At 47.6% G+C, this 41,590-nt stretch carries 37 protein-coding genes and 2 rRNA genes; 32 read left to right on the forward strand and 7 right to left on the reverse strand.

The window, feature by feature from the left end; all coding sequences use genetic code 11:
- The 3 genes from C557_RS0120960 to C557_RS0120970 all read left to right on the forward strand — a co-directional run.
- Positions 1–285, forward strand: a 23S ribosomal RNA gene (locus tag C557_RS0120960); the annotation flags it as partial.
- Positions 286–420: 135 nt separating this feature from the next.
- Positions 421–537: ribosomal RNA gene (gene rrf / locus C557_RS0120965) — 5S ribosomal RNA — on the forward strand.
- A gap of 333 nt (positions 538–870) precedes the next feature.
- Positions 871–1,599: a dTMP kinase gene (locus C557_RS0120970; RefSeq protein WP_018753819.1), complete on the forward strand. Its 729-nt coding sequence runs from the start codon at positions 871–873 to the stop codon at positions 1,597–1,599.
- A 92-nt stretch (positions 1,600–1,691) separates the two neighbouring features.
- Here C557_RS0120970 and C557_RS23900 read toward each other — a convergent pair whose 3' ends face one another.
- Positions 1,692–3,095: a glycosyl hydrolase family 18 protein gene (locus C557_RS23900; RefSeq protein WP_205621643.1), complete on the reverse strand. Its 1,404-nt coding sequence runs from the start codon at positions 3,093–3,095 to the stop codon at positions 1,692–1,694.
- Between the two features lie 349 nt (positions 3,096–3,444).
- Between C557_RS23900 and C557_RS0120980 the strand changes: the two genes are divergently transcribed.
- From C557_RS0120980 to C557_RS0121025, 10 genes are all read left to right on the forward strand, one after another.
- The gene (locus C557_RS0120980) at positions 3,445–5,076 is read left to right on the forward strand and encodes a formate--tetrahydrofolate ligase (RefSeq protein WP_018753821.1); all 1,632 of its coding nucleotides are present in this window, start codon (positions 3,445–3,447) and stop codon (positions 5,074–5,076) included.
- 34 nt (positions 5,077–5,110) lie between these two features.
- Positions 5,111–6,316 carry a GNAT family N-acetyltransferase gene (locus C557_RS0120985; protein ID WP_018753822.1) on the forward strand — a complete coding sequence of 402 codons (1,206 nt, stop codon included), beginning with the start codon at positions 5,111–5,113 and terminating at the stop codon, positions 6,314–6,316.
- Between the two features lie 214 nt (positions 6,317–6,530).
- Positions 6,531–7,877 carry an extracellular solute-binding protein gene (locus C557_RS0120990; RefSeq protein ID WP_026263609.1) on the forward strand — a complete coding sequence of 449 codons (1,347 nt, stop codon included), beginning with the start codon at positions 6,531–6,533 and terminating at the stop codon, positions 7,875–7,877.
- A gap of 149 nt (positions 7,878–8,026) precedes the next feature.
- The gene (locus C557_RS0120995) at positions 8,027–8,986 is read left to right on the forward strand and encodes a carbohydrate ABC transporter permease (RefSeq protein WP_018753824.1); all 960 of its coding nucleotides are present in this window, start codon (positions 8,027–8,029) and stop codon (positions 8,984–8,986) included.
- On the forward strand, positions 8,983–9,846 hold the full coding sequence (locus C557_RS0121000; RefSeq protein ID WP_018753825.1) for a carbohydrate ABC transporter permease: 864 nt from the start codon (positions 8,983–8,985) through the stop codon (positions 9,844–9,846). Before C557_RS0120995 ends, C557_RS0121000 begins: the two co-directional genes overlap by 4 nt.
- A gap of 72 nt (positions 9,847–9,918) precedes the next feature.
- Entirely contained in the window at positions 9,919–11,658 is a 1,740-nt protein-coding gene (locus C557_RS0121005) for a cache domain-containing sensor histidine kinase (protein WP_018753826.1), read from the forward strand.
- A 14-nt stretch (positions 11,659–11,672) separates the two neighbouring features.
- Positions 11,673–13,022, forward strand: a complete 1,350-nt coding sequence (locus C557_RS0121010; RefSeq protein ID WP_018753827.1) for an ABC transporter substrate-binding protein — start codon at positions 11,673–11,675, stop codon at positions 13,020–13,022.
- Positions 13,023–13,040: 18 nt separating this feature from the next.
- Positions 13,041–14,636, forward strand: a complete 1,596-nt coding sequence (locus C557_RS0121015; protein WP_018753828.1) for a response regulator transcription factor — start codon at positions 13,041–13,043, stop codon at positions 14,634–14,636.
- A 91-nt stretch (positions 14,637–14,727) separates the two neighbouring features.
- The gene (locus C557_RS0121020; RefSeq protein ID WP_018753829.1) at positions 14,728–15,204 is read left to right on the forward strand and encodes a hypothetical protein; all 477 of its coding nucleotides are present in this window, start codon (positions 14,728–14,730) and stop codon (positions 15,202–15,204) included.
- 603 nt (positions 15,205–15,807) lie between these two features.
- Positions 15,808–16,530 carry a maleate cis-trans isomerase family protein gene (locus C557_RS0121025; RefSeq protein WP_018753830.1) on the forward strand — a complete coding sequence of 241 codons (723 nt, stop codon included), beginning with the start codon at positions 15,808–15,810 and terminating at the stop codon, positions 16,528–16,530.
- Positions 16,531–16,885: 355 nt separating this feature from the next.
- Here C557_RS0121025 and C557_RS0121030 read toward each other — a convergent pair whose 3' ends face one another.
- The gene (locus tag C557_RS0121030; protein ID WP_018753831.1) at positions 16,886–18,661 is read right to left on the reverse strand and encodes a SulP family inorganic anion transporter; all 1,776 of its coding nucleotides are present in this window, start codon (positions 18,659–18,661) and stop codon (positions 16,886–16,888) included.
- Between the two features lie 109 nt (positions 18,662–18,770).
- The gene (locus C557_RS0121035) at positions 18,771–19,100 is read right to left on the reverse strand and encodes an ArsR/SmtB family transcription factor (protein ID WP_018753832.1); all 330 of its coding nucleotides are present in this window, start codon (positions 19,098–19,100) and stop codon (positions 18,771–18,773) included.
- Positions 19,101–19,486: 386 nt separating this feature from the next.
- On the opposite strand from C557_RS0121035, the gene C557_RS0121040 reads away from it, so the two are divergent.
- From C557_RS0121040 to C557_RS0121065, 6 genes are all read left to right on the forward strand, one after another.
- Positions 19,487–20,551 (forward strand): ABC transporter ATP-binding protein, encoded by a 1,065-nt coding sequence (locus tag C557_RS0121040; RefSeq protein WP_018753833.1) that lies wholly within the window; start codon positions 19,487–19,489, stop codon positions 20,549–20,551.
- A gap of 34 nt (positions 20,552–20,585) precedes the next feature.
- Positions 20,586–20,918, forward strand: coding sequence for an antibiotic biosynthesis monooxygenase (locus tag C557_RS0121045; RefSeq protein ID WP_018753834.1), 333 nt, complete (start codon positions 20,586–20,588; stop codon positions 20,916–20,918).
- Between the two features lie 102 nt (positions 20,919–21,020).
- On the forward strand, positions 21,021–21,776 hold the full coding sequence (locus C557_RS0121050; RefSeq protein ID WP_018753835.1) for an exodeoxyribonuclease III: 756 nt from the start codon (positions 21,021–21,023) through the stop codon (positions 21,774–21,776).
- A 188-nt stretch (positions 21,777–21,964) separates the two neighbouring features.
- The gene (locus C557_RS0121055) at positions 21,965–22,432 is read left to right on the forward strand and encodes a flavodoxin (protein ID WP_018753836.1); all 468 of its coding nucleotides are present in this window, start codon (positions 21,965–21,967) and stop codon (positions 22,430–22,432) included.
- A complete protein-coding gene (locus C557_RS0121060) occupies positions 22,429–23,148 on the forward strand; it encodes a hypothetical protein (RefSeq protein ID WP_018753837.1) in 720 nt (239 codons plus the stop codon). Before C557_RS0121055 ends, C557_RS0121060 begins: the two co-directional genes overlap by 4 nt.
- Positions 23,149–23,374: 226 nt before the next feature.
- On the forward strand, positions 23,375–24,784 hold the full coding sequence (locus C557_RS0121065) for a deoxyguanosinetriphosphate triphosphohydrolase family protein (RefSeq protein WP_018753838.1): 1,410 nt from the start codon (positions 23,375–23,377) through the stop codon (positions 24,782–24,784).
- Positions 24,785–24,908: 124 nt separating this feature from the next.
- On the opposite strand, the gene C557_RS0121075 is transcribed toward C557_RS0121065, so the two are convergent.
- On the reverse strand, positions 24,909–25,478 hold the full coding sequence (locus tag C557_RS0121075) for a thymidine kinase (RefSeq protein ID WP_018753840.1): 570 nt from the start codon (positions 25,476–25,478) through the stop codon (positions 24,909–24,911).
- A 429-nt stretch (positions 25,479–25,907) separates the two neighbouring features.
- Between C557_RS0121075 and C557_RS0121080 the strand changes: the two genes are divergently transcribed.
- A complete protein-coding gene (locus C557_RS0121080; protein ID WP_018753841.1) occupies positions 25,908–26,321 on the forward strand; it encodes a DUF4183 domain-containing protein in 414 nt (137 codons plus the stop codon).
- 88 nt (positions 26,322–26,409) lie between these two features.
- Here C557_RS0121080 and C557_RS0121085 read toward each other — a convergent pair whose 3' ends face one another.
- A complete protein-coding gene (locus C557_RS0121085) occupies positions 26,410–27,282 on the reverse strand; it encodes an AraC family transcriptional regulator (protein WP_018753842.1) in 873 nt (290 codons plus the stop codon).
- Between the two features lie 404 nt (positions 27,283–27,686).
- On the opposite strand from C557_RS0121085, the gene C557_RS23910 reads away from it, so the two are divergent.
- The 10 genes from C557_RS23910 (at position 27,687) to C557_RS0121135 (ending at position 38,280) form a co-directional block, all read left to right on the forward strand.
- The gene (locus C557_RS23910; RefSeq protein ID WP_018753843.1) at positions 27,687–28,376 is read left to right on the forward strand and encodes a hypothetical protein; all 690 of its coding nucleotides are present in this window, start codon (positions 27,687–27,689) and stop codon (positions 28,374–28,376) included.
- Positions 28,357–29,478 (forward strand): ABC transporter substrate-binding protein, encoded by a 1,122-nt coding sequence (locus C557_RS0121095; RefSeq protein WP_018753844.1) that lies wholly within the window; start codon positions 28,357–28,359, stop codon positions 29,476–29,478. The genes C557_RS23910 and C557_RS0121095 overlap by 20 nt, the downstream gene beginning before the upstream one ends.
- Before the next feature lie 28 nt (positions 29,479–29,506).
- On the forward strand, positions 29,507–30,532 hold the full coding sequence (locus tag C557_RS0121100; RefSeq protein WP_018753845.1) for an ABC transporter ATP-binding protein: 1,026 nt from the start codon (positions 29,507–29,509) through the stop codon (positions 30,530–30,532).
- Positions 30,533–30,534: 2 nt separating this feature from the next.
- Positions 30,535–32,247, forward strand: coding sequence for an ABC transporter permease (locus C557_RS0121105; protein ID WP_018753846.1), 1,713 nt, complete (start codon positions 30,535–30,537; stop codon positions 32,245–32,247).
- 18 nt (positions 32,248–32,265) lie between these two features.
- On the forward strand, positions 32,266–32,928 hold the full coding sequence (locus C557_RS0121110) for a DUF1868 domain-containing protein (protein WP_018753847.1): 663 nt from the start codon (positions 32,266–32,268) through the stop codon (positions 32,926–32,928).
- Between the two features lie 479 nt (positions 32,929–33,407).
- Complete coding sequence (locus C557_RS0121115) at positions 33,408–34,148, forward strand: GntR family transcriptional regulator (RefSeq protein ID WP_018753848.1); 741 nt, start codon at positions 33,408–33,410, stop codon at positions 34,146–34,148.
- A gap of 179 nt (positions 34,149–34,327) precedes the next feature.
- Positions 34,328–35,161: an ABC transporter permease gene (locus C557_RS0121120; protein WP_018753849.1), complete on the forward strand. Its 834-nt coding sequence runs from the start codon at positions 34,328–34,330 to the stop codon at positions 35,159–35,161.
- Positions 35,162–35,174: 13 nt separating this feature from the next.
- A complete protein-coding gene (locus C557_RS0121125; protein ID WP_018753850.1) occupies positions 35,175–36,167 on the forward strand; it encodes an ABC transporter ATP-binding protein in 993 nt (330 codons plus the stop codon).
- A gap of 28 nt (positions 36,168–36,195) precedes the next feature.
- Positions 36,196–37,353, forward strand: a complete 1,158-nt coding sequence (locus C557_RS0121130; RefSeq protein WP_018753851.1) for an extracellular solute-binding protein — start codon at positions 36,196–36,198, stop codon at positions 37,351–37,353.
- A gap of 78 nt (positions 37,354–37,431) precedes the next feature.
- Positions 37,432–38,280: an ABC transporter permease gene (locus C557_RS0121135; protein WP_018753852.1), complete on the forward strand. Its 849-nt coding sequence runs from the start codon at positions 37,432–37,434 to the stop codon at positions 38,278–38,280.
- A 261-nt stretch (positions 38,281–38,541) separates the two neighbouring features.
- On the opposite strand, the gene C557_RS0121140 is transcribed toward C557_RS0121135, so the two are convergent.
- Positions 38,542–39,405: a sulfurtransferase gene (locus C557_RS0121140; protein ID WP_018753853.1), complete on the reverse strand. Its 864-nt coding sequence runs from the start codon at positions 39,403–39,405 to the stop codon at positions 38,542–38,544.
- Positions 39,406–39,631: 226 nt separating this feature from the next.
- On the opposite strand from C557_RS0121140, the gene C557_RS0121145 reads away from it, so the two are divergent.
- On the forward strand, positions 39,632–40,573 hold the full coding sequence (locus tag C557_RS0121145) for a DMT family transporter (RefSeq protein WP_018753854.1): 942 nt from the start codon (positions 39,632–39,634) through the stop codon (positions 40,571–40,573).
- 77 nt (positions 40,574–40,650) lie between these two features.
- On the opposite strand, the gene C557_RS0121150 is transcribed toward C557_RS0121145, so the two are convergent.
- Positions 40,651–40,863, reverse strand: a complete 213-nt coding sequence (locus C557_RS0121150; protein WP_018753855.1) for a hypothetical protein — start codon at positions 40,861–40,863, stop codon at positions 40,651–40,653.
- 510 nt (positions 40,864–41,373) lie between these two features.
- On the opposite strand from C557_RS0121150, the gene C557_RS0121155 reads away from it, so the two are divergent.
- On the forward strand, positions 41,374–41,590 hold a 217-nt coding region (locus C557_RS0121155; RefSeq protein WP_018753433.1), incomplete at its 3' end, for a transposase.

Genomic DNA, 41,590 nt, shown 5'->3' on the forward strand with positions numbered 1-41,590 from the left:
GGTCCCTATCTGTCGTGGGCGTAGGAAATTTGAGAGGAGCTGTCCTTAGTACGAGAGGACCGGGATGGACGCACCGCTGGTGTACCAGTTGTTCCGCCAGGAGCATAGCTGGGTAGCTAAGTGCGGAAGGGATAAGCGCTGAAAGCATCTAAGCGTGAAGCCCCCCTCAAGATGAGATTTCCCAGTATGTAAGACCCCTTGAAGACGACGAGGTTGATAGGCCTGAGGTGGAAGTACAGCAATGTATGGAGCTGACAGGTACTAATCGGTCGAGGGCTTATCCAAAAAATCACCCCACAAAGTGAAGAACAGCGTTGCAGCTGATTCCGACTACTTTGCGGGGACCCCGAAACATGAAGTAGGGGCTAATTCGCAAAGACGTTTCGTATCCAGTTTTCAAGCGATTAAACGCTTGAATCGTTTGGTGGCGATGGCGGAGGGGTTCCACACGTACCCATCCCGAACACGACCGTTAAGCCCTCCAGCGCCGATGGTACTTGGACCGAAGGGTCCTGGGAGAGTAGGACGTTGCCAAGCAAAGACGAGAAGCACCGTCGATGTTATAACTCGACGGTGCTTTTTTCTATTGTAGATTGTCCACATGGAGTGGACATAGTAAAGGTGTCAATTGTTTAGACTCTTTCAAAAGGAATGTAACCTTTTTGTTACCGACAGCTATGCCACACTAGCTTTTCTAATTAATAGAGTCTTATTCGCAACAAGCAAAGAGCTAAGTGATAGCAACTCACTTAGCTCTTTGCTTGTTTCACAAAAGATGCTATATATGATTTTTTAAATATATTTGATAATAGATTTGTTTTACATTATATCTGAACTGGAATCTCATATCGTTAAGGAGGTCATGGGCTCATGAAGGGAAAGGTCATTAGCGTCAGCGGACTCGACGGTGCCGGAAAGAGTACACAGTTAGAACTTCTGCAAAAAAAATTAAGCCAGATGGGAATAAACTGCATTGGGCTGCAATTCGAGGCGGAAGACTATGGGGAACGTGCAAAGCAAAAAGTAACCGAGTTAAAAAAATACGATGTGGTTTTTACAAGGCTGTGCATGGATTGGAAAAACAGATTTCCCCTGATGCATGATTTTGTATATACGGAAGCGCTCCAAAATAGTGAAAACGCAATGGCCGTCACTTCTATATTTGCCGGAGGGTGCATTCAAGTTTACCACGAGTGCTTGAAACCTCTTTTATCGGAGGGAATCCATCTGGTTGTAGACAGGTACTGGTATGACGATATTGTATATAGAGGTTTTTGGGTTGAGGAAGCCATCGTTCGGATGCTGTACAGTTCGATTCCGGCGCCGGATTTAGCTATATTTTTACATACGCCTCCAGAGGTGAGCTACGAAAGGAATCAACAGCGTGTTGATGGGAAGAGTCCCTTAATGAGGGACATCCAAAACGTTCAAATCATTTCCGAAAAGTTCCATCGGCTTGCTCGGAGGGAGAATATGTATATTGTAGATGGAGCCCAAGAAATGGAGAAAAAGCATAACATAATTTTTAATAAAGTTTTCCCTCTCTTGTATGACGATTTGAAAGGAACAGGCAACACACCGGCTATTTCATCCAATTAACCCAGCGTTGTACCTACTCCTGCTGCTATTATGAACATAACTAGAACAGGTGGAGAGTGCATGCACTCCCCACCTGTTCAGAATACATAACCTTAATTACTGTGCGCTCGTACTTTATCGCCAATCGCTTGCAGCAAGCTCTTGGCTGAATCGGTCGTATCTTGTGTCAGTTCCCAAATCATCACGCCGCCAAGATTGTCCAGGGCGTATTGTGTTTTGCGTTCAATCGTCGGAATACCGTTATAATGGGCTTCCATTCCGTTAATCATGGAAATATCCGTGTTGTATGCATTGGGATTGGCTTGGAGAATTTCTCGATAAGGCGCCCAGGATGGCCGTCCATAGAAAGGAACACCCAGGACAACCTTCTCTGCAGGCATATTGCGAGTTTCTTTCCAGTACTTAGCCGATAAGACAGCAAAATCATAAGTGGAGTGGCGATCACCATCTCCTCCGTCGTAGGCCATGACGTTGAACCAATCAACGGCATTGATGACGGCATTCGTATGAGCCGCTGCATCCCAATATACGACGCCTTCCGGTGTCACGCCGCTAAGCACAGCGGAGGTGAGCAGCATATTTTCCTGCTTCAGTTCTTGGCTCAGGTATACCATCAGGCTTTCATATTGCTGTTTGCTGGAACCGTCGCTTCTTGGATGCTCCCAATCCATATCGACTCCATCGAATCCGTATTGCTTGGCCATTGCGATGATGGCATCACCGAATTTCGCAACTTTTTGCGGTGTATTCGTAGCAGCCATAAAAGTGTTCTCTAATGGAGTTCCATTATATGACCAGCCCCCGACAGCAAGTAAAACCTTCACCCCGTTCGCATGGGCTGTTTCTATGATTTGAGTTGCCGCAGCGGGATTTTCCAAGGGCAACAATGATCCGTCACTGGTGGGAATGGCAAAGGCGTAATTGATATGAGTCAGATTCTGATATTGAATGGTATCTATTTGGTCCGGCTCCCAGCTTGGATAATAACCGACTACCTTGAAGTCGCCTGTAATCGGTGGCTCACCAGGTTCCCCGGGATTGGGATTGGGATTTGGGTTCGGATTCGGATTGCTAGAAATCAATTCCCAAACCGCCGCGATTCCGGGGATTTCACCCAAGGTCCACCACTTTGCTTTGTAGAGCTGATCATTGTAAGAAACAATGTCATCGCCTACATAAGCTTTGCTGCTGCTCCATACAGGGTACTCCCCGCTAGAAGGAGGAACCAGCTCCCACACATCTGTCTCGCCGGGCACATCGCCCTGTGTCCACCATTTAGCTCTATAGTTGTTTCCATTATAAGAAACAATATCATTGCCAAGGTATGCTGCATTGCTGTCCCAGGCGGGATAAGCGGCAGTTGTTACATTTTCGCTGACATCCAGGACAGCTGCAGCCTGTGTTGCTTGTGTATTGAAGGGGAGCGGGGCAAACAGGGTAATGAATAGTGCTAAAATAGCCAAGATTGAAATTTTTCCTTTACGATTCTGCATCATGATTTCATCCTTTCTCAAAGTGCAAATAATAGATTTGTAGAAGCCGCAAGCACAAGATAATAAAACGGCCTCCGAACGTCATGCCACCTCCCTGGGACAGATTGGTACAGGCACCTGATAAAGTCTATCTGTATTTCTCATAAATGCTAAATATAGGTATCCCATACGATTTATACTTTGCTAGAGTTGTTAGATTTTGTCAATGACATTTTATGAATCTGTCGATTTATCTCACAGGTTAGCAGAAAAGTGAAAAAATACGCATATCTCCTGACTATTTCATGTAAAATAGGAGTTGTGTTATTTTCATAATCTGCACGGAAAATGATGGTGGAGGTCGCTTGCTGGAATGAAGCCAATTTTGGAAGTAGCCGGATCGTTTGGGATCGCGGAACAATATGTGGAAATGTACGGACGTTACAAGGCTAAGCTGGATTTAAGCATAGGTCGTGATTTACATGATCGTCCCAATGGGAAATTGGTGCTGGTAACCGCCATGAATCCTACGCCCGCTGGAGAAGGGAAAACACTGACAACCATCGGACTGGCGCAATCGTTAAATGCCTCAGGTGTACCTACGATCGCTGCGTTGCGGGAGCCCTCATTAGGCCCTTGCTTCGGGATGAAGGGGGGAGCCACAGGCAGCAATAAGGCGCAAATCCTGCCTTCTGAGGATATCAACTTACACTTTACCGGCGATCTTCACGCCATTACCTCGGCCCATAATCTACTCGCGGCGATGATTGATAATCATATTTTTCAGGGAAATTCCTTGCAGCTGGATACGGGTCGAATCTTGTGGAAAAGAGCCATGGATATGAACGATCGGAGTCTTCGGCAAATTGTGGTGGGCATCGGGGATGGGAACGGCAGTGTGCATGAATCCGGTTTCCTGATTACGACGGCCTCCGAAGTGATGGCAGTGCTTTGCCTTAGTGAGAGCATTCAGGACCTGAAGGAACGGCTTGGCCGGATGGTTGTGGCGTATACAATATCCGGTGAGATGGTAACAGCAGCGCAGATCGGGGCAGTGGATGCCATGACGGTTTTGCTCAAGGAGGCGCTAAAGCCCAATCTGGTGCAGACCGCAGAGGGAACCCCGGCTATTGTCCATGGTGGCCCGTTCGCCAACATTGCTCATGGCTGCAGCAGTGTGATTGGGACCAAGACGGCATTGAAGCTGGCTGATATCGTGGTGACAGAGGCCGGATTTGGTGCAGACCTTGGAGCTGAGAAATTCTTCAATATTAAATGCCGCCAAGCGGGTTTGAAGCCGGATGTGGCCGTCCTGGTTGTCACAATTAAGGCGCTTAAATATAACGGTGGTGTCTCCAAGACGGAGTTGGACAAGCCAGATACAGAAGCTGTACGGATTGGGCTGGCAAATATGAGTCGGCATTTGGAGAATATCCGTAAATTTGGCGTTCCGGTCATGGTGGCGTTAAATCACTTCAAGGCAGATACCGAGGAAGAACTGGCAATTGTAACAGAGGCATGCCACCGAATTGGAGTTAAAATAGAGCTTTCTGACGTCTGGGCAGAGGGCAGCCAGGGAGGACTTCAACTGGCGCAAACGCTGCGCGGTTTAATAGAAGAGAAAGGTTCGCAGTATGCTCCGCTTTATCCTCTGCAACTAGGGATTAAGGCTAAAGCCGAGACGATCGTGCAGGAGATTTATCGCGGGGCAGGTATTAAGTGGACAGCTAAAATAGAAGCTAAAATCAGAGAGCTGGAGGACCTTGGATTTGGAGATTTGCCGATATGTATGGCGAAGACGCCTTACTCCTTCTCCGATCAAGCGAGCCTTTTGGGAGCCCCAGAGGGTTTTACGATACAGGTTCGTGATGTGACGTTATCCGCTGGCGCTGGTTTCATCGTGCTGCACACGGGTAATGTGGTCACGATGCCAGGCTTGCCCAAGACTCCTGCAGCAGAACGTATTTATCTGGACGAAAATGGCGAAGTAGCCGGCTTGCTATAAATAGTTTCATATCACGGGGAGATGGGGTGCACGAATGGAGATCAGAACGTTCACGATGGATGAATTTGATGCAGGTTTGAATTTATCGGAATATGCGTTTCAGTATAAGCTGAGCGAGGAAGAACGTGAAGAACAGCGTAGCCGCTTTATTCCAGAAAGTAACTGGGGAGTGTTCGAGGAGAACGAACTGCTTGCCAAGCTGACTTTGCTTCCGCTTCAACTATATGTGCAGGGGCATCCCGTTCAAATGGGAGGCATTGCCGGCGTAGCTTCCTGGCCGGAAAAACGGCGCAGTGGGCTGGTAAGCCGCCTGCTGTCGACCGTGCTTGCCCGAATGAATGAGCAAGGGTATAGTCTCTCCTGCTTACATCCCTTTTCTATTCCGTTCTACCGGAAGTTCGGCTGGGAGGTTTATACCGACTATAAAAAATATACGATTCCGGTCAATCAATTTCCGGCTAAGCGCTCTCTGTCGGGTTCAGTTAAACGAGATGTTAAGGATCTTGCTGTGCTAAATCGTTTATATGAAGCCTTTGCCAGCCGCTACAATGGAACATTGCTCAGAAATGAGAGATGGTGGACGTATAACGTCCTGACGCCAGAGCATCATACTGCTGTCTATTATTCGGAGAGTGGCGAGCCGGAAGGCTACATACTTTATCGGATGGAGAACCGTGAGCTAAGGGTGCATGAGTTTGTCTTCCTGCAGGAGACAGCACGTCAGGGCTTGTGGACTTATTTGAGCAATCATGATTCCATGGTGACACAGGCTGTGATCGATCGGGTTCCTTCCAATGATTTGCTGCCGTTCTTGCTAAATGATCCTCGGTGCAAGCAGGAGGTTGCTCCTTACTTTATGGCCCGCATTGTTAATGCAGCTACCTTGATCCAGCAGTACAGATTTAATAGCTTGGGCATTTCCGAAGTGCCGATTCAAATAAAATTACGCTTGGTTGATGATTTTGCGGCTTGGAATGATGGGCTTTGGTTGCTTGAAATCTCCCCCGAGGGACAAGGAAAACTACAACGCGTAGCCGTGGAAGAGGATAGTGCCCCCAGGGAGCATAGGGCAGCGGATGTGCTTGACTGTGACATTCAAGCTTTAACCGTGCTGATGCTCGGATACAAACGGCCGCTTGAGTTGTATGCCTGTGGTAAGCTGACCGGACCACTTGCTGATGTGGAGCTGCTGGAACGGCTGCTTCCACTCCAGCAAACCGCGCTAATGGACTTTTTCTAAGCATTATCTATAGAAATTTAAGTTGCTGTAAGGAACGTGACGGTTTTCGTCGCGTTCTTTTTTTTCAGCGTAATAGTATTCCCAGATTTCTCTTTGTTGGTAAAATCAGAAAAATTCAAACCTCAAATCGCAAGTTTGCCTCCTCAAAAAATGATGGCGTTTTCGTTAGACTGAAGAAGAAAATACGGAACATAAGAAAGGGGTACATGTTTCAATGAAGAGAAGAAGATCGTGGGCTCTCTTAGTAGTAGCGGCTATGATGATTTCCTTGCTGGCAGCTTGTGGAGGAGGCAACAATGCGGCAAATGGCGGCACCAATACTCCGCCTGCGACAAACGAAGCTCAAGGTGATTCTAATTCCGGAAGCGCTTCCGAAGAGAAGATAGAACTTAGCTTCTGGTCGCTGGGAACAACGAATTATGAAGAGCTTGCCAAAGAATACACAGCAGAGCACCCGAACATTACGTTCAAATTCCAAAATACATCTGACCAAACGGCGCATCACAACAACCTGACAACTGCTTTATCCGCAGGGTCGGGGGCGCCTGACATCTTCATGCTGGAAATTGCCTTTATGGAGCGTTATATCAACGCTCAGGATAAATTCTACAACCTGTATGATCTTGGCGCAAAAGATATTGAAGCAAACTTTCTGGACTGGAAATGGAAACAAGCGACTTCGGTTGATGGCTCCTTCCAATTGGGCTTGCCAACAGACATCGGCCCAACGGTTGTATACTACCGTACAGACCTGATAGAGCAAGCTGGCTTGCCAACAGAACCAGACGAACTCAGCAAAGCTATCGATACTTGGGATAAGTTCGCCACGGTAGCTAAGGAATTTAAGGAGAAAACAGGCAAACCATTTACCGATTTGACAGATTTGGTCTACAACGGCTTGCGTGACCAGTCCCCCGACCAAATCTACTTCAACAAAGAGGATGGCTCCTTTATTGGAGATACCAATCCACAAGTGAAGAAGGCTTATGACTTTACGGTAAAAGGTATTCAGGAGGGCTGGATCGGCAACTGGACGTTGTGGTCTCCTGAATGGCAAAATGCGATTAACCAAGGTGACTTTGGCGTAATGCTCGGCCCAGCATGGATTGCAGGTACGATTCGCAACGCCCAGGACACCTCCGGCAAGTGGAAAATAGCTCAGCTCCCTGAAGGTGCTGGTAACTGGGGTGGTTCGTTCCTGACGTTGCCTAAAGAAGGCAAGCACTCTAAGGAAGCGTATGATTTCATCGCTTGGCTGGTCACGAAGGAGAATCAGTTGAAGTCCTTTAAGGCCAGCGGATTGTTGCCATCGATTCCGGCCGTATTCCAGGAACCGGCGTTTACGGAAGACAAGGATGAGTTCTTTGGCGGTCAAGTTATCGCGGAGGCTTTTGCCAGATCAGCAGAACGCGTCAAACCGGTATACTATGGCCCATTGCATGACCAAGTGGACACCTTTATCAAGAATGCGCTCAAGAACGTGCTTGAGAAAAAGTCTGATCCGCAAAAAGAATGGGATGACGCGATCAAGCAATCCAAGACGCTGGTGGAACGCAGCTAATGCTAACCATGGTCTAGCTCAATGGGATGCTCCCAGCCTCTGGAACAGCTAGTCTGGAGCGCATCCATATCTGTCCGATTCGCAAGGGGGCGCGTACCCTCTTGCGAATTTGGATTTACGAACTATCATTTCGACTTGGAGGTGTATCCATGGCTGATACAGTTACAGCCACTCCGGTTCAGCCTGTACCGCAAAAGAAGAAGTACTGGAACGAGACCAGAAAGAGTCGGCTGACCGCTTATACGTTTATTGCACCCTTTTTTATCCTGTTTTCTATCTTCGGACTGTATCCGATCGCATTCACCATTTATTTGTCCTTCTTCAAATGGGATGCGCTCGGCCCAATGACTTATGTAGGCATGAAAAACTATCAACTGATTACGGCTGATCCTACCTTCTGGATTTCATTCAGCAATACGCTCATTATGGGTGTGATGGGCACGTTGCCGCAGTTGATTGCCGCATTATTTGTTGCCATCATGCTTAATTCGGCGTTGAACAAATTCAAGAATACCTTCCGTATTCTATACTTTATGCCTAACATCACTTCCATTGTTGCGGTCACGCTGGTGTTCAGCACGATGTTTGGTAACAACGGCATGGTCAACTGGCTGCTAGGCATGATGGGGCTGGAAAGTGTTCCATTCAATTCCGGATGGTGGGGCGTCAAAATCGCTATCTCGACCATGGTCATGTGGCGCTGGATGGGATATAACGCTGTCATCTTCTTGTCCGGTCTGCAAAGTATTCCAACGGACATTTATGAAGCTGCCAAAATTGATGGTGCAAGCCGGGGGCAGCAAATGCTGTACATCACCTTGCCTATGCTCCGCCCGTTCATCTTGTTCGTCACGCTTGTATCTACGATCGGGGCTCTGCAATTGTTCACAGAACCATACGTGTTCCTGGGGCAAGGCGGTACAGGTTCCACACGTCAGGAAGGTGTAACGATGGTCACTTATCTGTATAGTGAAGCCTTTAGAAACGGATTCTTCGGTACAGCCGCAGCCACAGCCGTATTGCTATTTCTCGCTACCATCATTTTTTCTGTCCTTAACATGTTGCTAACAAACCGAATGGGTGGAGATACAGGAGGGAAAAAGGCATGAGTCTAGCTGTAGTCAAAAAAAGAAAACCCGACGATCCGGGTCCAATAGCCAAGACGTTATTTTACACAGCCATGATTATCGGGGCGTTGTTGTCCGTGTTCCCGTTCTACTGGATGTTCGTGGTTGCAACTAACGAGAAGGATGCAGCCTTTCACATTCCTCCACTGCTTACGCCGGGCGCGGAATTTTTCAATAACTTCCAGCGCGTATTGGAGCGGACGGAATTCTTCCAGGCGATGTTTAACTCTATAGTTGTATCAAGCGCAGTAACGATATCGGTTGTATTCTTGAGCACGTTGGCTGGTTATGCATTCGCGAAGTATGAATTTCCCTTAAAAAAGACGTTGTTCATCTTTGTTATCGCGACTATGCTTGTACCTGCTCAGCTTAGCGTATTGCCGCAATATGTCATTATGGCCAAGCTGCATTGGATCGACAGCTACAAAGCGCTAATCGTACCGGCCATGGTAAATGCCTTTGGGATTTTCTGGATGCGCCAGTACATCAGCTCGGCTGTTCACCCGGAACTCATCGAGGCTGGGCGGATTGATGGCGGTGGTCATTTCCGTATCTTCTGGAGTATTGCCATTCCGGTAATAACACCTGCGATGGCCACGCTGGGGATTTTGAATTTCATGAACGTGTGGAATGACTTCTTCTGGCCGCTGGTAGTACTGAAAAACAAGGAGAACTATACGCTTCAGCTAGCGTTGCAGCAGTTGTTTACGAATAAGGATGGTCTCGATTTTGGTATGATTATGTCCGCTACCTTCACGGCAACCTTGCCGCTGCTTATCGTATTCCTGCTGTTCAGCCGCTGGGTAATCGCCGGTCTTACGTCCGGTGCAATCAAAAGTTAATCTGTATAGCAAAGGAATAACTTATATCATGAAGAATAATAGAATGAGGAGATATTTAGGAGGAAGCCGATTATGAAGCTCCGTCGAAAAATCTTGCTTGCTATTATTCTTCTTGTATTTATTCCAGTCATTCTGATGGGTTCCATATCGTACTACAGCTTCTCAAATGCGATGGAGAATAAATCTAGCAACTTTTATTGGATCTCCTTGCTGGAGACCGACCGGAAATTGAATTTTGCGCTGAATGAAGTTGCAACCGTATCCAATTCGGCGATTACACAGCCCATTATTCAGAAGCTGCTGAAGCAGCCGAACTTTGTTGTTACGTATGAGCAAAGGCAAGATATCAATAATCTGATTAACCATCCAATGATTACGTCATTTGGATTGTATTCCAAGGATAAGCTGCAGTATCAATTCAATGAAATGTCCTTTGAGGACCTGACGAAGCAGAGCTGGTATGGAGCGATGAAAGCTGCCGAGGGACGGCCCGTATGGGTGGGCCCTGGCGAGAACGGATCTGCCTCCACGGGGAAACCAGTTTTAATTCAGGCCCGTTTGATCAAGGATTATTACTCGCTTGAAGATATTGGCGCTTTGGTCATTGATGTCAAGCCGAATATTCTGGATCAAGTGTTTTGGGATGCGGCCACGTTGAAGCAGGGGGATATTCTGCTTGTGAACAAGCAAGGGAATATTGTCTTCGACAAGTCTGGTACGCATATTGGGGAACGTACAGAATTTCCTTTCCTCCAGGATGAGGGCTCCGGGGGGAAAGGATACTATACGGACAAATATCAGGGTGAGAAGTCGCTGATTACATATTTGCCTTCGCATAACAAGGATTGGTATCTGGTAGCTATCACGCCCAGCAAGCTGATCGCTTCGGAATCGCTGTCCATTCGCAATATTGCCATTGTGCTGGTGCTGGTCTCGTTGATATCGGCTTTTCTATTTGACCAGTTTTATGTACGACGCTTGGTTCGCAGTATCATCAGTGCCGTGAACGGGATGAAGCGGGTGCAGCAGGGGATTTTCGTGCCCATTACTTCCGCAGTACGCAGCGAGGATGAGACGGATCTGTTGACCGATGGCTTTAATCGAATGAGCCGGCAAATCACCGAGCTGATTGAGCAAGTGCAGACGGAACAGGCACGCAAGAAGGAAGTTGAGCTGCAGGCGCTGGTGGCTCAGATCAATCCGCATTTTATTTATAACTCACTGGAGTCCATTAATTCTATGGCAGTGCTGCAGGGTAATCGGGATATTAGCAAAATGGTTATATCTTTGGGGAAGCTGCTGCGCATCAGCATTAGTGAAAATCAGCAGTTAATCCCGTTATCCATGGAGATGGAGCATGTTCGCCATTATCTGGACATTCAGAAATTTCGCTTTGAGGATAAATTCTCTTATCATATCGAAGTACCTGAATCGCTAAGGTATTATTTGACGCAGAAGCTAATCGTGCAACCGATTGTGGAGAATGCGTTATATCATGGGATTGAGCCGATGGAAGCTAACGGGACCATTTCAATTACGGCCACTGAGAATGAGCGTGATATTCTTATCGACGTGAAGGATAATGGTCCGGGGTTTGACCCGGATACACTGCTGCACTTGTGGAGCAAAGACTGGGGAACGTTGAAGAAATACCGGGAGAATGGCGTAGGGCTCAAAAATGTCCATGAGCGGCTGCGTATCCGGTTTGGTGGTCATTACGGCATTATGATCTGCTCCTCCCCAGGATTCGGATCGATTATTCGCATACGTATCCCGAAAATTCTGCAGGATACGTCCGCGGCTAAACGATAGGGGGCATGAGAGAGATGAAGAAATGGTTTCTGAATTGGGGCTGGATCGCTGTTTATGCCGTAGTGCTGGCGATTTGGGTGCTCGTCATCGCTGCGGACGGACATGAGCCGATTGAAGAGAGCCAAACGGAGAAGATTACGCTGACCTTTCGCCACTTTTGGATTAAGGAGCATGACAGCCAAATGCTGGATATCGTCGAGAATGTCGTGGCGGAGTTCCAGCAGACGCATCCGAATGTGAAGGTTAATTTTGAAGGTATGGACCAGACCGTTCATCGGGAACAGAAATTAAAGAGTGAGATGGTCACCGGTACGCCGCCCGATATGTTCGTCTTGTTCGGGGGAGCCGAGATTGAGCCTTACGTTCGTTCCAATCGGCTAATGGATTTGACGGAATTTGTGGAGAAGAACAGTTTAAAGGAAGAGTTCCAGGATCTCCATCTGTGGACCTTCGACGATCATATTTACGGCTTGCCGATTGAGGGCAATGCGGAGCCCCTCTACTACAACAAGGAGATGTTCCGTCAGTTTGGACTTAATCCGCCCGGAACGCTGGATGATTTGGATCGTATCGTTCGCGTGCTTGGAGCCAGTCGCATTACGCCCTTTGCCTTAGGGAATGAGGAGAGGTGGCCGGCAGCTATCTTCGCCCATTATTTAATGGATCGGTATGCCGGACCGGAACTGATTAATGAGTTGGTACAGGGTGAGGGGAAGTATAGCTTTCATAACCCGGGTTATCTGCAAGCCTTTAAGCACTTGGATTCATGGATTAATGACATCGCCTTCAGCGCGCCGGCTAATGACTTGTCCACAGAAGAGGCGATTGAGCTGTTTACGAGTGGCAAGGCGGGCATGTATCTGAACGGGAACTGGGATATTAATCTGTTCCATAGCGGTAAGGCGCCGGAGGGATTTCAAAATCAGGTTGGCGTCATCCCTTTCCCATCGCGTACGAAGGAGGGCAGCAAGTCCATTGCCGGAGGTTATACGATAGGGATCGGCTTATCCTCCAATTTGGATGAGGCGAAATGGGAAGCGGCCCAGCAGCTGCTCAAAGCATTTTATACAGAGGATGTTCAACGGCGTATCGTTTATGAAGCACTGCGGATTCCTTCCATGAAGATTACTTACGATTCTGAGAAGACAGGACCGGTATTTGCCCAGGTTATTGAGTTGATGGAGCAAAGTCCGCAAAGCTTTGTCCCGTATGATAACGTGTTGTCCCCCGAGGTGAACAAGACCTTCTTGAAGGTGTTGAAAGAAATGCTGGGCAGCCGGATTTCCCCGGGAGAGGCACTGGAACAGATTCAGCTAACATCGGAGCAATATTGGCAACTAAGAAGAAGCTCTCTGCCTAATTAACCGTGAGGAGGTAACGACGTGGTCGTTCAGGATAAGAAATATCGGGTTATTCTGGTGGATGACGAACCGATCATTTTACGCAGCCTGAAGGTGGCGGTTCCCTGGGAGCAGATGAATTTGGAGGTTGTTGGCGAGGCGCGGAATGGGGAGAAGGCGCTGCAACTTGTTCGTGAGCTGTCGCCGCATATGATTATCAGCGATATTCGGATGCCCGGCATCGATGGCATTGCATTAATGAAGGAAGTGCTGGCGGAGAACGCCAAGCGGCTGTTTATTTTTATTAGTGGGTACGGAGAATTTGAATATGCAAGGGAGGCGCTGCGGGAGGGCGCCTTTGATTATTTGCTAAAGCCGATTGATCACGATGAGTTGATTGAAATGCTGGAACGGGCCAAGAAGAATCTGGAGAAACAGACGGAGACCACCCGATTATTGCATTCGGTGCAGGCCTTGTCGGTGCTGGCGCGTGAGCGGATGTTTGCCGAATTCATTGAAGGCGGTTCCAGTCAAAGCCCTCTACAGCATATGAGCTGGCTGGAGAATAGCGAGCTATCGCAGGGATATTTCATGGCTGTCATTCAGCTGGATCATTACTTGAAGCTGACGGGGGAATGGACAGCGGATGAACGGCGCTTGTGGCTGTTTGCGATTCGCAATATTTTAACAGAATGGTCGCTTGAGCACGGTGGGCTGACGGTCTTTCCTTTTCATGGGGGTGAATGGGTCCTGCTGTTCCCAAGCTCGCTTAGTGATCAAAAGGAGGAACTGGGCACGGATGTCATCCGTCAAATCAAACAGAATACCAAGCTATCTTGCTCCATCGGATTCAGTCAAACCACCTCGGGTCTGGAGAGCTTGAGCGAGGCCTACCAGAGTGCAGCCAAGGCGTTGTATCGTCGATTCTACAGCGAGCATCCGGGAGTGTTCATGGATGATGCTGAACTTGGGGGGAGCGTTGTCCCGGAACCCAAATATCCGAAACATCTGGAAGCCGTGCTGCTGGACAGCATCCGGACATTGCAGCGGGAACGGCTGCTCACGGCCCTTGATGAGACCAAGCAGTACATTGAGGAGCAGGCGTTTACCAAGGATGTGGCTGAGCGAATTATTGTAGAATTGACCGTGGTACTGTACCGCCAATATGAACATATGAATTTGCTGCTAGAATGGTCATTGGAAGGGTTGCTCCAGGAGCTGCATTCCTTGGGGACACTTTCGGAAATGATAGGGCTCTTGAAGGCCAGCTTCGGGAAATGGATTACAGAAAGCCGGGAGAATTCCACCAAGGAGAATATTCAAAGCGTGATTGCCAGATCACAGGAATACATTCTGGACAATTATCATAAGGATCTTAGCATTGAAGAGGTGTCGGAACTCGCAGATCTCAGCATCAGCCACTTCTGTTTGCTGTTTAAGCAGGTGACGGGATATACCTTCCTCGAATACCTGACCCAGTGCCGGATCGAGAAGGCAAAGTACATTCTGAAGAACAGCCCTGTGAAGGTCTATCAGGTAGCTCCTATGGTTGGTTATCAGGACCCGCGTTACTTCACCCAAGTCTTCAAGAAGCTGACAGGAATGACGCCAACCGAGTTTCGGGAGGTGGGGGCTTGAGCTTCCGCTGGGGGCTTGGTAGCCTTCGCAATAATGGAGATCTTTCATCATCTCTTTAAGCTTTTTGGTTAGACAAGGAGATTTAGTTATCATGAATCCAAAAAAGTTTGTTTTCTTTTCTGTATCCTTAATTTTACTGATTACCGCAATTTTTATAAGTAAATACGTTGTTGAAAAACCCCCATCTGTTAGTTCTTTCGATGATTTGGTGTTAAATCACCTGAATAATGAAGCAATTACATCCATTGAAGTTTATTCCACAGTACTGGGGCACTCGCAAGAAAAAGCGGAAATTGTAAATGAAAATAAAATGAACACGATAATTAGTGAACTTTCGAATTTAAAATTGAAGGAATCAAGTAGACTTGAAGTTGATGAAGATGAAACATACAGAATAAGAATAAATTCAAAAGAAGGTAAACGGTTTGATCTGGTTTTTTACGGGAAAGATCGGAAGCATATAGGTGTAAGAAATCATACGGATGAGGATAAGCCAGAGAATAGCAGTGGTACTTATGAAATTGTTAGTGAGTTTAATTGGGATAAATTTGTTAGTTTATCAAAGTAGCAGTGAATAAGGCCAAGAAAATGCTGAAAATAAAAGGGGAATCAAAACAAAAACCAGAGGTTGACATGATCCATTCGGGAGCAAATCAAAAACGAATATACCTCTAACAGGAAATCCTCATGCTAATTAACCCTTATTTCACCAAATATGACATATAACAGGAAATCCTCATGTTAATTTTGGGCTTTTCCCCAACAATCGACCATTTCATAATGATTAGCAGGAGAAAATCCATATAAATCCCTGATTCTGGCGGACTTGAGCTATTTAACGGGAGTTTTTCCCTATAAAAGAAGAGGAATCCCCGAATAGAACCTGAGAACCAGCGGTATTAAGCGAATTTCTTGGGATACGTGCAATGCGCCTCATAAGTCTTGCTAACGATCAACCGCTAATTTTTAGATTGAGCCATGAAAGGGGGGCATTTTAAAATATGTTCTATAAGTACCCTTGGTAAACACCGTCTTCCAATGAAGAATTCTGGAAGGCGGTGTTTATTTGAGCTAACTAATGCCACACGGCTCCCTTAAAAATATGATTTACTTTACCCGCTTGTAACAATATAATAATTAAAACATATAAAACACAGGGGAGTAGTAAGTTATGTATGGATATAGGGAACGTATAGGTTTGATTTTGCCATCGACCAATACGGTGATGGAGTCGGAGTTATCGAGAATGGTGCCAGAGGGCATCTCTGTGCATACCACGAGGGTGAAGCTAACGGCTACCAATCCCGAAGGGTTGAAGGCCATGTCTGTGAACGCCGAGCGAGCGGTGGATGAATTGGAAAGCTGTTTGAGTGATGTGATCATTTATGGTTGTACCTCTGGCAGTTTCTTGCAGGGGATGGATTGGGATGACCAGTTTAGGACCAGACTTCAGTCGTTAGCCAGTGCCAGGATATTGACAACCAGCTATGCCTGCCGCTTGGCGCTCCAGGCCATGGGGCGGCGGAAGATTGCCATTGCAACGCCTTATATCGACTCCTTAAATGATGCGGCCAAAGGGTACTTTACTGCGGCGGGGTACGAGATCGTTAATATAAAGGGATTAGGTATAGAAGTGGCTTCAAATATAGGTAAAAATCCGCCTCACATCAGTTATCGTCTTGGCAAGGAAGTAGTTACGGCAGAGACGGAGCTGTTGTTCCTGAGCTGTACGGGCTTTCGGACGATGGAAATTGTAGAGCGCCTGGAGCAGGACTTGGGCATTCCTGTGATCACCAGCAATGGAGCAAGCCTGTGGGCGGCCATGCGTTCCCATGGCATTAAAGAGCAGCTGCAGGGATACGGCAGCTTGTTTCAATTATCATATCCTTTATAAATGAGAAGAAATGGTGATGCTGAACGACTCGGCATCACCATTTCTTCCTAAAAGCCGCATCCTAAGGGAGAAGGCAACAAATCCGGCAGCTGCCCCCGTCGTGTTTCGTCATACAGCATAAAAAATGAAGTTGAACCTCCAGCGATCATTCGTAAGTTCAGATCATAGTTGGGGTTATCAACTAAAAATCCTCAAAATAGCCTAAGTTCCAATATCCATCATATACCGTGCTTTTTAAAACTTCTTTTTCATAAGGTGTTTTCGTTGTTATGTGGAAAAGACCTTTATGCTTTTAAGGTATGAAATAAGGTAGGATAAACTGCTTCCTACCAGAAGGTTATATTTCCATAAATGGCTACACAGTAACCTTATCATCGCGGATAATGGCTCCTTTGCGGTCAGGCAGCTTGTGACGTTCCGGTTCTGCTCCGCATAGGGCGGGACATTCCCGGAAAGCAAAGTGTCTGCATCCGCGGCATTTATCCTGATGAATCTTATCAAGCGCCATGCTCAAGGCTTCGCCGGTATGCTCGAAGAAATGAGCTTCGCCAATCAATTCGTAGCAGCCCGTCTTCATCATCAGCTTGCGTGGCTGGATACGCAGGCCTGAGACCAGCACCGTGATTCCAGCTTGCTGGAGCTGCTTGACCAGCGAAGTAAAGTTCGCTTCCCCGGTAGTATCCATAAATGGCACCTTGCCCATGCGGATCAGCACCACGCGCAGCAAATTGCTGTCGATTTGGGCGACGAACCGGTCAAAGGCCTGAGAGGCCCCGAAAAAGAGTGGACCATCTACGGTAAAGATGGAGATTTGCGGACAATCATGCTCCTTGGTCACCATATGTGCCATAACCTTCTCCCCGGCAGAGGAGCGGTCAGGCAACACCTTGTCGACCGTTAATAGATCGCCCATTCTCTTCACGAAGAGAATGACGGCCAGAATGAGTCCTACCTCCACGGCCACGGTCAGGGTGGCGAACACCGTCAGCAGGAAGGTTACCAGCAGCACCAGCGTATCGCTTGTACGAGTTCTTAACATATGAGCAAAGGCTTTGCGTTCGCTCATATTCCAGGCGACGACCATCAGGATCGGTGCCATGCTGGCCAGCGGGATGGTCGAAGCATACGGCGCAAACAGAGCTACGACCAGCAGCACCACAATTCCGTGAATGATACCGGACAGTGGTGATACCGCACCGTTCTTAATATTGGTAGCCGTCCGGGCGATGGCCCCGGTGGCTGGAATGCCGCCAAATAGCGGCGCGGCTATATTGGCAATCCCTTGACCAATCAACTCGCGGTTGCTGTTATGGCGAGTGCCTGTCATGCCGTCAGCGACTACGGCCGAGAGCAGGGATTCAATGCTGCCGAGCAAGGCGATAATGAGGGCCGGCTGCAGCATAGGTACGATATTGTCCCAGGTTAGCGAGATCGGATGGAAGCTGGGCAAGCCGCCGGGAATGACACCGTAGGCCGAGCCGATCGTTGTTACCTTGCCTGGAAATAACCAGATGGCCACAAAGGTAGACACGAGAATCCCTACCAGTGAGCCGGGCACCTTCGGCAACCATTTGGGTGTCAATAGCAGAGCGGCGAGGCATATTCCTGCCGTTAGGATGCTGTATATATTCAAGGTAGGCAAACGCAGTACGATTTCCTTCATGTTATCAAAGAAATACTCATGCCGCTGCATGCCGGTCAGGCCCAGGAAGTTCCCGATTTGCCCGCTGAAAATCGTTACGGCAATCCCGGCGGTGAACCCGATCGTCACCGGACGGGGGATGAACTTGATCAGGGTTCCTAATCGCAATACCCCCATCAAAATCAAGAAAATCCCGGCGAGAAATCCGGCAATTAATAAATTCTCATATCCATATTGCAGCACGATGGCAAGCAGAATCGGAATAAATGCGCCGGTGGGTCCGCCGATCTGGAACTTGGACCCCCCGCAGAGCGAGATCAGAATGCCAGCAATAATCGTTGTGTACAAGCCGTATTCCGGCTTAACTCCTGAAGCGATGGCGAAAGCCATTCCGAGAGGGATAGCCACGATGCCAACAATGCACCCCGAGATCAAATCCTTGCGAAATTTTGCAGCGTCATAATGAGTGAGCCTTTCTTTCCACTTCATCCGTTAAACCCTTCTTTTCTGAGAAATCTGCATGTTATGAGGCCAACCGTTCCTGAAAAACAAAAAAGACCCCCGCAGCCCGGCGGGGAAAAATGGGGTACCTTATGTCCTATGTTTGGTTGCGAATCCCTTGCAGTAGGGAAATCGATTCGACTAAATGATTATCAAAAATTTGCCGGGCGACTGCAAGTAAATCCTTAAGCAACGGATCTCGCAGCGAGTAGACGACTGTCGTTCCTTCCTTCACCGTATTGACCAGATTTTTGGCGCGAAGCACGGCTAGCTGCTGGGATACGGCGGACCCTTCCGAGCCCAATATCGTTTGCAGTTCATTGACATTTCGCTCGCCTTCGCTTAGCACCTCCAAAATACGAATTCGCATCGGATGGGCGAGAGCTTTGAAAAATTCTGCTTTAAACTGCTGCAAGTTCGCATCCATCGTCTAAACTCCTTAAAATCTGAAATTTTATATCTCTGAATCTTTGCATATTTAGTATGTTAGCACAGGATCGTCAAGCTGGGTAGGGGGGAATGATGTATTTTCAACTTTTTCTGTAAGTAAGCGAATTCATTTGTCAAAAGTTGCGATTTGCCAGATGATTCCCGATTGAGTATCAGAAGCCGCTCATGTTATACTCAATAATGATAATCATTATCATCTTAAGGCAACAGCTTTTATTTAGTGATTTATAGATGGATTTGAAAGTGTGATGAACAAGTTGCCGGAAGGCCAATGTAGAGATGAAACAGCGAGTGCAAGCCCATATCGCTGTAGGCCCTCTGTTGTCCAGCACGCTTCTAAAGGAAAGCGAGGAATAGATAAAGATGGAGCATTTATTAGAAGTGAAAGACTTGGCCATTTCGTTTAAAACGCGAGAGGGTGAGGTTCAGGCGATTCGGGGCGTCAGTTTCCATGTGAACAAGGGCGAAACCTTGGCTATAGTGGGGGAATCCGGTTCAGGCAAAAGTGTAACCTCGCAGGCGGTCATGCAGCTTGTTCCCCGTCCGCAGGGCGTATATAAACGGGGAGAAATCTGGTTTGACGGTCAGGAGCTGATTGGCAAGACAGAGAAGCAGATGCAGAAAATTCGCGGCAAGGAAATCGGCATGATCTTTCAGGACCCGATGACTTCGCTGAACCCGACGATCAAGATCGGCAAGCAGATCACCGAGGTGCTGCATTTGCATGAAGGGATGAATAAACAACAGGCCTATAGCCGGGCTATTGAGCTGCTGGGACTGGTTGGCATTCCGAATCCGGAACGTCGGTTCGGGCAATATCCGCATGAATTTAGCGGCGGGATGCGGCAGCGTGTCGTCATTGCCATCGCCCTGGCGGCCAATCCGAAGCTCTTGATCGCTGACGAGCCAACAACCGCGCTGGATGTAACCATTCAGGCGCAAATCCTTGACCTGATGAAGGAGCTGCAACGAAAAATTGGCACCGCCATTATTTTCATTACGCATGATTTGGGTGTAGTTGCGAAAATGGCCGATCGTGTAGCAGTCATGTACGCAGGACAAATCGTGGAGATGGGGACCGCGGAGGAAATTTTCTATAATCCGCGTCATCCGTATACCTGGGGTTTGCTGGCTTCGATGCCGAGTCTGGATCAGCATGGCGAGGCGAAGCTGGCGGCCATCCCGGGCACTCCACCTGATCTGATTCGCCCGCCGCATGGCGATGCCTTTGCGCTGCGCAGCTCCTATGCCATGGAGATCGACTTCAAGCAGGAGCCGCCTTTATACCAGATATCCGATACCCATGTTGTGAAGTCTTGGCTGCTGCATCCCTATGCTCCGGCCGTAACACCACCGGAAGTGGTGTTGCGTAAGCGGCGTAAGCTTGCAGGGGAGTATGAGCAGCCTGTTTTAGTACAACAGGGGTAAGATTTCGCCATTATTTGCATAGGGAGGAATTTGAATGTTCGTGATGACAAGAACGATGAACGTTGAGAAGGGCAGCAGCGAGAAAGTGATCGAGCGCTTCCGTGCGGAAAGCCCCATCGATCAAATGGAAGGTCTGGTCGATATCAGTGTGCTGGTCAACCGGAAAAGCACCGAGCACGAAGAAGTGGTTGTTATCATCCGCTGGGAGTCCCAGGAGGCCTGGAAGAACTGGGAGAAAAGCGATGCCCATATTCAGGGACACAAGAATAGCCGGGGACAACAGCCGCCTTCACATATCCTGAGTACAACCGTGCAATTGTACGACGCCAAGGTAGTTAAGAAGGGGCAAGCCTACCCTAACGTCTGAGCCTGACCGGGGACTCGATCCACTGCCATCCTATGATATACTTGTAGCAGGATGATAGAGTTCGGGAATCCAACTACAACAGGCGATTTAGAGGAGAACGGTATGAAGCTGGTTTCATGGAATGTGAATGGCTTGCGCGCTTGCGTTGGCAAGGGGTTTATGGATTATTTTCGGGAAGTGGATGCAGACCTGTTTTGCCTTCAGGAGACGAAGCTGCAGGAAGGCCAGATCGAGCTCGACTTGGGCGATGAATATAAGCAATACTGGAATTATGCCGAGAAAAAAGGGTACTCCGGTACTGCCGTCTTCACACGGATTGAGCCAATTTCAGTACGGTACGGCATGGAAGAGGATTCCGAGCCGGAGGGAAGAATAATTACACTTGAATTCGAGAGTTTCTATCTCGTCACGGTCTACACGCCGAATGCCAAGCGGGACTTATCCCGACTTGACTATCGGATGGAATGGGAGGATCGGTTCCGGGCCTATCTGCAATCTCTTGATATGCAAAAACCCGTCATCGTTTGCGGGGATATGAATGTGGCTCATCAGGAGATCGATATTAAGAACGCCAAATCCAATCTGGGCAATTCCGGCTTTACCATTGAAGAACGCGGAAAGATGACGGACCTGCTGGCCGCGGGCTTCACCGATACATTCCGTTATTTTTACCCTGATCGTGAAGATGTATATAGCTGGTGGTCCTATATGCCGAAGGTGCGTGAACGCAATATCGGTTGGCGGATCGATTATTTTCTGGTGTCCTCCCGTCTGGAGCCCAAGCTGAGCGAAGCTGATATTCATTGCAGTGTAATGGGCAGCGACCATTGTCCGGTGATACTAACGGTGGACCTATAATCAAGCATCGATGTAATCAGGAGTGTATAGCTGGCCGGAGGGATAAGTTCCTTTCGGCCTTTGTCTTGTAAAATATGCTCCATAGAGTTGAATAGGCGGTTGTATGGATTATCAAGTTCCATCTCCTTATTGACAATGATAATCATTATCAAATATACTTCGATATATGATGTATTTTGGATAGGAGGATGGAGCCGTTGAGTAAAGTGGTAATCGTATATGCCAGCTTGACCGGCAATACGGAGGAGATGGCCGAACTGATCGCCGAGGGTGTACGCAGTACCGGAGCGACCGCCGATTTGAAGATGGTGGAGGACTGCAACGCAGTTCTTTTGATGGAATATGATGCTTATTTGCTAGGAGCCTATACTTGGGGAGATGGTGAGCTTCCTGACGAATTTGAGGATTTTATCGACGAGATGAAGGAATTGGACTTGCAAGGGAGTCGATCTGCCACATTCGGTAGCGGAGATACTTCTTACCGGTTATATTGTGCTGCCGTCGATGAGCTGGAGCAGCGGCTTCGCGAATTTGGCGCGGTCATCGTGCAGGAGCCTCTGAAGGTGGAATATGGCCCAAGTGCGGAGGAGAAGGTATTGTGTCATGAGTTTGGCGCTAACTTTGCCCGCAGCCTGGAGGCGATCCCACGCACATGATGAAGCAAGTGGCGGACTATGAACTGGAGACCTGGATTCGCTCAACCAAAATGGCGGCGGGAACCGGGCGGGGACAAGGCCAGCGAATTACCTGGCAGCAACGTGTTCAATACGCAGTGGGTCATGCCATCAATGACTACTTCACCTTGCCTCCCGCAGTTCGCCTTCATACCCCGATCCAGGTGCTGCTGAATCGGCGGTGGCCCCGTAATCAGAGTGATTTCCCAGATTCCTTGCTTTACTGGCAGGTATATAATCAAGTTGTGGGACAACTAACCCTGATTACAGGGATGATGATCTATGATTATCCGGTGGCCTTATATGAGAATTGGAGTACGGAAGCGACCGGACTTGATATGCAGTTATCGCTCATTGTTCAAGCGGTGTGGCAGGAGCGTAGCGATCCACGACAGATGAAGGTGCAGAAGTTCCTTGTTGAGGATGACGAGGGAATGGTCGATGCCTTTGTTCACTTGGCTAACGTGTTCTGGCATAGCGCTTTTGGCCGGCCCCCCGCAGAGATCGAGGTTCATGCACTGCTGGAGGATCGTCGGTATTCCTTCATCGGAGAATCTCTCAGCCTGTCCAAGTCGATGGATTATGTGAGTCTGCTGGTCGATGCTTGGGAGAGTGAAGCGCGGAGAGAAGACAAAGAGGGCCAGCGAAGTGCCGAATGCTCCACGACATGCGATTTATGGCGGCTGGGCTACTCCTAGAGGATTTTAATTTTAAGAAATTCATGAGGGGCAGCGATTGTAAAAATCAACCTACATATATAAATGGAAGAGAAGGCGGCGAACTGGACCGCCCCCTACATGACAGGCTGGCCGAAGGGCTGGCCTTTTTGGTATGCGGCTGGCGAAATTATAGACGAATGCTTTATGTTCGGGAGCAAGGCGGATACAATAACAAATAGTAGAGAAAGAAAAGGAGTACGTGATCATGAATATTCAGGAATTACGGGAGCACCGACAGCATCCCGATAATATTGGACAGGAGACACATCGTGCCACCTTTGAACGCGACTATTCGCGGTTAATTCATTCACCTACCTTTCGTCGCCTGCAAGGCAAGTCCCAGGTATTCGGAGCGGGGACCGGCGATTATTACCGTACCCGTCTGACCCATTCGCTGGAGGTGGCACAGATCGCCAGAGAAGCGGCACGGAGCTTGCTGCGCGCCTATCCGGAGGTGGCGACGGAAAAGGCTGCACACCCCGGTCTGGTTATTGATCCCGAGGTCGTGGAATGTGCGGCGATTTGTCATGATTTTGGTCATCCTCCATTTGGTCATAAGGGCGAGGAGGTGCTGGACCAAATCCTGGAGAAGCTGATTGCCGACAAAACCAGGGATGCTTTGAAGGGAGGGGCAGCATCGGAGCAGGAGGAAGCGCGGATTCGGGAAGCGCTCAGGCAGAAGTATGAGCATTTTGAAGGCAATGCCCATAATTTCCGCTTGATGATGTTTCTGGAGAAGCGGGAGAATATCGACGGTCTCAATCTATCCGATGCTGTGCTGCTTGGCACCAATAAATATCCTTATCCCGGTACGGTTAACAAGAAGGGATTGTATCTTCACGAATGGGAGTACATCTCCCATGTTCGCGATCTTTGGAACATCCCTGCGGGAAAGAAAACCTTTGAAGCTCAATTAATGGACCTCTGTGATGACATTGCCTATTCGGCCCATGATCTGGAGGATGGCATCAAGGCTGGGAAGATTGAGGTGCATGAATACTTCCTGAAGGATTCCCATATCCAGCGGCTGATTGTAGAGAAGATCACGACCCTGGAGGATGCATTCTGGGATGGGTGGCCGCCGGATCGGATTGAGGTGAAGGTGGCAGAGGTGCTGGACGACTTCTTGCGTATTTGGAATGAGAAGATGCCGATATGTGATCAGGACTACTCGCGTACCCGTCGGGAGGTCAAGGCCTATTGGGTTAGCCTGTTTGTAGGCAATCTGGGCGTTGTGGAGGACGGCGACTGGCAGAAGGTTACGTTCGTGAAGGAGGGGCAAGAGAACCTGGATATGCTGCGCACGGTAAGTGTACTGAAGAGTTTTGCCTGGGTAACGATGATTCGCGACCTGCGGGTTCAGCGTCTTCAGAAGCGCAGCGCCTGGGTGATTAAGCGGCTGTGGGATGCATTCGTTGATCCGGAAACGTCAAAATCGATTATCCCTGGCGATTGGCTGCGGCGCTTTGACCGGGATCAGCAGAAGACAAAGCCGATCTGGACCTGGGAGCACATGATTATCGACTATATTGCGGGCATGACCGACGCATACGCTGAGAAAATATACAATGAGCTTTATGGGCTTAAGGTCGGGACGATTTACGATCTGGATTAAAAGCAGGAGGTGGGGGGTGAAGGGTTGGCTTAGAAGAAGCCTGCATCTCTCCAAGGTAAAGGGACCTGATTTTCCACCTATGTGGAAAATCAGGTCCTTTCGTTTGGTTCAAGCGATAGATAGGCTATAACGGCGGATTGGCGTGGCATTTGCGGCATACAGGGTAGTAGGACTCGCTGCCGCCAATCTGAATTTGTTCGCCGGTATAGACGGGGCGGCCGTTCTCTACCCGCAGATTCATGGTCGCCTTGCGGGCGCAGAACCAGCAGATGGTCTTCATCTCTTCAATCTTGTCCGCATAGATCAGCAGCATCCGGCTTCCCTCGAAGAGCTCGTTCTGGAAGTCATTTTTTAAGCCAAAGGCCATCACGGGAACATCCAATTCATCCACGATACGGACCAACTGTTTAATGCTGTTCTCACTCAGGAATTGACATTCGTCGACCAGGACGCAATATAGCTTTGGGGAATGATCCCGGACGATATCATAAATGTTTGTATCCTCATAGATAGGAATAGCTTGCCGCCGGAGTCCGATTCGGGAAGAGACATAACCGACTTCATCACGATCATCCACGGCTGAGGTGAAGAGCAATACCGGCTTGTTCTGCTCTTCATAATTATGAGCCACCTTTAAAATTTCAATCGATTTGCCGCTGTTCATTGCCCCGTATTTAAAAAACAATTGTGCCAAATGATAACGTCCCCTTCTCTAAGTAAATTCATGGATTCCCTCATGAAAAATCAGCTAATTAACGATCTCATATCTAATAGCAGGGTAGGTATGAGACGTGGAAAAGTGACATTTTCCAGTTATCCCTGCGGCTATCTCCAACCCTTGAATAAGAGTCATCAATTTCTTCCTAACCTATGCAATCACAGGCATTATGGACTCTTTATGGGGGATGATTAGGGAAGTCAAAGGCTAGTATAGTCACACGTTCGTCAATTGTCAAACAATAGGACAGGTGTTAAAAAGAAGAGCATGTGGCGAGGGGATTGCGCTGAACGATATGGAGAATGCCGGTTATGAACTGATCTAGCAATCTAGCATAAGTCCAAGCAACCGGAAGCTTCGAGTCATACGATACAAAATAGCTACTCTATGACTGGAGGGGAGATTATGCCGGTTATTCGCTTATATTTGCCAGCGGAGAGTATAATAACGGGCAGTGTGAATACGACAACAACAACGTCGGTTGTACCCGAGGTGCAGCGTTACACAGCAGTTATTGTGCTGGGGGATATCTTTGGAGGGACGACTACTCTGCAAGCGACCCGATTCACGAATAACCTTGGAAACACTGTGCCTGCGGGAGGGCTGGTGGTCCCGACTGCTAATGGCTACTACAATCTGTATGTCAATGGGGTTATGCAACGCGGAGGATTAAGTACCTTGACACCATCGAGTCTGGTCATCAATTCTGGATTAGTTATTGGCGCTACGGTTGTAGTAAATGTAGTCAATTTTAACTCTACCTCAGGCTCGGTATCCGATCTAAGCAACCTGTCCGTAACGACGAATATAACTTATTAAATGATCTTGGTTCTGAGCAGCACTAGAGCAGGGATATTTCTCGTCATGCTTTGGTGCTTTTTGCTATTAAGTTGAGTGGTTTATGGCTCTAATCGTTCATGAACTTTTTATACTCTTTAGGTGACATTCCGAATTCTTTTTTAAAAGCACGGTAAAAGGAGCTGTAATCACCAAAGCTATATTTTTCAAACACAGCATCAATAGAACTGCCATGCAGGAGCTCTTGCCTGGATAAGTATAATTTCTTTCTAACTATATACTTGTGAATAGAAATTTTCATGCTATCCGTAAATTTCTTGGACAGAAATGATTTGCTTACAAAAGTAGCATCGGCAATGTCCTGCACATGGATGCTCTCGTATATATGTTGATGGATATAATTAAGTGCATTTGCCAGCAGATCGTTATTATTAAAATCCGTGGAGAAATAGGTGGATTGATGATACATTTTAGTCCTTGCGATACGGATCAATAATTCGTTTATGAACGAACGAGCTAACATATCCGATCCATACTCATTGGATACAGATTGAATCAAAATATTGTCAAGCAGATGATTAACAAGGATCACCATGTCATTGGGCAAGTTGAGGTGGCAGCCCAGACAGTTAATATGGTTGAAGGGTTGAAGCAGGTTCGTGGTCTCCGTGGAAGCCAGCTGTAAATAATCAGGATGAAGCCAGAGTACATAACGTTCATAAGCCATGCTTGCCGTAATCTCAGCGTAATGCTTCTGTCCAGGCTGAATGAGCATGATATCACCTGCTTGAAGCTGGAACTGCTGTCCCTCGACATGATAAGTGACCCGCCCAGACATGAAGAAATAAAATTCATAATAATCATGAGAATGCACCCCTCTTAATGAGGTTAACGAGGTGTCCTTATTGTAATGAATTTGATAGTCCGTATTCACCATACTTGGTTTTTTTCCATAAGGAGTAGGCTTCGCTTTTGTTTGCATATTGTCCTCCATGAATAAATGGAAATATAATTCAAAATTCACATTTTATATTCGATAAGTAAGTGCCTTTGCTTGTCATTATGCATTATGAATGAAAATGGGATGTAAATGGACGGTAAAGCCAGCGTAAATCTTATAAAGCTAAGGGATTCAAGTAGACAAAATGCAAGGTTTTGAAGACGATAGTGCCTTTTTTTTCACTCCTGGACAAGTAAACTGTAATTGCAGGCAGCAAGAGGGAGTGGTGGTTTATTAAGATAATTGAACAACAATCAATAGGTAAAAATGGACAAGCACAAAGCGAAGACGGTTTAGTAATTACGGATCACTTTGTTGCAGTGGTGGACGGAGTCACTAGCAAGTCCGACTTTTGCTATCAGGGAAAAACAACAGGACGTCTCGCGATGGAGATGGTTAAAGGGCAGATTGAGCAGCTTTCGCCAACGGCAAGGCTGGAAGACCTGATTCAAAATGTGAACAGGGAATTTTCCAAAATATATCAAAAAATCGAATTCCCCTTGGAAAAAAGCAAAAGTGGATTTCAAGCGGTAGCTGTCATTTACTCCGATTGGCATCGGGAAATTTGGCTAATTGGGGATTGTCAGTTCATTATTGATGGGCAGTGGCATCTGAATGCCAAAAAGAGTGATATTGTCCTCGCTGAGATGCGGAGCTTGATCCTACAAATCCATGATCTTAAAGGTAATCCTAGGGTGAAGCATGAGCAGGATGAGGGAAGGCAAATTATACTTCCGTGGATTTTAGAGTCAGCCGTTTTTGCCAACAATGATCTTACTGAGTTTGGATACGCTGTACTTAATGGAGAGCCTATTCCGCAGAGCCTGATCAAAGTGTTCCCGCTGGGTGCAGGGAAGCATGAGATTATTCTCGCCAGCGATGGTTACCCAACGCTGGAAAATACGCTTGAGAAGACAGAGCAAAGGTTGAGAGAGCAAATCGCTAGTGACCCCATGTGCTACAGGAATTATCTGTCTACCAAAGGTATGACCAAGCATTCTCTAAGCTTCGACGACAGGACTTATATCAAATTTATTATAGGAGAGGAAGATACTTATGAAGACGATGATGTTTAAGGTGCTGACGATGTTGTTATTAACGGCTGTATTTATGGCGGGCTGCGGGACAACAACAAGCGATACTTCTGATAAGAGTGGAGGAAATGCTGATTCGCCAAGTCAAGCCGGTGATATGAAGACCATTCTAACCCAGAAGCCGACGGGAGAACGAATTGTTCTGGCTACTAATAATGCAAGTGATGGACGAGATACTTGGTTGAAAGCCAAGATCGAAGAGGCTGGCTTTCATGCAGAAATTGTCCCTTTAGGCGGCGGGGATATTACCTCTCGGGTTATTTCCGAGGCGAGTAATCCAACACTTAATGTGGTATGGGGACCTTCTGACAGCATGTTTGAGTCCATGGTTCAAGCGGACGCATTGGAGAAATGGACACCCGAGTGGGCAGACAAAGTGGCAGGCGTAGCAGAGGATAATGGATATAGCTGGACCTATGAGATTCAGCCCAAGCTACTGGTTGCCAATCCGGAAGTCTATACGTCTGACACGGTTCCAACAAGCTATCAGGATTTATGGGAAAAAGAAATGTATCATGGCAAGTATGCTGTTCCTGTGGACTTTGGAGGTACAACCAACCGAGCCATTATTGGCGGGATATTAGGACAATATCTGGATGCTAATGGGGAACTGGGGGTATCTGCGGAGGGATGGAACGCGATCAAGCAATACTTTGCGTATGGTTACAAAACACCACAGGGAGAGAATGATTTCCAGAATATGGCCAGCGGCGAAGTTCCTATCACTTTCACTTATGCCTCGGGGCTAAAGGGCAAAATGGAGACTTTTAATGTGACACCCATCATTATTTACTCAGCCACTGGAGAGCCTTCCAATGCCAATCAGATCGGAGTATTGAAGAATAGCAATCAAGCCAAGCTGGAGGAATCGATACGACTGGCTAACTGGCTGGGCAGTGCAGAGGTGATTGGTGAATATGCTTCCCAATATGGCAGTATGGTTGTGAATAAGGATGCAACAGATCAAATGATTCCGCTTATGCAGGAAGTAACAAAGAACTTCAAGGCACAACAACTTGATTGGGATTACGTTAACTCGATGATGGATGAATGGGTGGCCAAGATTCAACTGGAGTATATGTAATAACTCGATACATGAGAGGTATGCAAACATGATTGAATTAAATAATGTCCAGATCAGATTTGGAGATTTTGTGGCTATTGAGAACCTGTCCTTGGAGATCCAAAAGGGTGAATTTTTTACCTTTTTGGGGCCTTCGGGATGTGGAAAGACCACAACACTTAGAGCTATTGCCGGGTTTATCATTCCGACACACGGAAGTGTAAAGGTAAAGAACGAGGATATCACCTACAAGCCTATCGAAAAGAGAGGTATAGGGATGGTGTTTCAGAGTTATGCCTTATTTCCGACAATGAGTGTGGAAGAGAACATTATCTTTGGGTTGAAGGAGAACAAATGGTCTAAAGAGAACATCAGGTTACGACTGAAGGAAGTAGCGGATATGGTCAATTTGACCTCGGAGCAACTGAAGAAGAATGTATCCCAGCTCTCGGGAGGTCAGCAGCAGAGGGTAGCTATTGCAAGAACGCTTGCTTTGCGGCCGGAAATTATTGTTCTGGACGAACCACTTTCCAATCTGGATGCCAGGCTTAGAGTGCAGCTGCGCATGGAATTGAAAAAAATTCAACTGGCTGCGGGAGTGACCATGATTTACGTGACCCATGACCAGGAAGAAGCCCTGACGCTCTCCGACAGAATAGCCGTCTTCAACAACGGCTGTATTGAACAGATAGGAACCCCTCGTGAAGTATACTATCACCCTAAAACTGAATTTGTTAGTCAGTTCATTGGTGACTCAAATCGTTTGACTCCGGGAATTGTTCAGAGGCTTGTGGAGTTAAATCCAGACTTTACTGCGGAGCGGGATAAGCATGTTTATGTCCGGGGAGAGCATGTGAAGGAGGAGATTAGCCCGGAAGAGAGTGCTGAATACCTTGTGCTGGATGCGGAATTTGAGCTGGAAGAGTTCTATGGGCTGACGACAAGAAAGACCTTTAAGGTGGGGAATGACAGCCTGAAATCCATTTCTACAAATATCAATGGAATCATGAACAGGGGCGAGCGTAAGCGCCTATATATCAGCAAGAATGACCTCATGACCTTCCGGGGTGAATGAATATGGAGATGCTAAAGAACAATTATAAATTAAGAAAGCTTGCCGGTATTTTGGCGCTGGGCATTGTGCTTGGATGGGGTGTATTCACCTGGTTAATTTATCCTAATCTGAAGCTGCTTAATATTACCCTATGGACAGACGGCCAGTTTGATCTTAAGCCCGTACTGAACATTCTTGCTTCGGAACGTGCGATCATTAGCCTGAGAAATTCTTTTGTGCTTGCCTGCTGCCTTACCATTACAGTAAATATTTTAGGCCTGTTTCAAATCCTCATCCTGGATTATTTCAAAATAAAGGGGAGTCGGTGGCTCTCTATCGCCTATCATTCTCCGCTGATATGTAATGGTATGGTGTTGGTTATGGCATACAATTTCCTGTACGGGAGCCAGGGATTGCTTACAAACTGGATTCCGGGACTCGAGCCTCTATGGTTTAAGGGCTTCTGGCCCGTCCTGATTGAGCTAACCTTTGCTGGCACGGCCAATCATATCCTATTTGTTCGTGACTCATTGAAGTCTGTCGATTACCAGACGGTTGAGGCTGCGCAAAATATGGGTATTCGGAGCGGACGCATCCTTTGGAAGGTTGTATTGCCTGCTTTAAAGCCTTCTATTTTTGCAGCATCCATTCTCACGTTCATTGTGGGTATATCAGCCCTTGCTACCCCACAGGTTCTGGGTGGAGATCAGTTTGAGACCATTAATATTTTGATTTATTCATTCTCCAAAACTTTGACTACAAGGAATTATGCGGCGATTCTAGCCATATTTCTGGGGTTGATTACGGTCATCATCCTGCTTGTATCCAATTATATCGAGAGGAAGGGAAACTATCGTTCTGTATCAAAAGTGAAAACTCCATTGCAAAAGCAAGATATCAAATCTCCTGTGCTTCGTGGAATAGTGACTGCTATTGCGCATGTTATCGCGGTGATCCAAACGGTGCCCTTACTGGCGGTTTTTTGTTTTTCATTTATGCCTGTAACTGATCTGTACAACGGAGTTATCGATTTCAGCAGCTTCTCGCTAAATAATTATTATGCCGTATTCTCCTCGACAACGGGAATTCGCCCAGTATTCACCAGTATCATCTACGCCGCTCTGGCCAGTCTCATCGTAATTGCAGTGATGCTGATCTTGGGCAGAATCATTGTCAAGCACAGCAACACATGGACAAATGCATTGGAACTGCTACTTCAAATTCCTTGGTTCCTGCCTGCAACCTTAATTGCGCTGGGGTTGATTATGGCTTTCAATAAGCCTAGCTTGTTGGTCTTGGGTAATGTTCTGACGGGGACCGCCTTCATCCTGCTATTAGGTTATATTATTCTTAAAATACCTTACACTCTTCGCATGGTTAAAGCGGCTTATACCAGTGTTGACCATTCCCTGGAGGATGCCGCCAAAAATTTAGGGGCTTCTTCTTTCAAGACGTATGTGCGAGTCGTATTTCCGATTATTTTACCAGCCGTACTTTCTATTTTCTTACTGAATTTTATTGGTTTGTTGTCAGAATACGACATGTCCGTATTCTTATTTCATCCCTTATATCAGCCGCTGGGTGTAGTCCTAAATGCAGCTACTTCATCGGAAGCTTCGCCGCAGGCCCAGATGCTAAGCTTCGTGTATTCAGTCCTTATTATGTTGGTGTCTACTTTAGTCATTTTGTTTGTTTATGAACGCAAAAGACATGGCTCCCAGTCCAGTCAAATATGATGCAGAGAGGTTTTAGCCATGATTAAAGAAAGCGAGCTAAAGTTTTATCCTGATGGAAGAGCAAAGGACTATCTGGGAAACACGATTATCAGTTTCTTGAATAGTGAGCTGTATAATATCTACCGGGAGAGTATTAAAGTCATGGAGGCTCTCAAAAATACTGAATTGGCTCAGTCCTACGCATTTCTGCCACCCTCTTCGTTCCATGTTACGATTTTGACGCTTTGTCGCGAGATGGATCGAGGGACACCGTACTGGCCCCGGATTTGTTCTCCCGAGGAGGAGTTTATCCAAATAGATAAGAAGCTAAAAGAAACGGTGGAGCAAATTCCCAAGCCGCAGGGTATAAAAATGGAGGTGGATTGCTGTCTTCCGATCAATATTCGCCTCAAGCCTGCTTCTGCACACGATGAGCAGAAAATTCGGGATTATCGTGATAGGGTGTCTGAAGCCGTAGGTATCCGGCATGCAGGTCATGATGAGTTTGCCTTTCATTTAACCTACTCCTATCAGTTGTATGAGCTAAGCCATCAAGAGCAGGCTATGGCACAGGCCTTCTGCCGTCATTACACCGAGGTTCTGCGGAAAAAGGTAGCACCTTTTGAACTTCCTGAACCAGAGTTTGTCATTTTTAATAATATGCTTGAATATGAACCGGATCTGTCTCGCCGCAAGTTATGAAAGCAGGCAACGCCAGAACCAATTTTGCAGCCGTCCAGACAATCAGTGAATACTGATTCCGGGCGGCTCTATTTTTATATGGAATCCTAACAGGAGGCAAGGATGATGAATCTGATACCTTTTTTTGTTTTATATACATTTTTTGGGCAAACGGGCAGATGGATGTTTTTTTTGATTTAATGGGTTGCTTGTGTACTTTTTCTGCTTTGTTGGTATACATAGGTCACGTAATGTTGCTGATCATGCAACCAAGAGATATAGACAACTACCCCCCTCTCCTTATAGCAACAGCCATTTATGAACGCAATTCAGATATGATATAAGGCTTTTTAGCAGACAAATCCGCATTATGAGGCTTTTACGCTGCTTACAATATCTTTAAAATGCGAAAACACGGACTTAACAATGTTGAAGTAAGCTTATTTCAGATGTCTAGACCTGTTAAAAGGACTAAGAGGAGGAAATGGAGGATAACGCGCTTGGCTTTTTATCAGAACATCAAGCAGGAAATTGAACGCATGCTGGAAAACCGGCTATGGAAAGTGGGGCAGAAGCTGCCTTCGGAATATGAATTGGCGAATTACTTTGATGTCAGTCGGGAAACCCTCCGTTCGGCGATCCGTTTGCTGGAGAAGGAGGGGAAGTTGCTGGTGAAGCATGGCGTTGGTATATTCGTCATCAAACCGTTGACGGTTATTCCGAGTCGGCTGGAAATTTTGCAAAGCATCGGCAAGATGATCAAGCTGGCCGGATTGGAAGAAGGCGAGGATAAAATCATTATCAAGGAGGAAGAGTGCGCCCCGGACTGGGCAGATGCCTTGCGTGTTCCGGTCGGTTCGCCGGTAAAGAAGATGGAGCGGTTCCGCTACGCCGAAGGAGAAGTCATTGTATGCTCGATCAATATTATTCCGCATCACATTGTGGGCAAAGCATTTGAAATTGAAGCGACCAATCCCTCGTTGTTTCAACTGCTGGAAGAGAAGCATGGTGTCGTTATTGCCAGATCCGATACCGAACTGAGGGTGCCGTCCAGAAGCGATCCGTACGTGCAGCACTTGCAGGGTGACAAGGCAGAAGACACACCGGTACTGCTGATGAAGCAGTTGCATTATGACGAGCGAAACAGCGAGGTTCTATATTCCTATGATTATATGCGCAACGATGTATTTCGCTTCTGGGTTCGGCGAGAGCGGCATTTGAATGGAGGAGGATCGGCTTGACGACAACTTAAAGGCTGCGAGGGTTCTGATTGCGACTCATCCGCGTTTTGCTGTGGACGCTGGGTGAGTCGGATACGCTGGAGAGCTTGCTCTCACAGACGATGCTAACATGGCAACGCGAAATCGCGAGTTGCGCTGGCCTTGCGGCAGAATTGTCAAAGGAGGAAAGAAGGTTGAGAATGTTCTCGTTCAAAGGATTTTACTATGCGCTCGGCAGACGGAAGGTTATCGAATTCATTATCTTCTCTGTCTTTGTATTGTTCTTCTATCTGCCATTGCTCAATCTGATTATGCTGGCTTTCTCGAATAAGTATGAAGCGCCGGCGCTGTTTCCGCAAGAGTGGGGCTTCAAATGGTGGGACTACGTGCTGGGACAGAAAAATCTGATGAGTTCTATCATTCTATCATTTGTCATTGCGATTGTTACAACGCTGCTGTCCATGTGCATCTGCCTGCCAGCGGCTTATGCGCTGGCGAGATTTGAATTTCCGGGACGAAAGCTGCTGTTCCTGTCGTTCCTGCTAAGTGATGCATTTCCGAAAATGGGACTGTACGTAGCGATTGGTATTATCTTCTACAAGCTGAATCTGATCGGCACGCTGCCGGGCGTACTGCTCATTCATGTACTGAACTCACTGATGTTCATGACCTGGATTCCGGCGAATGCATTCCGCAGCGTGCATCGACAGCAGGAAGAAGCGGCACGAGATGCAGGGGCGGGTCCGTTCCGCACGTTCCTGCATGTGACGTTCCCGCTGGCGCTGCCGGGCATTATTGTAGCGGCATTGTTCACATTCCTCGGATCGCTTGAAGAAGCGCAAGGAACCATGCTGGTCGGCTTTCCGCAATTCAAGACGATGCCGATAGAAATGTACGGAATCATTATGCAATATGCGACAACGGCGGGACCCGTCTTCTCCCTGATTCTGATGATCCCGACAATTATAGTATTGCTGTTATTTCGACGCTACTTGTCTGCCGAGAACATGGCGAATGGTTTCAAGATAAAGTGACGGGAGGCGCATCATGAGCACCATATCTTCAACGACAGATTCTTACAAATTACAGATTACAGGGTTGCACAAGCGATACAAGAACGGGGACGGAATTCATAATATTGATCTGAATGTGAGTACGGGAGAGTTCGTCACATTGCTGGGTCCTTCCGGGTGCGGCAAAACGACCATTCTACGCTCTATCGGCGGTTTTGTCGATGTCGATGAAGGCGATATCCGCATTGATGGACAGTCCGTTGCTGCGCTGCCGCCGGAGAAGCGGCCGACCGCTATGGTTTTTCAAAGCTATAATTTGTGGTCGCATATGACGATCTACGACAATCTGGCATTTGGCATGAAGCTACGCAAAGTGGCAAAAAGCGAGATTCGCAAGCAGATAATTGAAATGCTGGAGCTGATCAGAATGCCGGGCAGCGAGAAGAAGTATCCGGCTCAGCTCTCAGGCGGTCAGCAGCAACGGATAGCGATTGCCCGTGCATTGCTGCTCAAGCCTTCGGTGTTGCTGCTGGACGAGCCGTTCTCGGCGCTCGATGCCAAAATTCGCGCAGAGATGCGCATGGAACTGAAGCGCATCCAGCAAGAGCTGAATATTACGGTCGTGTTCGTTACACATGATCAGGAAGAGGCCATGGCGATATCGGACCGGATTGTTGTCATGAACAAAGGTCATGTAGAGCAAATCGGTACGCCTATGGAAGTGTATGATCACCCTGCAAGCCGTTATGTCGCTTCCTTCATAGGAGATATGAACTTTATTGAAAGGGGGGATGGCACTTCGATAGCCGTAAGACCGGAGCAAGTTGAACTGATTAAAGGTGGAGGCGGTGAGATGCAGGGGGAAATCGCTGCAATTATGCTGCTGGGGCATTATGCGGAAATTAATGTTCAGGCAGGCGAACAGATGATCAAGACATTCCAGCCGCGTCACGTTGTGGACGAGTATCGATTGAAGGAAGAGGTTGGCATACGTTTTATGACCGAACAGAAACTTCACATGATTTAGGAGAATCCCAAAACCTGGAGGTACAAAAATGCGTACAAAAATAAAATGGATGCTTACAGTTCTGCTGGTAGCGAGCCTGATGCTGCTGGCCGCTTGCGGCGGTCAGGAGGAAGGCGGGCAAGGCGAAAGCAACAAGAAGGTCACGCTGTGGGCGGGAGGTTCTGACAACGTGAGAGAGATGTTCGAGAAGCAGATTGGATACTTTAATGCGAATAATCCAGACGGCTACGAAGTGGAATTGCAATTTATTACATCCGGTACAGGCACGCAAAACCTGATTGACCGCATTATTGCAGCGAAGAAGGCGGGCGAGACATCGACCGATTTTGACCTGATTGAGCTTGATGCTACATCAGTTCTGCAATATTTGGCAGAAGGCGGGGAGGATTTGTTCGTTCCGATCGACACGAGCAAGGTTCCGAATATGTCAGATCTGCAATTTGAAGCAACTTACCGCAGTGATTTAGTTGTCCCCTATCGGGGAACGACTGTTGTCTTGGCCTACAACTCGGAGACGGTTCCCGAACCGCCCAAAACAGCTGAAGATATGTATCAATGGATCAAGGATCATCCGGGGCGCTTTGCCTACAACACTCCCGGCTCCGGAGGCGCGGGCAGCTCATTTGTTGTAACGTCTGTGTATAATGATTTGGCGGCAGAAGCGCTTACCTCGTCGGATGAGAAATGGACGGCAGAGTGGGATCCGGGATTCAAATTCCTGGAGGAACTACATCCTTATCTGTACCAGTCAGGCGGTCGCGTTGTTTATCCGAACAAGAACCAGGGTTCGATCGATTTGCTGGCAAACAAGGAAGTGGATATGATTCCGGCATGGGCGGATATGATTATTTCGCAGAAAAGAGAGGGCGTCATTCCGGACTCTATTGAGATTGCCCAAATCGCTCCGTCGTTTACCGGAAGTACGGTTGCGCTCGGCATCCCGGCATTCGGCAGCAATTCGGAGGGGGCGCATGCGTTTATCAACTACATGCTGACGCCGGAGGCTCAGAATATTGCACTTGATAGTATGGCGGCTATACCGGTCATTGAATTTTCGAAGCTGGACCCTGAGTTGGCAGATATTATTTCCGGCTTGGAGATCGAAGAGTTTCGCATCAACAGCATAGGCGGGTTGGGAACGAAGCTGAATGAGCGCTGGGACGAAGAAATTGGCACATTGGAATAAAGAACGATATACACGAGGCAAGCACAATGATTATGACTGGCACAGCTATCCGTTGGCCAGGAGAAGGGGAAATGAGCGGTGATCGTCCGTAAAAATCATTTGCAGCGATGGATACCCTATCTTTTCGTGGCGCCAGCGTTCTTGCTGATAATGGGAGTTGTCGCATATCCGATTCTGAACGTGATGGTGCGCAGCTTCCACATCCAGGAGGAGGATCGTTACGGACTGGATCATTATTACACGCTGTTTACTAGCAAAATTGCGCTGAACAATTTGTATTATACATCGTACATTGTGATTATAACTGTCCTGTTGTCGATCGTGCTGGCATATGCACTGGCGCTATACCTGCGGTTTACTCAGTCGTGGGCAAGCAGGCTTATCGGAGCCTTGTATCTGCTTCCCCGATTCATACCGGGGTTGGTAGCGGTCAATGCCATGATTACCGTTATTCGCGATTCAGGTCTGCTGAATCGGATTGCGCTGGCATTCGGATATGACATCAAGCCCGGCTTGATGTTTAATGAGAAAGGCATTATTCTGATGAACCTATGGTTTAATGTGCCCTTTGCGACCATGCTGTTGATGGCGGCTCTGTCCAATATCCCGCAGTCCTTGATTGATTCGGCCCGGGATGTCGGAGCCGGCCGCATCAAGCTGTTTGTTCATATGATTCTGCCCTTGACACTGAAGGATGTCATGATTGCCGCAACGTTTATTTTCATGAGTAATATCGGTTCATTCACGACGCCGTATCTGATGGATTCCTCATCTCCGCAGATGCTCGGAATCTCATTGTTCACGCAGTTTAGTAATATGAATTATGAGTATGCGGCAGCGCTGTCGGTGCTGATGTTCTTTCTTTGCTCATTGTCTGCGGCGGTCTACATTTATACTAATATGCGCGACAAGCAATGGGAGAAATAGACGCAGGGGAAGGGTATAATCGTTGGGAATAAGTGACATAGAAAACAAACATGTGTAGAAGGGCCGGCTTGAGAATAATCTTAATTCCCAAGCCGGCTCTTGATTATGCGCTCGGGCGCAAGTCCCTGTTCAAGCCGGTTGCGACAAGCCCAGTGAATAGAAATTTCCTGATCTCTGATAAAGGGAGCTGGTTCGCAGTTTATTGTCAAATTGCGGTAGAAATTGCTTTGTTCATTATGCCAGTATGTCTTACGAAAGCTCTCACTCCTCGCCCTTGGCAACGGGATTGTCCGGGTAGGAAATCCAGTCGCTCCAACCTCCCGGGTATAACTTCACATGCTTGAAGCCGATCTGCTTCAAGGCCAGAATGTTCGGGCAGGCGGAGACGCCGGAGCCGCAATAAACCACAATCTCCTGATTCTTATCCAGCCCGGAGAAATGCTCTTCCAACGCTGCCGTTGGCTTGAGACGTCCTTCTTCGGTCAAAACTTCCTTCCAGAAGTAATTGAACGCATTGGGAATGCCCCCGGCTTTGGCATCGATAGGCTCTTCCAGGCCCAGATAGCGTTTGCGCTCCCGGGAGTCGATCAACACTTTGGGCCCTGCGGCTTCAACTCGTGCGGATGGGTCTTGGTATATGATCTCACGAACCTCCTCCAGCGTGGCTATAAGCTCTGGTTGTGGGCGAGCCTCAAATGTCTTGGGTATGACCACTGGCTGGTCAGCGGTAATTGGAAAGGCCGCTTTCTTCCAGGCACTGTAGCCTTGCTCCAATAGGAAGACCTGTGTATGTCCAAGGTAGGTCAACATCCACCATAACCTGGCGGCAATCATTCCATCATTGTCGTCATAAATGACGATGCGGTCGTCCTGGCTCAGCCCGGCCTGCCCGAAGGTGTGAGCCATCTGTTCTGGCTCAGGCATAGGGTGTCGGCCGCCATGCTGGGAGAGGGGGGCGGACAGGTCCTCATCCAGGTCGAGATATACAGCCCGCGGGATATGAGCCTCATTGTAGCGTTCTCGCCCAGCATGGGGATCGTTCAACCAGAAACGGCAATCCACGATGACCAAATCAGGCTCGTACATGCGAGCAAGCAGCCATTCTTTTGATACCATCTGATTCATGTTCAATCCTCCAAAGTTACCAAATAGGCCGCTTCATATGAGCGGCCCTGTTCAAATATAGCACAAAGGTACAAGGTTATGAATACAGGACTGTAAATAAGATGAGATCTTCATTTGGCTCTTGAAAATTTTGATTGAGGAACAGGTCTATCTTAGCTATAATGAAGTGGTTTGCATAGGTGTTGTCAGGCAAATCTATTGATGGAAAGCTGGAATTTAGAAGCATATGTACACTGCGGTCAAGCCCCTGGGCAAGTATGAAATTTTGTATATTATCGGTATCATTGCCATCTCGTTCTCATCTATTTTTATTCGCTGGTCCCATGCCGACGTTTCGGTCATCGGGATGTACCGCATGTTCTTCACCAATTTGCTGATGCTTCCGCTGTTGTGGCGATACCGTGAGGAACTGCGCGAATTAAGCGCCAAACAATGGGGCGGCCTGTTGTTTTCCGGCATGATGCTGGGGCTGCACCTGTTGTTATGGATGGGTTCGCTTCGTTTAACAACAGTAGCCAGCTCCACGGTAATTTTAACCTTAGAGCCGATCATTGTGATGTTCGGGTCCTTTTATCTGTTCAAGACAAAAATCAACAAGGCGATGGTCATTGGGGTAACGTTAGCCGTCCTGGGGTCTATAGCTATTGGCTCTGGTGATTTTGCTCTGTCACGCCGAGCTGTCACCGGTGATCTTTTGTCACTGCTTGGTACGGTGGCTCTTGCGGTACACATGCTGGCAGGCAAGCAATTGTTGCACCATGTGAGCGCCTTTGTTTATAACTTTATCGTGTTTTTGGTGGCTGGTATCGCCATGGCGATGTACAATGTGGCTGCTGGCATTCCATTCACCGGATATGGTCTTGGGGAGTGGGGGATTTTTTTGCTGCTAGCCGTTATCCCCACCTTGTTTGGTCATTATTTATTCAATTGGCTTATGAAATATTTAAGTGCATCGGTTGTATCCATGGCCGTGTTGGGCGAGCCGGTCTTTGCTTCATTACTGGCTTGGGTACTATTGAAGGAAAGTCTTACCCCCTTACAGCTATCTGCAGGGGGGCTTATCTTATTTGGAGTCTGGATTTTTATCCGCTATGGCAAAGAGGCTACGGTATTGGAGCCCGGCAGCCCGCAGGTGCTTGCTGCGGGACAGGAAGGAAAGTCAGGTTAGGGTAAGATAAGGTAGGGTAAGGTAGGGTAGGGTTCCGGCACAATGCATGGCTCGCTTAACTTGGCGCACGTGGTTATTTATTTCCGCACCTCGAAGAACTGGCATTTCTGGCGCGGGTGATAAGCCAACTCGCTAACGCTGGACTGGGTAATAACGGTCTCTCCGGTAAAGCGAATAATGATGCTCCCCGAATCGATGAGGTGGTCGTTATGAAACACGCGAACACGCAGCTTCTTGTCGATAGCCTCGTGAAAGTCCTGTTCGGTGAATAGTTGTCTGACAGTGGGCATAAAGGGATTCTCCTTATGGCAGGTCTGGATTTGTAAACATATCTGTTATTGTACCTGCTGCGCCTTCGTCTGAAAAGGGGAGGGGCGAAGCGGGCAGGGAATCGCTTGAGAATATTGCTTCGGCAGCCCATCCACGTGCCGTTTTGTCTATAGCACACTGTATCTTAGCACACTGAACCTTAATCTCTAATGCTGATGTACAGTAGTGGGATATTCGGTGGTAGATCCAGCGGTAGATCAATGAGTGAGAGATCGATGAATGAAAGATCAATGGAAATCTAGCGGGAGATCAATGGGAAATCAGCGGGAAATCTGTGGGAAATCCTCAGACTGTTGAGAAAGGGCGTAACGTACCATTTATACGGAAAGAACCCTTATAAGCTAAGGGCTTTTCTATCCGAGATGTACGGAGAACCAACTTTCTCAACAGTCTGAAATCTAGAGCTAGAATAAAAAGTGGACACCTCGTTAAGAGAAAAAGATAATAAAACTAACTGAGGAGGTGTTCACGTGGGTGAGCAGCGGAATCGCTATAACGAAGAATTTAAAAGACAAACAGCTAAATATCTCCATGAACAGACGAAATCGGTGGAGGAAATCGCCTTAGAGATGGACATCCCAGCAAAGACGTTGCATGCCTGGAAAGCCAAATATCGCGAGTTCAAGAATGAGTCCATCTCCAGTGTGGAACGGCTTCGAGAATTAGAACAACTCTTAAAAGAGAAGG

It is taken from the genome of Paenibacillus sanguinis 2301083 = DSM 16941, from assembly GCF_000374825.1.
Classification (GTDB): domain Bacteria; phylum Bacillota; class Bacilli; order Paenibacillales; family Paenibacillaceae; genus Fontibacillus; species Fontibacillus sanguinis.

Coding starts and splice junctions, on each gene's coding strand:
- C557_RS0120970 (WP_018753819.1), top strand. CDS start 871: ATGAAGGGAAAGGTCATTAGCGTCAGCGGACTCGACGGTGCCGGAAAG.
- C557_RS23900 (WP_205621643.1), bottom strand. CDS start 3,095: ATGATGCAGAATCGTAAAGGAAAAATTTCAATCTTGGCTATTTTAGCA.
- C557_RS0120980 (WP_018753821.1), top strand. CDS start 3,445: ATGAAGCCAATTTTGGAAGTAGCCGGATCGTTTGGGATCGCGGAACAA.
- C557_RS0120985 (WP_018753822.1), top strand. CDS start 5,111: ATGGAGATCAGAACGTTCACGATGGATGAATTTGATGCAGGTTTGAAT.
- C557_RS0120990 (WP_026263609.1), top strand. CDS start 6,531: ATGAAGAGAAGAAGATCGTGGGCTCTCTTAGTAGTAGCGGCTATGATG.
- C557_RS0120995 (WP_018753824.1), top strand. CDS start 8,027: ATGGCTGATACAGTTACAGCCACTCCGGTTCAGCCTGTACCGCAAAAG.
- C557_RS0121000 (WP_018753825.1), top strand. CDS start 8,983: ATGAGTCTAGCTGTAGTCAAAAAAAGAAAACCCGACGATCCGGGTCCA.
- C557_RS0121005 (WP_018753826.1), top strand. CDS start 9,919: ATGAAGCTCCGTCGAAAAATCTTGCTTGCTATTATTCTTCTTGTATTT.
- C557_RS0121010 (WP_018753827.1), top strand. CDS start 11,673: ATGAAGAAATGGTTTCTGAATTGGGGCTGGATCGCTGTTTATGCCGTA.
- C557_RS0121020 (WP_018753829.1), top strand. CDS start 14,728: ATGAATCCAAAAAAGTTTGTTTTCTTTTCTGTATCCTTAATTTTACTG.
- C557_RS0121025 (WP_018753830.1), top strand. CDS start 15,808: ATGTATGGATATAGGGAACGTATAGGTTTGATTTTGCCATCGACCAAT.
- C557_RS0121030 (WP_018753831.1), bottom strand. CDS start 18,661: ATGAAGTGGAAAGAAAGGCTCACTCATTATGACGCTGCAAAATTTCGC.
- C557_RS0121035 (WP_018753832.1), bottom strand. CDS start 19,100: ATGGATGCGAACTTGCAGCAGTTTAAAGCAGAATTTTTCAAAGCTCTC.
- C557_RS0121040 (WP_018753833.1), top strand. CDS start 19,487: ATGGAGCATTTATTAGAAGTGAAAGACTTGGCCATTTCGTTTAAAACG.
- C557_RS0121045 (WP_018753834.1), top strand. CDS start 20,586: ATGTTCGTGATGACAAGAACGATGAACGTTGAGAAGGGCAGCAGCGAG.
- C557_RS0121050 (WP_018753835.1), top strand. CDS start 21,021: ATGAAGCTGGTTTCATGGAATGTGAATGGCTTGCGCGCTTGCGTTGGC.
- C557_RS0121055 (WP_018753836.1), top strand. CDS start 21,965: ATGGAGCCGTTGAGTAAAGTGGTAATCGTATATGCCAGCTTGACCGGC.
- C557_RS0121060 (WP_018753837.1), top strand. CDS start 22,429: ATGATGAAGCAAGTGGCGGACTATGAACTGGAGACCTGGATTCGCTCA.
- C557_RS0121065 (WP_018753838.1), top strand. CDS start 23,375: ATGAATATTCAGGAATTACGGGAGCACCGACAGCATCCCGATAATATT.
- C557_RS0121080 (WP_018753841.1), top strand. CDS start 25,908: ATGCCGGTTATTCGCTTATATTTGCCAGCGGAGAGTATAATAACGGGC.
- C557_RS0121085 (WP_018753842.1), bottom strand. CDS start 27,282: ATGCAAACAAAAGCGAAGCCTACTCCTTATGGAAAAAAACCAAGTATG.
- C557_RS23910 (WP_018753843.1), top strand. CDS start 27,687: ATGGAGATGGTTAAAGGGCAGATTGAGCAGCTTTCGCCAACGGCAAGG.
- C557_RS0121095 (WP_018753844.1), top strand. CDS start 28,357: ATGAAGACGATGATGTTTAAGGTGCTGACGATGTTGTTATTAACGGCT.
- C557_RS0121100 (WP_018753845.1), top strand. CDS start 29,507: ATGATTGAATTAAATAATGTCCAGATCAGATTTGGAGATTTTGTGGCT.
- C557_RS0121105 (WP_018753846.1), top strand. CDS start 30,535: ATGGAGATGCTAAAGAACAATTATAAATTAAGAAAGCTTGCCGGTATT.
- C557_RS0121110 (WP_018753847.1), top strand. CDS start 32,266: ATGATTAAAGAAAGCGAGCTAAAGTTTTATCCTGATGGAAGAGCAAAG.
- C557_RS0121120 (WP_018753849.1), top strand. CDS start 34,328: ATGTTCTCGTTCAAAGGATTTTACTATGCGCTCGGCAGACGGAAGGTT.
- C557_RS0121125 (WP_018753850.1), top strand. CDS start 35,175: ATGAGCACCATATCTTCAACGACAGATTCTTACAAATTACAGATTACA.
- C557_RS0121130 (WP_018753851.1), top strand. CDS start 36,196: ATGCGTACAAAAATAAAATGGATGCTTACAGTTCTGCTGGTAGCGAGC.
- C557_RS0121140 (WP_018753853.1), bottom strand. CDS start 39,405: ATGAATCAGATGGTATCAAAAGAATGGCTGCTTGCTCGCATGTACGAG.
- C557_RS0121145 (WP_018753854.1), top strand. CDS start 39,632: ATGTACACTGCGGTCAAGCCCCTGGGCAAGTATGAAATTTTGTATATT.
- C557_RS0121150 (WP_018753855.1), bottom strand. CDS start 40,863: ATGCCCACTGTCAGACAACTATTCACCGAACAGGACTTTCACGAGGCT.